Origin of the sequence: Phytomonospora sp. NPDC050363, assembly GCF_040655735.1 — a bacterium.
Taxonomy (GTDB): Bacteria; Actinomycetota; Actinomycetes; order Mycobacteriales; family Micromonosporaceae; genus Phytomonospora.
The window spans coordinates 221,251-264,260 of the sequence record NZ_JBFAKK010000013.1 but is presented as its reverse complement, the minus strand read 5'-3'; the positions used below and the strand labels follow the sequence as shown (position 1 = coordinate 264,260).

The window sequence follows — 43,010 nt, the reverse complement described above, 5'->3', positions numbered from 1 at the left end:
CGTCGTGGAGCGTGGCGGTGTCGAAGCGATCGGTGTCCATGATGCGAAAGTACAGCGTCCTCAGTGGCCGGTGATCTTACGGGTGCCGCAGCCCCGAAGGCCCACAGGACAAGCCCTGGTCGAAGTCGAAGCGCAGGACGAGGGCGTCGGGGCCGCGGTCCTCGACGGTGACTCGCCCGGCCAAGGGGTGGCCGGAGGCCGCGAGCGCGAGCAGTTCGCCGCGGTACTCGTCGAAATCGCCGCTGCTCCAGCCGGAGTGGTGGGGATCGGGGCCAGCGTCGGCCGGTTCACCGGGATGGAAGTACACGCCCTCGAAGCGGCCGGTCCCCCGGCCGATCGTCTCGACCGCCCGGCGTTCCACGAAAGCGTCGACGAAATGGTCGCGGGCGTGCCGGGTGTGCTCGCCGGGCACGCTCACCTCGCGGATCGCGGCCAGCTGCGGCGCGCGCAGATGGCCCAGCGGCGTCCCCCGGCCGAACCGCTCCCACATGACCATCGCGTCGCGCAGGGACAGGCCGGTCACGTCGCGAAGCACCCTGATCCGCGCGACGGCGGCCGGCAGGTCCTAGTCGAGCATCCACAGCACTTCGTCGAGTCCCCGCCCCTCGGCGAGGATCGCGCGTGCCCGTCGTGCCGCGGCGTCCATGGCGCCGAAGCCTAGCTCCCGCGCTTGGCCGCCTGCGCCAGATGCGACTTCGCGGCCTTCACGAAGGCCTGGTCGCGGTGCTTCTCGGCGAGCACCGCCAGGACGTGCAGCGGCGGTGTCCCCGAGTCGACGGCGATGTCGACCAGCGGTGAGAGGAACTTCTGGTCGAGGCCCTGCAACTGGGCCGCCCACTTCTCGGCGTCCGCTTTGGACAGTCGCTTCTCGGTGCGCAGCCAGGCCGCCAGCGCCCCGCGCTTCATGACGGCCACGGCTACCAGCCCGCCGGCGCGAAGTCCTTGAGGAAGACGCCGAAGAGGTCCTCGCCGGCCTCGCCGCGCACGATCGGGTCGTAGACGCGGGCGGCGCCGTCGACGAGGTCGAGGGGCGCGTGGAAGCCCTCGTCGGCCAGCCGGATCTTCTGGGTGTGCGGGCGCTCGTCGGTGATCCAGCCGGTGTCGACGCTGGTCATCAGGATCCCGTCGGACAGCATCTCGCGGGCGCTGGTGCGGGTCAGCATGTTCAGCGCGGCCTTGGCCATGTTCGTGTGCGGGTGCCCGGGGCCCTTGTAGCCGCGACTGAACACGCCCTCCATGGCCGAGACGTTGACGACGTACTTGCGGCGGGCCGTTGAGGCGCGCATGGCCTGGCGCAGGCGGCTGACCAGGATGAAGGGCGCGGTCTGGTTGCACAGCTGCACTTCGAGCAGTTCCACCGGGTCGACCTCGTCGACGACCTGCACCCAGGAGTTGGTGTCCACCAGGTCGGGGACCAGGCCGCCGGCGTCGACGGCGGTGCCGGTCGAGATCCGTTCCAGGGTCGCCGATCCCGAGGTCAGGGCGAGTTCGGTGAGCATCTGCGGGGTGAGCGCGTGCGGTGAGCCGTCGGCCGCGGCGGCGATCGCGAGGGCGTTCTGGGCGGTGACGCCGCCGAAGCTCACGCGTTCGGGGAGTTCACCGGCGGGCAGCGCGGCGGCCTCGGCCTCGATGAGCGCCTGGTAGGCGCCCGGGGAGCGCCGGACGGTCTGGGCGGCGTTGTTGATGAGGATGTCCAGCGGGCCGGCGGCGGCGACGTCGTCGGCGAGCGCGACGACCTGGGCGGGGTCGCGCAGGTCGAGACCGACGATCTTGAGGCGGTGTATCCAGTCGGCGTGGTCGTCCATGGCGGCGAAGCGGCGGACGGCGTCGTTGGGGAAGCGGGTGGTGATGGTGGTGTGGGCGCCGTCGCGCAGGAGGCGCAGGGCGATGTACATGCCGATCTTGGCGCGGCCGCCGGTGAGTAGGGCGCGCTTGCCCGACAGGTCGGCGCGTGCCTCGCGCCTGCTCCAGTTCTCCTTGGCGCAGGCGGGGCAGAGCTGGTGGTAGAAGGCGTCGACCTCGCGGTAGCGGTCCTTGCAGATGTAGCAGGAGCGGGCGCGCTGGAGGAAGCCGACGGTCTGCTCGGCGGCGGTGCGGGCCAGCGGGATGCCGTTGGTCTCGTCGTCGATGCGGTCGGGGGCGCCGGTGGCGGTCGCGGCGGTGACGGCGGCGTCGGCGGCGGTGACCGAGGCGCGCTTGTCGCGGCGGCGCTGCTGCTTGACGTTCTTGTAGATGCCGGCGGTGGCGCGGCGCACGGCGACGGAGTCGGGGTGGTCGCCGGGGAGGGCGAGCACCTCGGCGAGCACGCTCATGCAGATCTCCATGCGGGCGGGGTCGATCCCGTCGGCGTGTTCGGCGTTCTCGGCGTGCTCCATCTGCTCTTCCCGTTTCGTGGCGTCGACTGCGACCAAGAACTCTACGCAGGGTCGGGGCCGTGCCCCAAACCGAGCGGGGCAGGTCACGCGTGGACGCGGCGGCGGTATTCGCGAGGGCTGACCCCGCGGGCGCGTTTGAAGGCGGTGGACAGCGCGAAGGGGCTTCCGTAGCCGACTTCGCGGGCGACGGCGCCGACGGTGGTCTCGGGTTCGCGGAGACGGTCGGCGGCCAGCGTGAGGCGCAGGTCGGCGAGGAAGGACATGGGCGGCTCGCCGGCCAGGTCGGTGAAGCGGCGGGCGAGGGTGGCGCGGGAGACGCCGGTCTCGGTGGCGAGGTCGGCGACGGTCCAGGGGCGGGCGACGTCGGTGTGCATGAGGCGCATGGCTCGGCCGACGACGGGGTCGCCCCAGGCGCGGTACCAGGCGGGGGCGTCGGCGCCGCTGAACCAGGCGCGCAGGACGGCGATGAGGAGGAGGTCGAGGAGGCGGTCGAGGACGACGTCCTGGCCGGGGGCGTCGCGGGTGATCTCGGCGGCGAGGAGTTCGGGAAGCGGCGAGCCGAGTTCCTCGCCGGTGACGGTGAGCATGGGCGGGAGGTTGCCCAGGAGGCGGCGGCTGACCTCGTTGTGGACGCGGTAGGTGCCGATGAGCATGCCGGTGGCGCCGTCGGGGGCGTTGCCCCAGGAGCGGACGCCGAATTCGAGGGTGTTGTGGACGGGTTCGCCGTCGAGGGTGGTGCAGCGCTGGTCGGGGTGGATGATCCAGTGGACGGGGGTCTCTGGGGTGTCGGCGACGACGTAGGGGTCGGGGCCGCGCAGGACGGCGATCTGGCCTTCGCACAGTTCGCGGACGGCGCCGTCGGCGGTGGTGACGTGGGCGTTTCCGGAGGTCATGGCCAGCAAGGTGAGGGGTGCGCGGTCGGCGATCCGGACCGACCAGGGCGGGTTCATCCGGGAGCGGATGAGGAAGGCGCCTTTGGCGCGGGGACCGTCGAGGAGTCCGGCGAGTGCGTCCATGAGCGAAGTATAAGACTCTGGCGAATGTTTTCGAGTTCCTGAGCTATGTGAAGTCTCAAGATCTCCGGCTTAACTGAACACATGACACAGAACACGAACTCCACCACCGCCCCCGTCCTCGTCACCGGCGGAACCGGCAAGACCGGCCGCCGCGTCGCCGCCCGGCTGACCGCCCTCGGCCGCGAGGTCCGCCTCGGCTCCCGCTCGTCCGAGATCCCCTTCGACTGGGAGGACCGCTCGACCTGGGCCGCCGCGATCGACGGGACCTCGGCGATCTACCTGGCCTACGCCCCCGACGCGGGCTTCCCCGGCGCCGACGAGATCATCGGTTCCTTCGCCTCCCAGGCCGTCGCGGCCGGCGTCACCCGGATCGTGCTGCTGACCGGACGCGGCGAGGCCGGCGCCGAGGTCACCGAGAAGACCGTCGCGGCCGTCCCGGGGATCCAGCTGACCATCGTGCGCGCCGCGGTCTTCGCGCAGAACTTCTCCGAGGGCTTCCTCGTCGAGTCGGTGCAGGCCGGCGTGCTCGCCTTTCCCGCCGGCGACGTCGCCGAGCCCTTCATCGACGTCGACGACATCGCCGACGTGGCCGTCGCCGCCCTCACCGACGACAAGCACATCGGCGAGCTCTACGAGCTGACCGGGCCCCGACTGGTCACCTTCGCCGAGGCGGCCGCCGAGATCGGCGCGGTCATCGGCAAGCACGTCGAGTACGTGCCGCTGACGCCGGAGCAGTTCCGCGACGGCATGGTCGAGCACGGCGTCCCGGCCGAGTTCGCCGCCGCGCTCGCCGAGCTGATGCGCGAGATCATGGACGGTCACAACGCGCACGTGGCCGACGGCGTCCGCCGGGCCCTGGGCCGCGAGGCGCGCGACTTCTCCGAGTACGTCCGTACCGCCGACGCGGTCGGCGCGTGGGGCTGATCGGCTCCACCGAGGGCTGAAAGGGCCGGGCCGGCGCCCGGCCCTTTTCGGCGTCCATGACCAGAACATGCCCCGCCGCTTGCTATCGTCACACCTCATGTCCGCTGAGCCGCCGACCTTCGCCCCGGTACCGCTGCCGGTCTGCGACGGGGTCCCCGAAGACCGCGAGTCGGCCGCCGCCGGTGTCGCCGCCTGGATCGGCTCGGCTCCGATGCGCGCGCTCGTCGCCGAGTTCGGCGGGCGCTTCCCCGAAGGACCCACGGCGGAGGCGCTGGCGGCGCTCGACGCCTTCTCCGCCGAGCACTGGGACTTCCGCGACGGCCGCGAGCGCGCCGAGGCCCGCCGCCACGCCTTCGAACCGGCGACCGCCGCGCTCATCGTCGACGCCGCCCGAGCGCTGGGCCTGCTGTCGGCGAGGCCGCCCCGCCACCGCGACTACACCCAGGTCCTCATCCTCGGCGGGATGGTCCGCGCCTGCCTGGTCCGCACCCGCTTCGCCGCCGACCTGCTCGCCGGCGCCGTCACCACCGGCCGCATCACCGCCGTCGGCGGCTTTCGCGTCCTCACGCCCGGCGAGCGGGAACTCGCCGCCGAGCTGGGCATGCCGCAACCGCGCTTCGAGGTAGACGCGCTCGCCGAGGGCGTCCGCCGCGCCTTCGGCGCCACCGCGCACTACGAGGTGGAGGAGGGCGGCGATCCCGGCACCGAACCGAACCGGGCGTGGCGGGTGACGACCTACCACCTCCCCGACACGACGCCGGCGCACGTGGTCGCCGCGCCGTCGAGCGAGCCGGACTCCCGGCGCGCCAACACCGCCGACACCTGCCGGTACTGGGCCGACGAGGTCGTCAAACTCGGCCCGCGCGACCGGGTGCTGGTGGTGACCTCGACGACCTACCTGCCGTTCCAGCACGCCGACGCGATCGCCACGATCGGTCTGCCCTACGGATGCGCCGTCGACACCGTCGGCATCGACCTCGCCGCGCATCCCGACGAGCGCCACCGGCAGCGGCACGACCCCGACCGCTGCCTCCAGGAGATCCGCTCGGCGATCTGGTCGATGCGCCGGCTGTACGAGACCGCCTCGGCCTGAGCGGCTGTGATCACGGGTACAGGCCCGTGCTCACCGGCGGGGCCGGACGGCGTCCGGTGGGAGACTTCCGCGCATGTCGATCACCTGGAGCCTGCGTCCGGCCGTCGCCGAGGACGTCGAGCCGATCGCCGAGATGCGCGCCGTGGTGATGCGGCCCGACCTCGAACGGCTCGGCCGCTTCGACGAGCACCGCGTGCGCCAGCGGCTGCGCGACCACTTCGCACCCGAGCACACCTCGGTGATCGAGACCGGCGGCGCCTTCGCCGGATGCGTGGCGCTGCGCCCGGCCGGCGACGGCCTGCTGCTGGAGCACTTCTACCTCGCGCCCGAGGCGCAGGGGTGCGGACTCGGCTCGTCGGTGCTGCGCTCGCTGCTCGACCGGGCCGACGCCGAGGGCTCGGCGGTGCGGCTCCAGGTCCTCGTCGGCAGCCCCGCCCGGCGCCTCTACGAACGCCACGGCTTCGCGCCCGAGCGCGAGGACGCCGTCGACGTGTTCATGGTTCGCGAGCCGAGGAGCTGACGACCGGGCCGCGTCCGGCACGGCCCGGTCGCCGTCGTCACTTCCCGAACGGCGGTTCGATCGCCGAGACGGTGAACGGAAGCCTCGGGCCGCCGTCGCCGGCCGCCAGCTGCGAGTTGACGACCAGCAGCCGCCCTCCGAGGTAGGCCAGCGTCGTCGGGGTGTCGGCGGTCTCGAACGCGTGGTGGCCGAGGATCTCGGCGGTGCGGTGGCCGTCGGTCAGGCGCAGCCCGGTGAGCCGGAAGTGCGGTTCGCCATCGCCGTCGCCGGTGTAGTCGCAGACGTAGAGGACCTCGCCGGCGAAGACCATGCCGTCGCCGCTGACCTTGACGCCGCCCAGGTCGACCGGGACGGCCTCGCGCGTGGCGATGTCGACGTGCCACAGCTGCCCGGTGCCCTGCGCGGCGATGAGCAGCGCCGAACCGTCCTTCGTGGACACGATGCCGTTGAGGTAGGCCGCCTCGCCGGGCTCGATGCCGTGCCCGGTCAGGTCGATCCACGGCTCGCCGGCGCCGATCTCGTCGTCCAGCGCGAAGCGCCACACCGCCGGCCGCAGGGAGTCGGTGGCGTAGGCGTGGCCGTCGTTGACGCAGACGTCGTTGAGCAGCGTCCGCTTCGTGGTCACCTCGTGCCGCGCGACGAGCCCGCCGTTGGCGGTGTCGTAGGCGAAGAGCACGCCGGAGTGCCCGCCGCAGACGATCAGCCGCCCGGCCGGGTCGACGGTCATGCCCAGCGCGCCGGTGCGGCCGTCGGCCCCCGGCGGGGACCACAGTTCGAGGCCGGGCCGGTCGAGGTCGCCCCGGTAGATCGCCCCCTCCGCCGAGCCCGACACGTAGAAGGTGCTGCCGTCGGGGCCCTCGGTGATCCCTTCGGGATACACGCCGTCGCCGGGGAGCTCGTACCGCTCGATCATCATTGGCCCTTCGCGGAGATCGTTTGTGCGGCACCGATTATGACCCGAGCCGAAGGCGAGCACCATCCCCTGTGGAGCGAGCGGTGCCGGTGCTCGCGGTAAAAGGGAAGGCCGCGGCCCGTCCGGTTCCATATCCTCGCAGAACACGCTCGTACCCGAAGGAAGAGGAACCGTGCACACGCATCCAGCAGTCACCGCGCTCAGCGACCGGATCAAGGCGACCATGGCCGCGGCGATCCGACGCTCCCGGCCACAAGCCGAGCAGCCGGATCCGCTGGTGCGACGCGGAGACCGCGCCGACTTCCAGGCCGACGCCGCCCTCTCCCTGGCCAGGAGCGCCGGGCGCCCGCCCCGCGAGCTGGCCGCCGACATCGCCGCGGCCGTCGACGGCGACGGGCTCCTCGACCGGATCGAGGTGTCCGGTCCGGGCTTCTTGAACCTCACCCTCGCCGACGCCGAACTGTGGAAGCAGGTCGCGCGGCGGCTCGACGCCGGGCTCGGCCTGCCCTCCCCGTACGCCGCCACGGTCACCGTCGTCGACTACTCCGCGCCGAACGTCGCCAAGCAGATGCACGTCGGACATCTGCGGTCGACGGTCATCGGCGACGCCCTGTCGCGACTACTGGAAGCCCTCGGCGGCACCGTGATCCGCCAGAATCACGTCGGCGACTGGGGCACCCAGTTCGGGATGCTCATCCAGTACATCGACGAGCACCCCGAGGCCGAGTGGCGCGACCTCGGCGACGGCGCCGTCGCGCGCGTCGCCGCGCTGGACGCCCTCTACCGGGCGGCCGCCGCGCTCTTCCGCGAGGACCCGGCATTCGCCGAACGGGCCCGCGCCCGCGTGGTCGCTCTCCAGGCCGGGGAGGAGGCGACCCTCGCCGTCTGGCGCGAACTGGTCGCGGTCTCGCAGGAGGCCTTCTCGGCGACCTACCGTCGGCTCGGCGTCGAACTGTCCGATGTGGACCTCGACGGCGAGTCCCGCTACAACCCGTTCCTCGACGAGGTCATCGCCGAACTCACCGAGGCCGGAATCGTGGTGGAGTCCGAGGGCGCGCTGTGCGTCTTCACCGAGGGCTTCGACGGTCCCGACGGCAATCCGGTCCCGCTGATCGTGCGCAAGAGCGACGGCGGCTACGGATACGCGGCCACCGACCTGGCCACCATCAGGCACCGCGCCCGAGACCTCAAGGCCGGGCGGATGCTCTACGTCGTCGACGCGCGCCAGGCGCGGCACTTCGCGCAGGTCTTCGCCACCGCCCGCCGCGCCGGCTGGATCACCGGCGAGCACACCGTCGTCCACGTCGCCTTCGGCACCGTCCTCGGACCCGACGGCAGGCCTTTCAAGACGCGTGCGGGCGACACCGTGCCGCTGACGAGTCTGCTGGAGGCCGCGGTGACCGGCGCGCGGGCGGTCGTCGAGGAGAAGAACCCCGCCCTCGATCCCGCCGAGTTCGACCGGATCGCCGAGGCCGCGGGGATCGGCGCGGTCAAGTACGCCGACCTGTCGACCGCCCGCACCACCGACTACCGCTTCGACATCGAACGGATGGTCTCGCTCAACGGCGACACCGGCGTCTACCTCCAGTACGCCCACGCGCGGACCGCCTCGATCCTGCGCAAGGCAGGCGGGGCGGGGACGGCGGGCGTGGACGCCGCACTGCCGATGAACCCGGCCGAGCGCGCGCTGACGCTGCACCTCGACGGCTACGCGGCGGTGCTGACCCAGGCGGCCGGACTCAACGAACCGCACCGCATCAGCACCTTCCTGTTCCGCCTCGCCAAGCTGATCAGCGCCTTCTACGACACCAGCCCCGTGCTCGACGCGCCGACGCCCGAGTCGCGGCGCAACCGGCTGGCGCTGGTGAGTCTGGCGGGCGGGACACTGCGGCATGGACTGTCGCTGCTGGGGATCGTGGCGCCGGACCGGATGTAGCGGGCGCACCTGGGCACGCCTGCGGGCGGCGGCGTGACAGTCGCCGCCCGCGGGCACCGGCTACCTCAGTCCGAAGGACCGGATCATCGTCCCGGTGTAGGAACCGCCGGCGCTGTCGGTGGCCGTCATGCGCACCGACACGAACCGCGCGTCCGCCGGATGCCGCACGAACGCCTTGGCGTGGTCGCCCAAACGCAGCAGCGGCACCGTTCTCCAGGTCGCGCCGTCGTCGTAGGAGATGTCGAGGGCGAGCGACGTGGTCGCCAGGTCGGCCGCGCCCGAAGGCTGGTAGACCTCAAGGTCGAGCGGCTGCCACCGCCCGGCCGGGGCGAAACCGTCGACCACCGTGCCGGAGTCCAGCGCCACCGACGTCAGCGCGACCGGTGCGGCTTCGCCGGTGCTCGCGGCGGTGGCCGTCCACGTCGCCTCGGCGTGTGTGCCGAGCACCGTCCACGGCGCGGTGCGGTCGGCGGTGCAGGAGACGGTGAACCGCGTCGCCGTCACCGGTGCTCCGAACGTGCCCTGGCAGGGGGCGTCGGTGGCGCCGAGCGAGACACCGTCGGCGAGGACGGCCGTCGTCCCGGTCACCGTCGACCAGTCGATGCGGGTCGCGACACCCAGGTCGGGCCCGGCGAACATGGGCTCCAGGACCGCCAGGCCGGTGCCGTCGCGTGTCGCACCGAGATCCTCGACGCCGCTGCGGGAAGGCCCGGGAGCCAAGGGGGCCGAGGTCCAGTCGACCCGCGTGTGTCCGGTGCGTTCCCCTTCTCGCACGAATTCCTCGCCGCTGCCCACGCTGCTTCGCAGGATCGACAGCGCACTCCACCACGAGATGTCCGGACCCGGCGTGAAGTACTCCGTACGCCGGTCGGGCAGCGTCAGATCCACGGGCGAGTACCCCAGGCTGAAGCCGCCGGCGAAGGAGGGACTGTTCCTCCCCCACGCGGCAGGGGCCTCGCCCTGGCTTTCGTAGACGGCGTCCTCGACCGCCAGGTCCCGGTCGTGGACCCGGTGCGAAAGGTCGCCGGGTATGCCGTTCGGCTCGGCGAACGCAAGGTTGTACTGGAAGTGCCGCGCCGAGCCTTCGGGGTTGAGGTGGAGGGGTGCGTATACGAACAGGATGCCGCTCCCACCGTCGGCGGGACTCGGGACGGCGTAGACCGGCTGGCCGAACGCGTACGCCTGAAGGTTCTCCGCCGCCACGACACCGCCCGGAGCGCTCGCCAAGCCCAGGGCCGTGACATCGAGGTAGGTGTCGCGATCCAGGTCGACGGTCAGCTCCTTGCCCTGCCGGGCGTCCCAGTCGAGTTCACCGGCACCGGTGACCGTCAGCGTGTCGGCGAACGCGGTGGTGGGGGTGTTGTAGGGGAAGTCGAGTCGGTCCGTGACGAAGCCCAGCACGTGGTAAGTGCCCGGCTCCAGCCGCAGGCGGGCCTCGGCACCGCCGACGGTGACGTACTCGGTATCACCGGTCGCGAGGTCGGTGTAGGCCACCGAGATGCTGTACGGGTCCGAGCCGTCGCGGGCCGTGCCGTGGATCTCCTGCGTGTGCTTCTCCGGCTCCAGGTAGGCCGAGACGGCGGTGCGGATGACGGTCTCGCCCACGCTCGCGACGAGTTCGCCGGCGTACTGGCCGGTGGTGAAGGCGATCGAGGTGTCGAGGCTCATCGTGACCGCGGCGGTGCCCCCGGCCGGAACCGTCAGCGCCGGCCCGTCGACGGTGAACAGGCCGGCGGGCGCCTCGGCTCCGCCGGTCCGCACCGACGCGCCCAGCGCGAGCGTGACGGGCGCGGCGCTGGGGTTGGCGTAGGTGACGGTCCGCTCCTCGACACGGCCGTCCTGCGGGAATGCCACAGTCGCGAAGTCGAGCGCGCCGATCGAGGCGGTGACCTCCTGGCGCACCGCGCGAGCGACGTCGAGACGTCCGCTGCCCTGCTGGTAGAGGCCCGGCCCGTCGAGCCACCGTGAGGTGGCCATCAACGTGGCCTTGAGCTGCGCGGCGTTCCAGTCGGGATGGCGCTGCTTGAGCAGGGCGGCGGCGCCGGCGACGTGGGGTGTGGCCATGGACGTCCCCGAGAGCCTGGTGTACTCGCCGTCGACGATCGGACCGAGCTCGGTGCCTTCGGCATGGGCGGCGACGATCGCCTCCCCCGGTGCGGTGAGCTCCGGCTTGAGCGCGTTGTCGCCGTAGCGCGGGCCCTGGTTCGAGAACGCGCTGAAAACGTCCTTTTTGGACACGCTGCCGACGGCGAGGGCCGCGTCGGCCGCCGCCGGGGTCGACACCGACGACGGCGTGCCGTCGTTGCCGGCCGCGATGACGAACAGGGCTCCGGTGGCCTCCGACAGGGCGTTCACGGCGAGTTCCATCGGGTCGGTGCCGTCGGACGGGCCGCCGCCCAGGCTGAGGTTCACCACGTCGGCGTCGGCCGCGGCCCATTCCATCCCGGCGATGACCGCGCTGTCCGTGCAGTAGCCCTCGTCGGCGCACACCTTGCCGATGAGCAGCGCGGCGCCCGGTGCGACCCCGGTGTAGCGTCCACCGGACGCCGCGCCGGTACCGGCCACGGTCGAGGCCACGTGGGTCCCGTGGCCGTTGAGGTCGGTGACGCCGTTCGGTGACCCGGTGAAGTCGCGGGTCTCGGTGATGCGGCCGACGAGGTCGGGGTGGGTCAGGTCGGCGCCGCTGTCGAGGACGGCGACCGCGGTGCCGGTGCCGTCGAAGCCGGATCGCCAGACCTCCGGGGCGCCGATCTGGGGGACGCTTTCGTCGAGCAGGGGCTTCGAGCGGCCGTCGAGCCAGATCCGGTCGGTAGCGGACGACTTGTTCGCGGTCGCCGACAGCTGCTCCCACAGGGCGGCGCTGTCGGCGGTGGTCACGGCGACCGCGCCGATGCTGTCGAGGCGGCGGGTGATCTCGGCGGCGGGGAGCGCCGACGAGCGCGCGGCCGTGCCCTCGCCCTGGATCAGCAGCGGCAGGGGCTCGCCGCCGCCGAAGCCGTCGGCGGTCAGGGAGCTGAGGTTGAACAGCTCCGGGTCGAGCCGGCCCTCGGCGAGGAGGACCGCGGTGTCGTTCGGGAACACGTAGACGCCCTCGGAGGAGGTGCGCGTGGTGAATCCGATGTGCTCACGGCCCTCGGCGGGTTCGAGCTCGACGGCGCCGTCGGGTGAAAGGGCCGCGAGGTCTCCGGTGACGAGTCGGATCGCGGCGGTCTCGTCCGAGATCACCGCGGTGGTGAGGGTTTCGTGTGGGTTCGGTTCGGGTGGGACGGTCGCGGGCTGCTGGGCGAGGACGAGACCTGCCAGGGCTCCCGCAGCGAGGAGATGTCGTGGATGCATGGGGCACTCCAGGGGCTTCGAAACGTGGGTCTCGAAGGATGAAGCGCCCCACCATGAAAACCCCACGGTCTCGGCACATCCGTCAGAGGCCGAGGGCACGGCACCCCCAGGCGGTGCCGCACCCGGCCCCTACCGCTCGGCCGACTCCGCGGTCCGCCGGCCGAGCCGAAGCCGCGCCCGCTCCGCGATGGCGTGCCCGGCGAAGAGCACGAATCCCGGCAGCAGCACCATCGTGGCGGGCACCAGCGAGCCGATCACGACCGCGAAGGCCACCGCGATCGCCGCGCCCGGCGCCGCCCACCACGCCGCGGCGGTGAGCCTGACGGCGTCCCGGACGGCGTCGCGCCACCGGCCACTGTGGACAGCGGCGGTGAGCAGCGCGAGCCCGGCGGCGAACGCGGCCAGCACCGCGGTCACCGCCGTCACCGTCTCCCCGCCGGGCAGGATCCCGCTCTCGGCGACCTGGAGGTTGAAGACCACCAGCCCCGCCGCCACCGCGAGGACCGCGACCGCGACCGCGCCGGCCGGGATGCCCCGGGCGAAGCCTCGCGCGATGTCCCCGAAGTGCGGGTAGCGGCCCTCTTCCCGGCGGTGGCGGATGGCGGCGCTCGCGGTGGCCACCGCCGATCCGAGGGTCACCACGGGCAGCGCGCAGACGGTCACGGCGATGCCCACCAGGGCGAGGTCGGAGGCGTCGCGCAGGAGGTCTCTCCAGTCGGCGCGTACAGGGGTGGCGGGGGTGGCGGTCTCCATGGTCAGCCTTTCAGACCGGTGGTGTTGATGCCCTGCACCAGCAGCCGCTGGAAGGCCAGGAAGAACAGGAACACCGGCGCCAGCGACAGCACCGACATCGCCAGCATCGGCCCGAGCGAGGTCTGCCCGCCGGAGTCGACGAACAGGCGCAGTCCGATGGGGACGGTGTAGCTCTCCGGGCTGGGCAGGTATACCAGCTGGGTGAAGAAGTCGTTCCAGGTCCAGATGAACGAGAAGATCGCCGTGGTCACCAGCGCCGGTCGCGACAGCGGCAGGATCACGTGCCGGAAGACGCCGTAGGGCGTGCAGCCGTCGATGCGGGCGGCGTCGTCGAGGTCGCGTGGGATGCCGCGCATGAACTGCACCATCAGGAACACGAAGAACGCCTCGGTGGCCAGTAGTTTCGGCACGATCAGCGGCAGGGGCGTGTCGACCCAGTCGAACTCGTTGAACAGCACGTACTGCGGGATGATCAGCACGTGCCCCGGCAGCAGGAGCGTGCCGATCATCAGCGCGAACCAGATGTTGCGGCCCCGGAAACGCAGGCGGGCGAAGGCGTACGCGGTCAGCAGGCACGAGACGGCGTTGGCCACGACGGTGGCCAGCGCGATCATGGTGCTGTTGAGGAAGAAGCGCCCGAAGCTCAGGTCCTCGATGTAGTTCCAGCCGGTCGAGTAGTTCGACGGCGTCAGGTCACTGGGCCACACCGAGAGGTTGCTGGCCAGCTCGGTCGGCGACTTCAGCGACGAGCCCAGCACCCACAGCAGCGGGTAGAGGACGACGGCGAGGACCACGACGAGCACGGCGACGCGCACGAACCCGGCGACGCGGCGACGCGGGGGCACGGCGGTGACGGCGCTCATTTTCCGTCCCCGTCGGCGTAGTGGACCCAGAAGCGGCCGGTGCTGAAGAACGCGGCGGTGATGGCGCCGATCGCCAGGAGGAAGACCCAGGCGAGCGCGGAGGCGTAGCCCATTTTGAACTCGGTGAATCCCTGTGTGTAGAGGTGGAGGGTGTAGAGCATGGTCGAGTTGACCGGTCCGCCGCTGCCGTTGCTGATCACGAAGGCGGAGGTGAAGCCCTGGAATCCGTTGATGGTCTCCAGGACGAGGTTGAAGAAGATGACCGGCGACAGCAGCGGCAGCGTGACGTGCCAGAAGCGGCGCAGCGGCCCGGCCCCGTCGACCTCGGCGGCCTCATAGAGCTCGGCCGGCACCTGCTTGAGCCCGGCAAGGAAGATGACCATGGGTGCGCCGAACTGCCAGATCGCCAGCACCATCAGCGTTTCCAGGGACCAGTCGGGGTCGTTGACCCAGGGTCTCCCGGTTATCCCGAAGATGTCGAGCAGCGCGTTGAAGGAGCCGTCGCGGCTGAAGATGGCGCGCCACACCAGGGCGAGCGCGACGCTTCCGCCGAGCAGGGACGGCAGGTAGAACAGGGCCCGGAACAGGCCGGTGCCGCGGCGTTCGCGGTTGAGGAGCATCGCGACACCGAGCGCGGCGGCGAGTTTCAGGGGGACGGCGATCAGCGCGAAGGTGAGGGTGACGGCGACCGAGGACTTGAAGACCGGGTCGGCGGTGAACATGCGCTCGTAGTTGTCGAAGCCGATCCAGTTGATCTGGTCCCAGTCGGACAGGACGTCGTAGTCGGTGAAGCTGAGGTACAGCGACAGCAGCATCGGCGCCGCGGTGATGAGCATGAGGCCCAGCAGCCACGGTGAGAGGAATACGTAGCCGGCGCGGCCTTCGGCGCGGCGGCCGGGGTTGACCGGTCCCCGGCGGGGCGGGGCCGGTGGCCGCGGCCGGCCGCCGGACCTGGTCGAGGGAGCGGTGGAGACCGCCATGCGAGGGGTGTCCTTTCCGGGATCGTCGCGGCCCGGGCCGTCCACAGGGGACGGCCCGGGTCGCTGGCCTCAGCCCGACAGGGCGGCGGTGGCCTCGGTGACGAACTGGGCGGCGGCGTCGGCGGGTGTCGCCGTGCCGTAGGTGACCGACTCGGCGAGGTCCCGGAGGGTGTCGCGGAGGGAGGCGTGGCCCTTGGGCGGCGGGGCCGGGGCGGGGCCGTACTTGGGGGCGAGCTCGGTGGCGAAGCTGAAGACCTGCTTGGCGTACTCGTCGGTCTGCGTCGCCTCGACGGCCGCACGGGTGGTCTTGTTGGGCGGCAGGCCCCGGTCGGTGCCGAGGATGGCGCCGGCCTCGGGGTCGTTGGTGAGGAAGTTGATGATGTCGGCGACGACCTCGGGGTGCTCGGTGGCGCGCGATCCCGCCCAGTAGGTGGCGGCGCGGGCCCACTGGCCCTTGACGTCACCCGGGTAGGGGACCATCGCCAGCTCGCTCTCGGTGGCCTTGCCGAGTTCGCCGAGCTGGTTGGACCACATGAAGGACGTGGCGGCCTTGCCCGAGACGACGAGCTGGGTGTCGACGCTGCCGCTGACGGCCTCGTGGACGACGTCGGCGGGCGGGGTCGCGCCCTTCTCGCGGGCCTGCTGCCACAGGGTGAACCAGGCGGTCAGGTCCTCGGCGGTGAAGCCGAGCTGCTTGCCGCTGTAGAACTCCTTGCCCTGCGAGCGCAGCCACAGCCACAGCGCCTTGTAGTCGGTGCTGGGGTCCATGGAGCCGAAGTACTCGCCGCCGGACTTGTCGGTGACGGTCGCGGCCCAGTCGATGTACTCGTCGTAGGTCCAGCCGGCCTGCGGTTCGTCGACGCCGAGCTCGGCGAGCTTGGTCTTGTCGTAGATCAAGGCGGGGGTGTTCTCACCGGTGGCGACGGCGACCTGCTTGCCGTCGAGCTGCCCGTAGGCGGTGAGGCCCTCGTAGTTGTTGGACAGGTCGAGCTTCTTGCTCTCGACGAAGGGGGTCAGGTCGAGGGTGACGTTGCGGCCGGCGTACTCGGCGAGGCCGTTGTCGTCGATCTGGAAGATGTCGGGGGCGTTGCCGCCGCCGGAGATGGTGGCGAGCTTGTCGTAGTAGCCGCTGAAGGCCTGCCAGGTCGCGTTGATCTTCACGTCGGGGTGCTTGGTCTGGTACAGGTCGAGCGCCTGCTGGGTCAGGGCGGCGCGGCCTTCGCCTCCCCACCAGAAGAACTCGATGGTGGTGCCCTCTTCCTCGTCACCGCACGCGGCGGCGCCGAGCATGAGGGGCACGGCGACGATCAGTGCGGTGAGAGCGCTGCGAAGCCTTCGCCTGGCAGAGGTACGGTGATCGGACGCGGGCCGGGTGGCGCGCTTTTGGGGGTCGGTGGACTGCATGGGGTCGGCTGCTCCTTGATCTAGGTCGCTGCCCCACCTAACGGCGGCTCGGCCGCAGCGCCTCTATAGGGCGCTGTCCACGGCCGGGGACGCGGTCGCATGGCCGTGCGGCGGCGTTCCCGGTGGTGGCGCGGTGGAGTCTCGGACGATCAGTTCGGTCTGCAAGGACACTTGGGCGGTGGTGCGGCGATCGTCACCGTGCTGCAGCAGCATGTCGACGGCGGCGCGTCCTGCTGCCGCGGTCGGGGTGGCAACGGTGGTGAGGCGGGGGCGGGTGACGCGGCCGAGGATCGTGTCGTCGACTCCGACGACACTGACGTCCGCGGGCACGCGCTTCCCCAGCCGGTCGAGGCCTTCGATGAGACCGATCGCCATCAGGTCGTTGTAGGTGAGCACGGCGGTGGCTCCGCTGCCGACGATCTGCTCGGCCGCGGCGATGCCGCCGTCCTCGGTGGGGTGGTTGGGGCCGGAGACGGTGAGTCTGGCTCCGGATCGGTCGGCCGCCTGCGTGGCCGCTCGACGCTGTTCGCGGCTGGTCCACGAACCGCGCGGCCCGGTGAGCAGCGCGATGTCGCGGTGGCCGTCGGCGACCAGGTGGTCGATGGCCAGGCCGGCGCCGTGGGCGACGTCCATGGTGACCGAGGGGAGCCCGGGCACGCGGCGGTTGACCAGTACGAGCGGTACCTCGCGGGCGAGCTGCTCGATCGAGGTGTTGTTGAGGCGCGGGCTGCACAGGACGATCCCGTCGACCTGCTTGGACAGCGCCCGGACGAGTTCGGCCTCGACGAGGGGATCCTCGTCGGTCTCGGCGACGAACACGTGGTGGTCGCGCATCCGGGCCTGACTCTCGGCGGCCTTGATGAGCGGCGGAAAGAACGGGTTGGCGATGTCGGCGACGATCAGGCCGATGTTGTGGGTGCGCCCGGTGATGAGGGCCCGGGCGGCCCGGTTGGGGCGGTAGCCGAGTTGCTCGGCGGTGCTGAGGACCTTCGCCCTCGTCTCGGCGTGCACCAGGTGCGGGGCGGAGAACGCGCGGGAGACGGTGGAGATGTGCACTCCCGCGACTCTCGCCACGTCCCTGATCGTCACTGCCACGTCGCCGGCCCGCCTTCTCGTTCGTCTCCTAGAGGAGTGTGCTGTCGGTTCTTCTGCGGCCTATTTATGCAAACGATTGTGAGCTTGTCAACAGCTCGGGTTACCGGGATGTTGCCGATCGACGCGTCATCCACGTAGTTAACAACCCAAAGTGGACGCATTATTTCCGGCTGTTGACTGGATTCGACGCCGCCGCTAACTTTGGCTGCAAACGTTTGCCGTCCAAGCGGAGGCGCAATGAGCACGCCGAAGCCGGCCGGGCAGCGACACCGGTACGCACTCGTGGGCACCGGCGCCCGCGCGGAGATGTTCGTCGGCGCCATCGCCGTCGACCACGCCGAGCGGGCCGAACTCGTCGCACTCGCCGACACCAATCCCGCGCGGCTGGCCGCGCACAACCGCCGTCTCACCGGCCTCGGCGCCGCCCCCGCGGCGCTGTACCCGGCCGAGAAGTTCACCGCGATGCTCGACGAGACCGGCGCCGACACCGTCGTGGTGACCACTGTGGACAGCACGCACGACGAGTACATCCTCGCCGCGCTGGCCGCCGGCCGCGACGTCATCACCGAGAAGCCGATGACCGTCGACGCCGAACGCTGCCGCCGCATCCTCGACGCCGACACCGACGGCCGCGTGCGGGTCGCGTTCAACTACCGCTTCAAACCAGCCCACGAGAAGGTCCGCACGCTGCTGGCCTCGGGGGTGATCGGCGAGATCGGGTCGGTGCACTTCGAGTGGCTGCTCGACGTGCGCCACGGCGCCGACTACTTCCGCCGCTGGCACCGCGACAAGGCCAGCTCCGGCGGGCTGCTGGTGCACAAGTCGGGACACCACTTCGACCTGGTGAACTGGTGGCTGGGCGCGCGGCCCGAGCGGGTCTACGCGCAGGGACGCCTGTTCTTCTACGGGGAGAACGGATCCCGGCACGGCTACGACCGCGGCTACGAGCGCGTGCACGGATCCCCCGAAGCCGCGTCCGACCCCTTCGCCCTGCACCTCGCCGACAATCCCGGCCTCGCCGAGCTCTACCTGGGCGCCGAGGAGCACGACGGGTATCTGCGCGACCGCAACGTCTTCGCTCCCGGAGCGTCCATCGAGGACGACATGTCGGTGCTGGTCGGCTACGACACCGGCGCCTCGATGACCTATCACCTCACGGCCTACGCCCCCTGGGAGGGCTACCGGGTGATGTTCAACGGCAGTGCCGGGCGGCTGGAGCTGGAGGTCGTCGAGAACGACCACGTCGACCCGCGAACCGCCGGCCACGTCAAGGGAGCCGCACTCCACGGAGCCGAGGCCCCCGCCGAGCGCGGCGCGACCCGCCTGACCCTGCATCCGTTCTGGCGGCCACCGGAGAGCGTCGAGCTGCCCTCGTCGCCCGCCGGCGGGCACGGCGGCGCCGACGCGGCGATGACCGCCGTCCTGTTCGGCGGCGCCACCGACCCACTGGACCGCTCGGCGACCTCCCGCGACGGCGCCGCCGCGCTGCTCACCGGCCTGGCCGCCAACGCATCCATCGCCTGCGGCGAGGCCGTGGCCGTCGCCGACCTGCTCGCCCTGACGTGACCTCCGAGGAGCCCGCATGCCCCACCCTGACCTCCTGTTCCCGCCCGACCCGTCCGTCCGCGCCATCGCCCGGGAGCTGTTCGCGCTGACCCGCGACCTGCCCCTGATCAGCCCGCACGGCCACGTCGACCCGGCGATCCTCGCCGACGACACGCCCTTCGGCGACCCGGCGCGGTTGTTCGTCGTGCCCGACCACTACGTGACGAGGATGCTGCTCAGCCAGGGCATCGCGCCGTCCGAGCTGGGCGTGCCGAGCGTCGACGGGACCACCTCGCAGACCGACGGCCGCAAGATCTGGCGGCTGCTCGCCGACAACTGGCATCTGTTCCGCGGCACGCCTTCCCGCCTCTGGCTCGAACAGACCTTCACCGACGTGTTCGGCGTGGAGACGCCCCTGTCGGGCGACACCGCCGACGACGTCTACGACCAGCTCTCGGCGCGTCTGGCCGAACCGGAGTACCGGCCGCGGGCCCTGTTCACCCGTTTCGGGATCGAGACGCTGGCCACCACCGAGTCCCCTTTGGACGACCTGGCCGCGCACGCGCGCCTCGCCGCCGACGGCTGGGGCGGACCCGGCGGGCGGGTCATCACCACCTTCCGGCCCGACGACGTGGTCGACATGGACTGGGACGGCTGGGCCGGACGGGTCGCGCGACTCGGCGAGATCACCGGTGAGGACACCGCGTCCTTCACGGGATACCTCGCCGCGCTGCGCTCGCGCCGGGAGGCCTTCATCGCCGCCGGCGCCACCTCCAGCGATCACGGGCACCCCACGGCGGCGACCGCCGACCTCGGACCGGAGGGCGCCGCGGCGGTCTTCGAGCGGGGCCTGCGCGGGACGGCCACGGCCGCCGACGCCGAGTCCTTCCGCGCGCACATGATCCTCGAGTTCGCCCGCATGTCCATTGAGGACGGCCTGGTCATGCAGCTGCACCCGGGCTCGGTGCGCAACCACAACCGCTGGCTGCACGCCACCCACGGCCGCGACGTCGGCGGCGACATCCCCCAGGCCACCGACTACGTCAAGGGCCTCGAACCGCTGCTGTCCAGGCACGGCAACGATCCCCGCCTGCGCGTGGTCGTCTACACCCTCGACGAGACCACCTTCAGCCGCGAACTGGCGCCCCTCGCCGGCGGCTACGCCGCCCTCTACCTCGGCGCGCCCTGGTGGTTCCTCGACTCCCCCGACGGCCTGCGCCGCTTCCGGGAGGCCGTCACCGACACCGCCGGCTTCGCCAACACCACCGGATTCGTCGACGACACCCGCGCGTTCTGCTCGATCCCCGTCCGCCACAACATCGCCCGCCGGGTCGACGCCGCCTACTGCGCCCGACTGGTCGCCGAGCACCGCCTCGACGCCGACGAGGCCGCCGAGACCGTCGTCGACCTCGCCTACCACCTCCCCCGCCGCATCTTCCGTCTCGACCAGGAGCGCTGAGAGTGACCACCCGCATCATCGCCGTCGACGTGCACGACGTCCGCTTCCCCACCGCCGCGGACGCCGACGGCTCCGACGCCATCAACCGAGGCGACTACTCGGCGACCTACGTCGAACTGCGCACCGAGGCCGGCCCCACCGGCGCCGGCCTGACCTTCACCAACGGGCGCGGCAACGAGCTCACCGTCGGCGCGGTCAAGGCCCTGGCGCACCACGTCGAGGGCCGCACGGTCGAGGAGATCTTCGCCGAACCGGTGACCTTCTGGCGCTCCCTGACCGCCGACCCCCAACTGCGCTGGCTCGGCCCGGAGAAGGGCGTCATCCACATGGCCGCCGGCGCCGTGGTCAACGCCGTGTGGGACCTGCGCGCCCGGCTGGCCGACCGTCCACTGTGGCAGCTGCTGGCCGAGATGAGCGCGGACGAACTGGTCGCCGCTGTCGACTTTCGCCACATCGGCGACGCGATCACCCCCGCCGAGGCGCACGCGATCCTCAGCGAAGGGGAGAAGGGCCTCGACGAGCGCCTCGAACTGCTGCGCACGGAAGGCTTCCCGGCCTACACCACCTCGGTCGGCTGGCTCGGCTACCCCGACGACAAGGTCCGCGCCCTGACCCGCCAAGCGGTCGCCGAGGGCTGGCGAGCGGTGAAGATGAAGGTCGGCGGGCCCATCGAGGACGACGTCCGGCGCGCGGCGATCATCCGCGAGGAGATCGGCCCCGACGCGCTGCTGATGATGGACGCCAACCAGGTCTGGGACGTCGACGAGGCGGTGTCCAACATGGAGCGCCTGGCGCCCTACGACCCGTACTGGATCGAGGAACCCACGCACGCCGACGACGTGCTCGGCCACGCCCGGGTCGCCCGGGCCGTCGCGCCGGTACGCGTCGCCACCGGTGAGGTCGCGGCCAACCGGGTCATCTTCAAGCAGCTGCTACAGGCCTCGGCCATCGGGGTATGCCAGGTCGACGCCTGCCGCGTCGGCGGCGTCAACGAGGTCCTCTCGATCCTGCTGATGGCCGCGAAGTTCGGCGTCCCGGTCTGCCCGCACGCCGGCGGCGTCGGCCTGTGCGAGTACGTGCAGCATCTGGCGATCTTCGACTACCTGCGGGTCGGCCGCTCCCTCGACGGCCGGATGATCGAGTACGTCGACCACCTGCACGAGCACTTCACCGACCCGGTCCGCGTCGAGAACGGCCGCTACCACCTGCCCGAGCAGCCCGGCTACAGCGTCGCGATGCGCCCGGAGTCGGTCGCCCGCTTCGGTTTCCCGGACGGACCGGCATGGCGGTGACACGACTCGGCCGCCAGGCTCTGGCGTCCCTCCCCGATGGCACCGGGCCACTCGTGGCGCCCGGGGACGCCCGGGCCGGGATCGTCCACCTCGGGCTGGGCGCCTTCCACCGCGCCCACCAGGCCGTCTACACCGAGCGGGCGATGGCCGCCGCCGGGGGCGACTGGGGCATCGTGGCGGTCGCGCCGCGCTCACGGTCCCTCGTGGACGCCATCGGCGCGCAGGACGGCCTCTTCACGGTCTCCACGCTGTCCGGCGAAGGCGCGCACACCAAGGTGTGCGGCGCGATCACCGCAACGCGGCACCTGCCGACCGACCCCGCCGGGATCGTCGGCCTCATCGCCGATCCGGCGATCGGCGTGGTCACCTTGACCGTCACCGAGAAGGCCCACCGACTCGACCCGGTCGACGGCTCACTCGTCGCCGACGCCGACCTGCTCGCCGAACTGGCCGGAACCGCCGCCCCGCTGACGATCCCGGGCCTGCTCGCGCGCTCCCTGATCGCCCGGGCCCGCACCCGGGCACCCATCGCCGTGGTCAGCTGCGACAACCTGCCGGGCAACGGTAAAAGGCTGCGCGGGATGGTCTTCCAGGCCTTGGCGCTGTCCAACGCCGACGAGGAGACGATCGGCTGGATCGACGCCAACGTCGCCTTCCCGGCGACCGCCGTCGACCGCATCGTCCCGGCCTCCACGCCGGAGACCTACCGTCGCGTCACCGATTCCCTCGGCGTCGAGGACCTCGGGGCCGTCGACGCCGAGCCCTACATCCAGTGGGTCCTCCAAGACCACTTCCCCGCCGGTCGACCGGACTGGGCCGCCGCCGGAGCCGTCCTCACCGACGACGTCACCCCCTGGGAGGACCTCAAACTGCGGACCCTCAACGGGGTCCACTCCACCCTGGCCTACCTCGGCGCGCTGGCCGGCCGCCGGACGATCGCCGAGACCCTCGCCATGCCGGGGATGGCCGCGCTGATGCGACGGTTCATCGCCGAGGACATCGCGCCGGGCCTGCGGCCGCCGCCCGGTGTGTCCGTGGTGGACTACGGCGAGGAGGTGCTGGAACGCTTCGCCAACCCTGCCATCGCCCACCGCACCCTCCAGATCGCCATGGACGGCAGCCAGAAGCTTCCCCAGCGGATCCTGCGCACCATCACCGAACGCCGGTCCGACGGCGCCCGTCCCGCCTTGGGCGCGCTGTCGGTGGCGGCCTGGATCCGCTTCGCGGCCGGCACCGCCGACGACGGCACCGCGCTCGACCTCGACGATCCCTACGCACCCGCCATCAGGGCGGCCCTGGCATCGGCCAACGGCTCACCGGAGGACGCCGTGGCGGCGGTCTTCGGCCTGCGCCAGGTTTTCCCGCCCGAACTCGCCGACGACGGCGAACTGCGCGACCTGGTCGCCGGCTGGCTCGGCGAGCTGGCCCGTCACGGCGCCGCCGACCTCGTGAAGGGATTGTCATGAGCGTTCCGACGGTGGCCGTCATCGGCGCGGGTGGCCACGGCCTGTGGCACCGCCGCCGGATCGCCGCCCGGGTCGAGTCCGGCCGGGTGCGCCTTGCCGGGCTGTGCGACCTGGCCCCGCTCACCTCCGAGCCGGACGCCCCGATCCCCGAGGGCACACCGGTCTTCACCGACCATCGCGAGCTGCTCGCCGAGACACGTCCCGACATCGTCGTGGTCTGCACGCCGCCGCACACGCACCTGCCGATCGCGGCCGACGCGGTGGCCGCGGGCGCCGACCTCCTGCTGGAGAAGCCCCCGGTCACCTCGCTCGACGAGCACCGCCGGCTCACCGCGCTGCTGGACGAGTCGGGCCGGGCCTGCCAGGTCAACTTCCAGGCCCTCGGCTCACCGGCCCTTCCCCTGCTGCGGGCCGCGATCGGCGACGGCGATCTGGGCGAGGTCCGGTCGATCACGGTCACCGGTTCCTGGCGGCGGCCCGACGAGTACTACCGGCGCTCGGACTGGGCCGGTAAGTCCACGATGGACGGCCGTCGGTCCCTCGACGGCGCGCTGGCCAATCCCTTCGCGCACGCGGTCATGCAGGCACTGGCCGTCGCCGGGGCCGGGATCCCCTCGGGCATCGAGGTCGAGCGCTTCCGGGCACGCGACATCGAGGTCGACGACACCGCCTGCCTGCGCCTGACCTTCCACGACGGACCGGCGATTCTGGTCGCGGTGACCCTGTGCGGCGAGGCGGCCAAGATCGAGGGCGACCTCACCGTCGCCGGCTCGGCGGGCAAGGCGCTCTTCGAGTACCCGACCGACCGGCTGCGCCTTCCGGGAGGCGAGACCGAGACCGTTCCCGGTCGCGTCGACCTGCTCGACGACCTGATCGCGCATCGCGAGCAGGGATCGCCGCTGCTGGCGCCGCTGTCGGCGACCGAGCCGTTCACCGCCGTCATCGAAGCGGTGGCGGCCGCGCCCGTCACTCAGATCCCGGAGGGACACCTCCATCGTGAGGGGCCCTACCTCGTCGTCGACGGCGTCAACTCCGTCATCGAGGCGGCGGGTGCCCGTACCGCACTGTTCAGCGAACTCCCCGCCCCCTGGGCGATCCGTTAAGGAGGAACCACATGCGCAAGTTCACTCTCGCCGACCTGGCCGCGCGCGGCTCCGGGCCGGTCTTCGCGCCCGTCGTGGACGGCCATCTCATCGACCGTGGAGGTGTCAGTTCGTACGGACACGGGGAACGCACTCACCCCGAGGGCTACCACACCCACGATGTTCCCGAAGTGTTCTGCGTGCTCCAGGGCAGCGGGCTGGTCGAGATCGACGGCGAGACGACGCCGTTCGAGGCCGGCGACGTCCTGGTGATCGAGCCGGGCGAGGACCACCACCTGATCAGCCTCGGCGACGTTCCGCTGGTCCACGCCTGGATGCATCTGCGCGAAAACTGACGAGGTCGGTGCAAATCGCACCAGCCGACACTCTACACAAGACGGACATATAGCGGGCAACCGATCCGTTTCGGGATCGGCTCGGCCGGTTCTGTCCGGATTAGTTGCAATAAAACTGCAAATGCCGCGTATTGACATGATTTCGGGACCATTGCAGCCTTGTGTCAAAGGGTTTACACCTTCCGAAAGGGATGATCCCCATGACCACACGACGACGGACGCGACTCCCGGCGTTAATCGGCGCGGCGGTACTGGCCGCCTCCGGCATGCTCTTCCCGCACCAGGCCGGCGCCGAGCCGGCCGAACCGGCCGCGGTGGTCCCGCTGGCGGAGACCAGCCCCACGGGCTGGGCGAGCCAGAACGGCGGGACCACCGGCGGGGCCGGCGGCTCCACGGTCACCGTGTCCACGGCGAGCGCGCTGACCGCCGCCCTCAAGCAGAGCGGCAGGCTCATCATCCGGGTGTCGGGCACCATCAACATCTCCGGCATGAACGACGTGACGAGCAACAAGAGCGTGCTGGGCAACAGTGGAGCCACCATCACCGGCGGCGGCCTCGACGTCGACGGCGCGACCAACGTCATCATCCGCAACATCACCTTCCGCGGATGGGGCGACGACGCCATCAACGTGCAGGACTCGTCGAAGAACATCTGGGTGGACCACAACACCTTCACCGACGGCAATGACGGCGCCGTGGACATCAAGCGCGGCTCCGACTTCGCCACCGTGTCGTGGAACCGGTTCTACGACCACGACAAGACGCTGCTGCTCGGGCACAGTGACGACAACGGCAGCCAGGACATCGGCCACCTGCGCGTGTCGTATCACCACAACTGGTTCGACCAGACGACCCAGCGGCACCCCCGGGTCCGCTTCGGCAACCCGGTGCACGTCTACAACAACTACTACAACGGCAACAGCGGCTACGGTGTCGCGACCACGTGCAACGCGGGCGTCCTCGTCGAGGGCAACTACTTCGAGAACGTCGAGGAGCCCACGCACGTCGGTGAGGGCAGCTCGCCGGACGGCAACCTGGTGTTCCGCAACAACACCTCGGTCAACTCCGGCGCACCCGAGACGCGCGGCAGTGTCGCGTCGATCCCGTACAGCTACACCCTCGACCCCTCCGGCAACGTCAAGTCGATCGTGACGGGCGGCGCCGGCGCGGGCAGGATCAGCGTGTAGGAAGGCGGACCGCGGCTGTTGGGAGCGCGGCGGACCGCACGGACCGGCCCCTCTTCGGAGGGGCCGGTCCCGTGTCGGGCGTCGACGGTAGGGGCGGCCCGAAGACCGCCCCGGCGGTCACAGCAACGTCCGCCAGTACGACCAGAACTCCTCGCCGATCAGCACGATGATCAGCAGGTACCACGCCACCAGCACCGCGCTGTGGAAGCGCGCGACGCCCTCGACGGCCCGTCGCCACGGCCGCGGTACCGGCAGGTCGCCCGAGGTGAGGTTCGCCAGCGTCGTGTACCAGAACACCGGGATCGTCACCGCCCACACGACCATGCAGTACGGGCACAGCGCGCCGATCCGGTACAGGCTCTGGAAGATCAGCCAGTGCACGAAGACCACGCCGAAGGTCGCGCCGACCTGGAGGCCGAGCATGAACCAGCGCGGCAGGCGCGCGCCCGTCAGGAGCACCACGCCGATCGCGGCGACCACCGCGAAACCGGCGACCCCGATGAGCGGGTTGGGGAACCCGAAGGCCTCCGCCTGCGGTGTCTTCATCACCGAACCGCAGGACAGGATCGGGTTGATGCTGCAACTGGGCCGGTAACCGGGGTCCTTCAGCAGCGCGATCTTCTCGACCGTCAGCACGAACGCGGCGACCAGCCCGATCGCGCCGCCGGCCGTCAGCACCCACGCCAGTGCCCGCGTGAGCGGCGCCTGCCGGGCGGCGCTCACGCCAGCGCCTTGTCGATCGACTCCTTCAGCGACTCGTAACCGGGCCGCTCGACCGGCTCGCCGTTGAGGTAGATCGTCGGCGTCCGGTCGACGCCCAGCGAGATGCCGTCGTCCTGGTCCTTCTGCACCCGCGCGGCGGTCGCCGGGTCGGCGAAGGCCGCGTCATAGGCGGCCAGGTCGAGCCCGAGTTCACCGGCGAAGCCGCGGAAGACCCCGTCCTGCGGTTCGCTCTTCTCGCCCCAGGCCGACTGGGTCTCGAACATCTTGCGGTACATCTCGGCGAACTTGCCCTGCGCGGCGGCCGCTTCGACGGCACGCGCGGCCGGCTCACCGTTCTTGTGCCCGGGCAGCGGGAAGTAGCGCACGACGAAGGTGATGCGGCCGTCGTACTCGGCGCGCAACCTCTCCATGTCGGGGTAGAGCGCACCGCAGGACTCGCACTCGAAGTCGAGGAACTCGACGAGGGTGACCTTGCCATCGGCGGCGGTGGACAGCTTGTGCGAGTCGGGGCGCACCAGGCGCTCGTCGGTCGGCGAGGTCGACGCGGCCGTGCTCTCGCCGCTGTTCGACAGGACGACGGTCACACCGATCGCGATGATCGCGGCCGCGATGAGCCCGATCGTCATCTTCAGGTTGGTGCTCATCCCCCGCCGACGCGGTTGCGGTGCGGCGACGGCGGCCTTGGCCGCGGGCGGGCGGGGTCGGGTCTTCTTGCCACCCGCGGGACGGGTGTTCTTCTTCTTTGCCATGGGTCACGCCTGTCTGTGAGCGGGTCGGCTGACGCGCGCCGGTACGCGGACGGAACCGGCGGGGAGGGACGGTCGACCCGGCCTACGTCCGCCAGACGCACAGAACAGCGAGCAGGCGTCCCGTCTCGGCTGCGGGAAGGTGCTCCACGGGCATGGCCACGGCCCGCACCGCGAAGCGGTCGGGACCGGCGGAGGCGTGCGCGTCGCCGTCGGCGAGGTCGGTCCCGCTGAAGGCGGCTCCGACGGCCCGGGCGGAGTGCTCGGGCAGGTCGGGGTGCGGGAGACAGGGCCCGTCGGGGTCGGGCTGCGACACGGCCGTCGAGGCCGGTTCCACGACGGCGTGCGCGGCGGCCTGACCGGCGCAGACGGTGCCGACCAGCACGGCGGCGAGGACTGTGAGCAGCAACACGGCACGGCGCAGCGGCGACCTGGTGGTCGCGGTCCTGGCTGATGCGGGGCTCACAGCGGGCAAGGTTACCGGGCGCGGCGGGCTTGCGGTCGGTGCCGGGTGCGGTGTCGCCGCTGCGCTTCTACGAACGGCGGGCTGCTCGGCGAGCCGCCGCCCTCGCCGGCGGAGGCTCACCGAGGTCGAGGCCCGCGTCACCGGCCTGCCCGCTGCCGCTCGGGTAACGTCCCGGCCCATGACCGTGGCGCGCTCGCTTCTGTTGTTCGTGCTGGCCGCGTTGCTGGAGATCGGCGGCGCCTGGCTGGTGTGGCAGGGCTGGCGGGAGCATCGAGGGCTGTGGTGGATCGCCGGCGGCGTGGTCGCACTGGGCGCCTACGGATTCGTGGCCGCCTTCCAGCCGGACGCGAACTTCGGGCGGATCCTGGCGGCCTACGGGGGCGTGTTCGTCGCCGGGTCGCTGGGCTGGGCGATGGTCGTCGACAAGTTCCGGCCCGACCGCTACGACGTGATCGGCGCCGTGATCTGCCTGATCGGCGTCGCGGTGATCATGTACGCGCCCAGGGGCTGAGCCGGCACTGCGTCTGCGACCTCACCGACGCCTTCACCCTGACCGGCCCGACCATCAGCCACCACCTCAAGGTCCTGCGCGACGCCGGGCTGATCACCAGCCAGCGCCGCGCCAGCTGGGTCTACTACCGCGCGGTGCCCGAAACCATGGAGCGCTTGTCGACCGTCCTCGCCCCGCTCCCGGCGGTGGCCGCGTGACCAGCACCGAACAGACGCCCGACACCGCACCTGTCGTCGCGCGCCTGTCGCGACTGGACCGCTTCCTACCCTTGTGGATCGCCCTGGCGATGGGCATCGGCCTGCTCACCGCCTGCTGTTCACCATCGTCATCCTCTTCGCCCTCCGAGGCGACCAGATCACCTCCCGCCCATGGGACGTCGCCCGCATCTCCCTGCCCCTGCTCGCGTACTTCGCGCTCATGTGGACCGGATCCTTCGCCCTCGGACGCGCCCTCGGCATGACCTACGAACGCACCACGACCCTCGCCTTCACCGCCGCCGGCAACAACTTCGAACTCGCCATCGCCGTCGCCATCGCCACCTTCGGCGTCACCAGCGGACAAGCCCTCGCCGGCGTCGTCGGACCCCTCATCGAAGTCCCCGTCCTCGTAGCCCTCGTCTACGCCGCCCTGTCCCTGCGCCGCCGCTTCGAAGGGAAACCCGCATGACCGCCCCAAACCCCGAAGTCCTCTTCGTCTGCGTCCACAACGCCGGCCGCTCCCAAATGGCCGCCGCCCTCCTCGACCACCACGCCGCCGGCCGCGTCCGCGGGCTCCTCACCGAACTCCTCGCCTGACGGTGGGGCCGCCCGTCGGCGGCCCCACCCGCCGGACTCAGCAGCCCCGGACGGCGAAGGCGTGGAACTCGGCGACCTCGCGCGAGTCGAAGTTGTCGTCGGCGGCGACCACCAGCGTGCACTCACCGGTGCGCAGGCGCGGCCCCCAGGCCATCGCCTCCAGGTTCTGCTGCGGGCGATCGGAGTCGCCGAAGTCGTGTACCAGCCGCTTCGAGACGGCCGTGTAGCCCTCACCGTCGGCGAGGCTGTCGCGGTCGAGCACGTCGGTGGCACCGCGCAGGTCGATCTCGTAGAGCTTCGTGCGGTAGTCGACACCCTCGATCCACGAGCGCTCCAGCACCAGGAAGCGGCCGCCGTCGACGGCGAGGATCTCCGACACACCGCTGTCGGTGATGCCGCCGGGCGGGATCGGCGCGGCCGGGAGCGCGTCGATCTCGTAGGCGTACTGGGCCTTGACCCGGTGGAGGCGGTCCCACACGGTGATGCGCGTGGTGGCGCCCTCGTCGACCGTCGGCAGGGGCCCGTCCTCGTAGCGGGGATCCTCGTTGGCCGCGACGATGCCGGTCGCGGTGAAGGTCAGGGCCTCGATGCCGGTGTTGCGGCGGGTCCCGCTGTCGGTCTCGGTCAGTTTCAGGTTGTCCGGCAGCCGTACCTCGCCGAGGTGCCGCCCGGACTTCGTGGCCCACCGCAGCGACTGCTGCGCCAGCGGCACATCGGGGTGCCCGGCGTCGGGACGGTCGCCTTCCTGCGCCCACAGCAACTGCCTCGACCAGCGGTCGAAGCGGATCGACTCCGGGTCGACCGAGCGCTGCTTCCCGAAGCCGGGGTAGGGCTCGCCGTTCTCATCGAGGAGCGTCTCGACGCCGGTGACCTCGACGCCGCCGAAGTCACCGGTGACCGGGTCGATGTCGAGCCGGCCGGTGTAGAAGCGCGCCGGGTTGTAGCGCCAGCGGTCGTCGGACAGGAAGTACCAGATCCCCGTCAGCGGATCCCGGTCCATGCCGGAGAAGCCGCCCACCACGGTGCCCTCGAACTCCATCTTGTGCGGCAGGGTCTGCAAGCCCAGGTAGCGGGTGATCCGCACCCCGTTCCCGGCGGCCTCCTCCGACGCGGACACCGGCACCGAGTGCGCCCCGGCGCCGATCCCGCTCAGCGCGACCGCGGCCCCGACGGCCAGCGCGGCCTTCTTCCAGCAGTACGTCATGTGCGAATCCCATTTCCGATGAGGACCTCTCGGTCTCGACCGCCGCAATGAGACAACACCGCGCACTTCTTGTCCAGCTTCAAACCATGGTGTCGTGTTTTCAGCCCTTTCGGGCACCACGGAAGCAGCACCCGCCCTTCACCGGCACGGCCCGGTCGACCGCGGCGGCGGCGCGCTCGACGTCGGCGAGGATCAGCGTCCGCTCGCCGGCCGTGATGAGCCGTCCGCGCGTCACGACGGCGTGGATCCGCCGCGTGTTGGCGATGTCAGCGAGCGGATCGGCGTCGAGGACGACGAGGTCGGCGGCCTTGCCCTGCTCGACGGTCCCGAGCAGCCGGTCGAGCCCGAGGAAGCGGGCGGGTTCGACGGTGGCGGCCTGGAGAGCGCGCATCGGGCTGAGGCCGGCCTCGACGAGGTTGGCGAGCTCGTCGTGGACGCCGAAACCCGGGAAGACGTAGGGGACGTCGCCGCCGTCGGTGCCCACCAGGATCGGGACGCCCGCGCGGGACATCGCGCCGGTGAACTCAAGGCGAAAGTCCAGCAGTGCGTGCCATTCGGCCTGTTCGGCGGGTGTGCGCGAGTCGACGAAGAAGGACTGGAAGGCCTGCGCCCAGTAGCCGGTGACAGCGGCGGGGAGGTACTTCAGGCGGGGATCGGCGGTGTCGACCTCGCCGGGCCGGTCCATGACGCGGTTGACCACGAGGGTCGGGACCATGCGGACGCCCCTGCGCACGAGGGTCGCGAAGAGGCGCGCGGCCTTGCGCGGACTGTGGCTGCCGGCGGCCATCCACTCCAGGCGGTGGATGCGGGTGATCCAGCCGAGGAGGTCGCCCCGCTCGCCGCCGCCCTCGGCGATGAGGCGGCGGATCTCGTCCTCCCTGGTCGATGCCGAGTAGGAGGTGGAGTACAGGTGCTCGACGCTGCGCTGCCCCGCTGCGGCGGCGTGGGCGAGCGGGACGGCGTCCGGGCAGTGTCCCGCGAAGCGGATGCCGATGCGGCGCGACTCGTCGGCGACGGCGTCGTAGAGGTCGAGGGGAAGTCCGGAGTAGACCTTGACGAAGTCGGCGCCGGACTTCCTGGCCTTGCGGACGGCCGCGCGGGCTTCGGCGTCGGTGGTGACCACGGTGAGGAATTCGGGGCCGCCGGTGGTCGCCGGGCCGTCGATGATGCGGGAGGCGATCACCGACCGCGGCCCGAGCATGGTGCCGGCATCGACCCGGCCGCGCCATTCGTGCAGGTGCGGCATGCCGAAGAGCTCGCGGACGGTGGTGACGCCGTTGGCGATGTTGAGGCGGGGCGAGATGTCGGCCCACTCGCCGCTGTGCGCGTGGCTGTCGAAGAGGCCGGGGATGACGTACTTGCCCGCGACCTCGACGATCCGCGCTCCTCGCGGCACCGGTGTCCGCTCACGCGGGCCGAGCGCGACGATGCGGTCGCCGCGCACCACGAGGGTCTGGTCGGTCTTCGGCAGGGCGCCGGTGCCGTCGACGACGGTGGCGCCGATGAAGGCGATCGCCGCCGTGTCGGCGGCGACGGCGGGCCGCGCGGTGGAAACGCCGAGGGCCGCGCCGCCGGCGATGGCGGCGCTGCGCAGGACGGTGCGTCGGGATAGTGGGGTCACGGTCGCTCCTGGCACTTGGGGTTGCTCTCCTGGTCGAGTCTGGTTTCCCGAAGGGCCCGCCGCGCCGTGCTGGAGGCGGATCCTCGGCCTACCGCGCCGGGCGCAGCGGGCTCGGGACTGCTCCCGGGGGCGTAGGAGCCCGTTCGCCCCGCCCATCCCCCGAAACCGGGCATAGTGGACTCATGCCGGGCATCGCACCTACCCCCACCGGCCGCGTCGACCGCGGTCTGGTCGCCGCCGCCGCGCTGGTGGTGATCATCGCCGGTCTCAAGGCCGCCGCGGGGCTCGTCGCGCCGGTGGCGCTGGCACTCGTGCTGGTCGTCGCGCTGAGTCCGGTGCAGTCCTTCCTGGTCCGGCACGGCTGGCCGCGATGGCTCGGCTCACTGGTGCTGCTGCTGGTCGTCTACGGGTTGCTGCTCGCCTTCGCGGGGATTCTGCTGGTCTCCATCGGGCAGCTGTCCGGACTCGTTCCGCACTACGCCGCCGAGGCCACGGCGATGATCTCCGAGGTCACCGGGTGGCTGGCGAAGCACGGCGTCGACAGCGCGCAGGTGCGCTCGGCGCTCTCCCAGTTCGACCCAAGCCGCCTCGTCGGCCTGCTGACCTCGCTGGCGGGTTCGGCGCTGTCCCTGCTGTCGAACCTGCTGTTCATCCTCGCGCTGCTGCTGTTCATGGGCCTCGACGCCGCCGGCTACCCGACCCGTCTCGAACGGATCGCGGCGCAGCGTCCGGCGCTGGTGTCGGCGCTGCGCCGTTTCGCCGGCGGCACCCGCAAGTACCTCGTCGTCACGACGGTGTTCGGCCTGGCCGTCGCGATCCTCGACGGGGTGGCGCTGTGGGCGCTGGCGGTCCCGCTGCCGCTGCTGTGGGCGCTGCTGTCGTTCATCACCAACTACGTCCCCAACGTGGGGTTCATCCTCGGTCTCATCCCGCCGGCGCTGCTCGGGCTCCTCGACAGCGGTGTGAGCACGATGCTGTGGGTCATCGCGGTCTACTGCGGTCTCAACTTCGTGCTCCAGTCGCTGATCCAGCCGAAGATCACCGGCAACAGCGTCGGCCTCTCGGTGACCCTGACCTTCCTGGCCCTGGTGTTCTGGTCGTGGGTGATCGGCGGGCTCGGCGCGATCCTCGCGGTCCCGCTGACCCTGCTGGCCAAGGCACTGCTGGTCGACACGGCCCCGAACACTCGGTGGGCGAACCACCTGCTGTCGTCGCGGCCGCTGTCGAAGGACGACAAGACCGCGGCGTGATCGGCGGGGTGCCGTGCGCATGATCGGCGATTAGGATCCGAGTACCCGGGCCTCGACCTCGGCCGAGGCTCCGCAGCGCGCACATCGGCGCCGACCCGACCTAAGGAGCCGACGATGCCCACCGCCGCCGAGTACGGCGCGGCCTGGGGCCGTGGGAACACCGTGCCCTATCCGCGCGCGGCCTGGATGAAGGGCTTCTCGGCGCCGTCTTCCTCTTACCCCGCGATCGACTTCATCCCCGTCGACGTGCCGGCGGTGTTCACGTCCCGTGTGGACGGCGAGCTCGGGCTCTACGACCGGGTCGACGTCCAGATCGCCGGGGACCGGCCGCTGCGTTTCGTGATCGTCGGCGCGGTGCCCCGCTCGCCGGAGACGTGGTTCGTCCTCGACACCGTCTCGGGCGCCGTCTCGGTGATCGACGTCGACGCCGCGTCACTGGAGGCCGTCAACACCGGCTTCGCGCGCTTCCTCGACTTCCTCTACCACTTCGGCCTCTTCGCCCGCACCGACGGCGGCGACCACGCCGGGCTGCGCCGGACGCTGGAGGCCCTCGACCCGGGCGCCTTCGCCGACGCCGGGTCGTGGTGGCCGGCGGTGTTCGCCCGGCTCGGCGACTCCCCGGCCGGCTGAGCGTCGTCGGACTCAGAACCCGAAGGCGCCGCCGTCGACCAGGATCACCGCACCGATGCCGATGAGCGCGACGGGCAGCACCACGTGCCCCCAGCGGCTCAGAGCCCTGGCGACGACGGGCCGCGTGGCCAGGAAGCGCCCCGCCGCGCACCACACGGCGACCAGCACCAGGAAAACCGCCGCGAACACGACCATGCGGGCCGTGCCCGCGTTGGCGAAGACCGGCACGTAGACGCCGATGTTGTCGCCGCCGTTGGCGAAGGTGACGCCCGCGACCGCGAGCAGCCCCGGCGCCTTGACGACCGGATCGCCGCCCTCGCCGCCGGTCCGTTCCCTCCACGCCGTCCAGGCCGCCTTGAGGCCGAGCGCCAGCGGCAGCAGGCCGAGATAGCCGACGGCGGCCTCGGGGAGGAAGGTCGCGCCGAAGGCCGCGGCGACCGCCACGGCGAGGATCCCGGCGAACCCGACGTACTGCCCCGCCACGATCCGCGCCGCCGAGCCCGGCACGCCGGAGCCCCGGGCGAAGAAGAGCGCGAGGAGGACGATGTCGTCGATGTTGGTGACCGCGAACAGGCCGATCGCCTGGCCGATGGTGTCCATGACCGCTCCTTCCCGCCCGCCGCGACTGTAGGCGAGCCTTGGGGCGTACGGCATCCGGGACCCGAGGCCCGCCGGTCCTCCGCGATCACGGCGGCATGCCATGATCACGGCCTCAAGCCCGTGAGGAGAACACCATGAGCCGCCCGATCGACGTCCCCGTGCTGCACGGCGAGCACGTGCGGTTGGAGCCGCTGTCGACGGCCCACACCGCCGACCTGGCGAGCGTCGTCGACGAGGACCGCGGCTCCTTCGGGTTCACCGTCGTGCCCTCCGGCGCCGAGGTCGCCGACTACCTGGCCGACCAGTTCTCCCGCCCCGGCCTGACGCCGTTCGCGCAGGTCCGGGTCGCCGACGGCGTGGCCGTCGGGTGCACCGGCTACTGGGACCCGCGGACCTGGCCGGGCCGCGACGATCTGCGCGCCATCGAGATCGGCTGGACCTGGCTGGCCGCCTCGGCGCAGGGCACCAAGATCAACGCCGAGGCGAAGATGCTGCTGTTCGCCCACGCCTTCGAAGTCCTCGGGGTCACCCGCGTCGACCTCAAGACCGACGCCCGCAACCTGCGCTCCCGCCGTGCGATCGAACGCCTCGGCGCGACCTTCGAGGGCGTCCTGCGCAGCTGGTCGCCCTCGCGCGCGCCCGGCGAGGAGGACCGCATGCGCGACTCGGCGATGTTCTCGGTCATCGCCGACGAGTGGCCCTCGGTCAAGGCCGGCATCGAAGCGCGCCTCTACGGCACCGGCGACGTGTGAGAGTGGTGTCATGACGACTTACGCGGCGCTCCTGCGCGGGATCAACGTGGGCGGCAACAAGAAGGTCCCCATGGCCGAACTGCGCGAGGTCCTCGGCGGCCTCGGATACGGCGACGTGCGGACCTACCTCAACAGCGGCAACGCGGTCTTCACCGCCGCCGGGGAGGACACCGCGAAACTCACCGAGGAAGTGGAGAAGGCGCTCGCCGGGCACTTCGGCTTCACCGTCGACTGCCTCGTGATCGACGGGCCGTACCTGCGCCGGGTCGTCGAGGAGTGCCCCTTCCCCGCCGACGAGCTGGAGGGCAAGCAGCTCCACGTGACCTTCATGTCGGAAGAGCCGTCCGCCGATGCCTTCGGCGCCGTCGACGCCGGGGCCTTCGCGCCCGAGGACTTCCGGCTCGGCGAGAAGGCGGTGTACCTGTACGCGCCCGAGGGACTGGGGAAGTCGAAACTGGGCGTCGAGCTCGCCCGCCCCCGGCTGGTCAAGGGGATGCGCGCGACGAGCCGCAACTGGAACACGGTCAAGGCCTTGCTGAAGCTGACCGAGGGCTGAGACGAGCAACCCTCATATCCTTAGATTAACCCGGCCGTTTTCGCCGCGCATCCGGGTCGCCCACCATGTCCCACCAGGTGATTCGCATAGCGTTTCGCCCATGACGACTCCAGCCTCGGCCGCCGGCCGCTTCCTCATCGGTGGCGAACTCGACGTCGCCCGCATCGGTTACGGCTCCATGAAGCTCACGGGCTGGCCCGAAGGCGACCCCCGCCCCGACCGCGAGACGGCCCACCAGGTCCTCCGCGACGCCGTCGCGCTCGGCGTCGACCACATCGACACCAGCTTCTACTACAACCACGACGGGTTCCGCGCCACCGACCTCATCCGCGAGGCCCTGCACCCCTACCCCGAGAACCTGGTGATCGTCACCAAGGTCGGGCCGATCATGACCGGCGCCGAGGACGACCCGCGCGAGGGCCTGAGCCCCGAGAACCTGCGCACGGCCGTCGAGTGGAACCTCGAGTCGCTCGGCCGGCAGCGCCTCGACCTGGTGAACCTCCGCGTCGACGGCGTCAACCCCCTCCCCGACAACAGCCTGCGCGGCCCCCTCGAAAGCCTGCTCGCGCTCAAGGACGAGGGCCTCATCGGCCACATCGGCATCTCCAACGTGCGGATGGACCGCTTCGAGGAGGCCCGGCGCTTCGCGCCCATCGCCGCCGTCCAGAACCTCTACAACCTCGCCCGGCGCGAGACCAGCGACCCCATCATCGACATCTGCGAGGCCGAGGGCATCGCCTTCGTCCCGTTCTTCCCCGTCAGCAAGCTCGACGAGGAGACCACCGCGAAGGTCGCCGCCATCGCCGAACGGCACGGCGCCTCCCCCGCGCAGGTCGCGCTGGCGTGGCTGCTGCGCCGCTCGCCGTCGATCCTGCTGATCCCCGGCACGAGCTCGCCGAAGCACCTGGCGGAGAACGTCGCGGCCGGCGCGATCGAGCTGTCGGACGAGGACGTCAAGGCCCTGGGCTAGACCGAGAGACGGCCCGCGCCGAGTGGCGCGGGCCGTCTCCGTCGCGGCCTACTTGAGCCCGTATGCGCCGATCATGGTCTGCTCGGACGAGTTGCCCTCGGCGTCCACAGTGGTCATCCGCGTCGAGACGCTCCGGGCCCCCGCCGGGTGGCGCAGCGTCGCGATCCCGGTCTCGCCGGCGCGCGTCACCGGCACCGGCTTCCAGGTCTCGCCCTCGTCGTAGGACACCTCGAAGGTCAGCTTCTCCGTCGGGGCCTGTTCGGCGAGCTGGTGCTCGATCGACAGCGACACGACCTGGGGCACCTTCGCCGGGGCGTAGCCGTCCGTGACGCCACTGGCGTTGAGGCGCACCAGGTTGACGTCGGCGTCGTTCCAGACGTCCGGGGCGAAGCCGTCGGTGAACGTGAGCTCCACCGTGGACCGCTTGCCGATCGTGGTCCACGAAACGTCCCGGACGGCGTCCACGGTCAAGACGAACTCACCGGTGGCTCTGTCGGGAATGGGGAAGAGGTCCTGCCGGAACGGCGCGTCGAGAACCCGCTCACCGTTGACGTCGAGGGTCACCCGGGCGTCGTCGCGCAGGAAGGACAGCACACCGGTCTTCGGGTCCGGGCCCCCGAAGGGATTGAGCTGGAGCCACATCTCTCCGTTGAATCGGCTCACCGAGGTCTCGAAGGGGTCCAGCACGGCACTGGCCGGCGCCTGGTTCCAGCGCATCGACCGCTTCTCACCCGGTCTCGTCTCGAAGAAGCGGGTGAAGCTCTCGCTCCGGTAGGACTCGTCATAAAGGCCGGTGTACGACTCCCACGCCCCGGGCGTGTAGTAGATCCGGATCGGCGTGCCGACCGTGCCGGTGGGCCCGTCGCCGACCGAGGAGCCCAGGTCGGGGAAGTGGCCGATCATCCCCAGTTGCGCCGAGGCGCCGGCCGTCCCGTGGCCCTCGACCTGGTGGTCGATCCGGGCCAGGCCGGCGAGGGGGAAGATCACCTCGGCGGTACCGGGCAGCCCGCGCAGAACGTGCGTGGTGAGGTAGGCGACGCCGTCCTTCTCGAAGTTCTGCACCAGGTAGAGGTCCGCCGCGACGCCGGCGACTCCCGGCAGCGTCCGCAGCGTCGACCACCAGCTCGCACCGAAGGACACGCCCGAGCCCGGCTCGCCGGTGCGCCCGACGACCGAGATCGCCTCCATCAGTCCGGCCGTCTCGCCGTCGACGCCGGTGATGTCGGTGCGGACCTCGCCGGCCGCGCGCACGTCGATCGGAACCGAGGTGGCGGTGCGGATGTCCGCCGCGAAGTCGGCGATGGTGGCGACCAGTTCGGCGGAGTGGGCGCCGGCGGCCAGGCCCGGTCCCGGGTCGAAGGAGACCGACACCGCCGACGTGCCGTGCGCGGGAACCGTCACGGTGGCCGGGCTGACGGTGAACGCGTCCACCGGCGAACCGTCCGGACCGGTGCCCGCGATGCTCACGTCCAGCGTGACGTCGGTGTCGCCGTCGTTGGTGTAGGTGACGGTGCGGACGGCCGTCTCCTGGTCGTGCGGGAAGGCGTGGCGCCCGAAACTCAGCGAACCGGCGGCGCGGACGTCCTGTGCGACCGCCCGCCCGACGTCGAGCCGCCCGGCGCCCTCCTCGAAGGGATCGAGGGCGTCGAGGCCCGTGGCGCCGCTCATCACGGCGGCCTTGAGTTCGGCGGCGGTCCAGTCGGGACGCGCCTGCTTGAGAAGGGCCACCGCGCCGGTCACGTGCGGTGTGGCCATCGAGGTCCCGCTGTAGGCGACGTACGCGGCGCCGTCACCGCCAGGTGTTCCGGCGGCCTGGGCGGCGGTGATCTCCGTCCCCGGAGCGACGATGTCGGGCTTGAGCGAGCCGTCGAAGGCGGGGCCCTGGCTGGAGAAGCCCGAGAGCTCGTCGGTCTTCGTCACGCTCCCGACGGTGAACGCCGAGGGCGCCACGCCGGGGCTGTCCACCGATCCGGGGTCCCCGTTGTTTCCGGCGGCCACGACGAAGAGGGTCCCGGTGGTGTCCGTGAGGGTCTCCAGCGCGGCGACCACCAGGTCGTCCTCACTCGGCGGGCCGCCGAGGCTCATGTTCACCACGTCCGCGCCGCTCGCCGCGGCCCACTCCATGCCGGCGATCATGGCGCTCTCCTCGCACCACTGGTCACCGCAGACCTTGCCGATGATGAGATCGGCGCCCGGCGCCACACCCTTGTACCGGCCGTCGGAGGCGGCGCCGGTACCGGCCACAGTGGATGCGACGTGGGTTCCGTGGCCGACGTTGTCGACGGCTTCCGGCGAGGTGCCGCTGAAGTCCACGGCGTCCTTCACGCGGCCCGCGAGGTCGGGATGCGTGGGATCCCAGCCGGTGTCGAGGACCGCGGCGGTGACGCCGGTGCCGTCGTAACCGGCGGCCCATGCCTCGGGAGCGCCGACCCGCGCAACGCTCTGGTCGAGCACCGGCTTCGCGCGGCCGTCGAGCCTCAGCCTCGTCACGCCGGTGGCGCGCGCCTTCGCGTCGGTCAGACCCGCCCAGAGCTCGGGGAGCCCGTCAAGGTCCACTATGGACGCGGTCGCGTCGATGCTCTCCAGGACCACGCCGTCCGCGGCGAAGGTGCTCATCGTGCTCGCGCCGCCGGAGATGATCAGCGGAAGCCCGGCGGTGTCGGCGAACCCGTCGCGCACCAGCGCGGAGACGTTGAACAGCCGCGAATCCAGTCGGCCGTCCTTCAGGGCGGCCTCCGCGTCGACCGGGACGACGTACCTGTCACCGCCGATCGTGCGGACGTTGTGGCCGATGTGCTCGCGCCCCTTGGCCTTGAGGAAGGTCAGGTGCCCGTCCGGGCCGACGCGCACCCGGTCGCCCGTCACGAGTGTGACGAGATGCGTCCCTCCGTCCCTCAGCGGCGTCACGATGCCGAGGGGCGAGTCGGCCGCCGGGTCCGCGACGGCCTGTGCCGGTGCGAGTCCCAGGGCCAGGGCGGCGGTCACGGTCCCCGCCAGTGCCAGTCTCATGCTTCTGCGTCTCACGTCGAGCGACTCCCCGGCTTCCGGAGCGCCCGGCCGGGTCGGCCGAGTGTCCTGAGTGGACCGCTCCGGACGGAGCGGCACTCTCCAGTACGACTCGAGGAAGCCGCGGGGTTCAGTGAATGCGGCACTTTCTGAGCCCGTTCGCACAGCGCGGTCCCGATGATCACCGTCCGACCAGGACGGTGACACTGTACGACCGGTGCCGCACACCCCGTCGCCGGAGCGCACATTCCCTCGCATAGGCCGGTTTCGCGCCTCGCCCGGCTCTGCCATGATCTCCGCGGCCCACCCCCGCCGCGCCTCTGGCGGCGGGATCCCCTCATGCCATCCGGAGGTACCCCATGCCCACGAACGAACCCCGCCGCACGGGGCGGCTCAGTCGCCGCTCCCTTGCGCTCGGCGCCCTCGGCGCCGGTGCCGCCGCCACCGTCGCCGCCGCACCGGCCCCCGCGGCCGCCGCCGAGACCCTCGCCGACACCTGGGAGGTGGTGACGGAGGGCTTCAACGACGCGGCCGTCCAGGCCGCCATGCAGCGGGTCCTCGCCTCCCGCAGCGGCAACGCGTTGCGCGCCAAGCTCATCCTGCCGCCGGGCAACTACTCGCTGACCAAGCCGCTGCTGACCTACGACGCGAACTTCCCGACCGCCTACCTCGAAGGACTCTCCATCGAGGGCATGGGCATCCGCAGCACCAACATCAACTGGAACGACACCGGCACCGTGCCGTTCATCACCGCGTCGAAGCCCCGTCTGCGCTTCTTCCACATGCGCGGCTTCACCGCCTCGTCGACGAACATCAAGAACGAGTTCGCCTACCTGGTCTCCGACACCAGCGGCGGCTACAACCAGGGCTGGGTCATCCAGGACGTCGAGTTCGGCGGGTCGTGGCTGCGGGTGTTCGGCCTCGACGGCGGCGCGTCGGCCAACCTGAACTCCGAGTTCGTCCTCGAACGCGTCTTCACGACCGTCTCCTCGCAGTTCGGTGACGCCTTCTTCCGCTGCGGCGGCGTGCGCCTGGGCGACCACAACCAGCAGAACCAGTTCCTGAACTACTGGATCAAGGACTGCTGCCTGACCCTCACGAAGGGCACGGTGTTCGTGTTCCCGCGCGGCGGGAGCATCCGGGTCCAGAACGGCTCGTGGAGCGCCGCCAGCGCCACCGAGGGCCCGATCACCTGGTTCAGCATGCCGGCGGCCAACAGCAACAACCACGCCGCCATGCAGCTGACGGTCCGCGACGTGAAGTTCGAGCCGAAGGCGCCCAACCACCGCATCATCGACTGCGCGTGGAGCGGCGGCTCGGTGCTGTTCGACAACTGCAACGACCACGGATCCGCCCAGCACTCCGCCAGCAAGGCCTACAACCTGCACCGCTACGTCGGCGCGAACCCGTGGGGCTTCGGCGGCTGCATGCCCAGCGTCCGCTACCAGCAGTGCCAGCTCACCGGGTACCACCAGTACGAGGGTGCCGCGGTCAAGCGCGGTGGAATCGTTTACGACGGCTCGTACTTCTACCGGGGTGACAGCGGCAACGCCGCCAACGCCACCACCGGTACCGACGCGGCCCTGCGCTGGACCTCCGGCGCGGCCCGCTACCGCTTCGCCGACTGCTACAACGTCACCAACGAGACCAACTGGGCCTGACCGGCCAGGGTGTGCCGGGCCGGCGGTCCGGCACACCCTCCGCCGTCGCTCGCGCTCTTGCACGCGAGGATGTCGACATGACCCTGTCCACGGCCTTCACGGAAATGTTCGGTGTGCGGCACCCGATCGCGCTGGCACCGATGGGCGGGTCGGCCGGCGGCGCACTGGCGGCGGCCGTCTGCCGGGGCGGAGGCCTCGGACTGCTCGGCGCCGGTGACGGAGACCGCGAGTGGCTGGAGCGGCAGCTGCCGCTCCTCGACGGCGAGGACGCCTGGGGCATCGGCTTCCTCACGTGGGCGACCGACGTCGCCGCCGTCGAACGCGCGCTGGAGCACCGCCCGCGCGCCGTGATGCTGTCCTTCGGCGATCCGGCCCCCTACGCCGACCGCGTCCGCGCCGCGGGTGTCGCCCTTATCGTGCAGGCCACCGACATCGAAGAAGCGAGGCGGGCCGTCGACGTCGGCGCCGACGTCATCGTCGCCCAGGGCACCGAAAGCGGTGGGCACGGCGCCGGTCGCGGACGCTCGACGCTGCCCTTCGTGCCGGTCGTGGCCGACCTCGCCGCACCGGTTCCGGTGCTCGCGGCCGGTGGGATCGCCGACGGCCGCGGAGTCGCCGCGGCCCTGGTGCTCGGCGCGGCGGGAGCGCTCGTCGGCACGCGCTTCCAGGCGACGGCCGAGTCGCTGGCCGACCTGTCGGTGCGCCGGAGGATCGTCGAGGGCACGGGTGCCGAGACCGAACGCAACCGCGTGCTGGACATCGCCCGGGGTTCGGCCTGGCCCGCGAAGTACTCCGCCCGCACACTCGGCCACCCCTACCTCGACCGGTGGCGCGGCCGCGAGGCCGAACTGGCCGCCGATCCCGAAGCGCGGCGGGCGTACCGGGAGTCCGTCGCCGAAGGAGAACTGCCGGCGCTGCCGGTCTGGGCCGGGGAGGCCGTCGACCTCATCGACGACCTGCCGTCGGCGGCCGACCTCGTCGGCGCGATGGCCGCGGGAGCCGAGGAGGCGCTGGCCCGCTTCGCGCCGCCGCCCTGACGCGAACGCGGAACCGAACCGCGCCGTTCCCCACGGCGCGGTTCGGTTCCGCTCCTTCACGACTGAAGCGGCGGAAGGAGAGTCTGTCAGGACTTGTCGTCGGAGCCCTTGACGAAGCCCTTGACGCGGTCGGCGGCGTCGGAGACCTTGTCGCCGGCCTTGTCGAGCTTGGCCTCGCCCTGCTCACGCTGGCCCTCACCGACGGTCTCTTCGTCGCCGGACACCTTGCCGAGACCTTCCTTGGCCTTGCCCTTGAGGTCTTCGGCCTCGTGTTCGAGTTTTTCGCCTTCGTTGGCCATGACGTACCTCCTGCCCTGTGAATGCCCGGGCCGGACGGGACCCAAACCGTCCCGGGATCAGCCGGGGGTCGTCTCTCCGCCGAGAAGCGCGATGACCTCACCGGTGATGTAGGACGACATCCGCTCCGAGGCCAGGAACACGAAGGTCGGCGCGATCTCGTCGGGCTGCGCGGGGCGGCCGAACGGCGCCTGGTCGCCGAACTTGGCGACCTTCTCCTCGGGCATCGTCGCCGGGATCAGCGGCGTCCAGACCGGCCCCGGCGCCACGCAGTTGACGCGGATGCCGCGCTCGACGAGCGCCTGCGCCATCGCGTAGGTCCACACGTGCACCGCGCCCTTGGTGGCCGAGTAGTCGATGAGCGACTTGTTGCCGCGCAGGCCGTTGACCGATCCCGTGTTGATGATCGTGGAGCCCTTGCCGAGGTGCGGCAGTGCCGCGGCGGTCACCCGGAAATAGCTGTGGATGTTGACGTCGAAGACCCGCGTCCACTGCTCTTCGGTGAGGTCCTCGGGCTTGTCGACCGGGTTCTGGGTGGCGACGTTGTTGACGAGGATGTCCAGCCCGCCGAGCGCGTCGACGGTCTTTCGC

At 71.4% G+C, this 43,010-nt stretch carries 40 protein-coding genes and 2 pseudogenes (1 of these 42 running past the window's edge); 22 read left to right on the top strand and 20 right to left on the bottom strand.

The window, feature by feature from the left end:
- Window positions 1–76: 76 nt before the first annotated feature.
- The 4 genes from AB0I28_RS30835 to AB0I28_RS30820 all read right to left on the bottom strand — a co-directional run bounded on the left by AB0I28_RS30835 (window position 77) and on the right by AB0I28_RS30820 (window position 3,391).
- A complete protein-coding gene (locus AB0I28_RS30835; RefSeq protein WP_357499203.1) occupies window positions 77–523 on the bottom strand; it encodes a hypothetical protein in 447 nt (148 codons plus the stop codon).
- A gap of 134 nt (window positions 524–657) precedes the next feature.
- Window positions 658–915 carry a hypothetical protein gene (locus tag AB0I28_RS30830; protein WP_357499202.1) on the bottom strand — a complete coding sequence of 86 codons (258 nt, stop codon included), beginning with the start codon at window positions 913–915 and terminating at the stop codon, window positions 658–660.
- Window positions 916–917: 2 nt separating this feature from the next.
- On the bottom strand, window positions 918–2,375 hold the full coding sequence (locus AB0I28_RS30825; protein WP_357499201.1) for an SDR family NAD(P)-dependent oxidoreductase: 1,458 nt from the start codon (window positions 2,373–2,375) through the stop codon (window positions 918–920).
- A gap of 83 nt (window positions 2,376–2,458) precedes the next feature.
- The gene (locus AB0I28_RS30820; RefSeq protein WP_357499200.1) at window positions 2,459–3,391 is read right to left on the bottom strand and encodes an AraC family transcriptional regulator; all 933 of its coding nucleotides are present in this window, start codon (window positions 3,389–3,391) and stop codon (window positions 2,459–2,461) included.
- An 81-nt stretch (window positions 3,392–3,472) separates the two neighbouring features.
- On the opposite strand from AB0I28_RS30820, the gene AB0I28_RS30815 reads away from it, so the two are divergent.
- From AB0I28_RS30815 to AB0I28_RS30805, 3 genes are all read left to right on the top strand, one after another.
- The gene (locus AB0I28_RS30815) at window positions 3,473–4,315 is read left to right on the top strand and encodes an NmrA family NAD(P)-binding protein (RefSeq protein ID WP_357499199.1); all 843 of its coding nucleotides are present in this window, start codon (window positions 3,473–3,475) and stop codon (window positions 4,313–4,315) included.
- A gap of 97 nt (window positions 4,316–4,412) precedes the next feature.
- The gene (locus AB0I28_RS30810; protein ID WP_357499198.1) at window positions 4,413–5,408 is read left to right on the top strand and encodes a hypothetical protein; all 996 of its coding nucleotides are present in this window, start codon (window positions 4,413–4,415) and stop codon (window positions 5,406–5,408) included.
- Window positions 5,409–5,481: 73 nt separating this feature from the next.
- The gene (locus AB0I28_RS30805; protein WP_357499197.1) at window positions 5,482–5,928 is read left to right on the top strand and encodes a GNAT family N-acetyltransferase; all 447 of its coding nucleotides are present in this window, start codon (window positions 5,482–5,484) and stop codon (window positions 5,926–5,928) included.
- 37 nt (window positions 5,929–5,965) lie between these two features.
- Here the strand turns inward: AB0I28_RS30805 and AB0I28_RS30800 are convergent, their stop codons facing one another.
- Window positions 5,966–6,841, bottom strand: coding sequence for a hypothetical protein (locus AB0I28_RS30800; protein WP_357499196.1), 876 nt, complete (start codon window positions 6,839–6,841; stop codon window positions 5,966–5,968).
- A 172-nt stretch (window positions 6,842–7,013) separates the two neighbouring features.
- On the opposite strand from AB0I28_RS30800, the gene argS reads away from it, so the two are divergent.
- On the top strand, window positions 7,014–8,777 hold the full coding sequence (gene argS, locus AB0I28_RS30795; RefSeq protein WP_357499195.1) for an arginine--tRNA ligase: 1,764 nt from the start codon (window positions 7,014–7,016) through the stop codon (window positions 8,775–8,777).
- A gap of 60 nt (window positions 8,778–8,837) precedes the next feature.
- Here argS and AB0I28_RS30790 read toward each other — a convergent pair whose 3' ends face one another.
- The 6 genes from AB0I28_RS30790 to AB0I28_RS30765 form a co-directional block, all read right to left on the bottom strand.
- Window positions 8,838–12,113: a S8 family serine peptidase gene (locus AB0I28_RS30790; protein ID WP_357499194.1), complete on the bottom strand. Its 3,276-nt coding sequence runs from the start codon at window positions 12,111–12,113 to the stop codon at window positions 8,838–8,840.
- Window positions 12,114–12,242: 129 nt separating this feature from the next.
- Window positions 12,243–12,866: a hypothetical protein gene (locus AB0I28_RS30785; RefSeq protein WP_357499193.1), complete on the bottom strand. Its 624-nt coding sequence runs from the start codon at window positions 12,864–12,866 to the stop codon at window positions 12,243–12,245.
- A gap of 2 nt (window positions 12,867–12,868) precedes the next feature.
- On the bottom strand, window positions 12,869–13,729 hold the full coding sequence (locus AB0I28_RS30780) for a carbohydrate ABC transporter permease (RefSeq protein ID WP_357499192.1): 861 nt from the start codon (window positions 13,727–13,729) through the stop codon (window positions 12,869–12,871).
- Entirely contained in the window at window positions 13,726–14,709 is a 984-nt protein-coding gene (locus tag AB0I28_RS30775; protein ID WP_357499191.1) for a sugar ABC transporter permease, read from the bottom strand. Before AB0I28_RS30775 ends, AB0I28_RS30780 begins: the two co-directional genes overlap by 4 nt.
- Window positions 14,710–14,778: 69 nt before the next feature.
- Window positions 14,779–16,113 (bottom strand): ABC transporter substrate-binding protein, encoded by a 1,335-nt coding sequence (locus AB0I28_RS30770; protein WP_357499190.1) that lies wholly within the window; start codon window positions 16,111–16,113, stop codon window positions 14,779–14,781.
- A 63-nt stretch (window positions 16,114–16,176) separates the two neighbouring features.
- Entirely contained in the window at window positions 16,177–17,208 is a 1,032-nt protein-coding gene (locus AB0I28_RS30765) for a LacI family DNA-binding transcriptional regulator (RefSeq protein WP_357499189.1), read from the bottom strand.
- Between the two features lie 237 nt (window positions 17,209–17,445).
- On the opposite strand from AB0I28_RS30765, the gene AB0I28_RS30760 reads away from it, so the two are divergent.
- The 7 genes from AB0I28_RS30760 (at window position 17,446) to AB0I28_RS30730 (ending at window position 25,595) form a co-directional block, all read left to right on the top strand.
- Window positions 17,446–18,774, top strand: a complete 1,329-nt coding sequence (locus AB0I28_RS30760; RefSeq protein WP_357499188.1) for a Gfo/Idh/MocA family oxidoreductase — start codon at window positions 17,446–17,448, stop codon at window positions 18,772–18,774.
- 16 nt (window positions 18,775–18,790) lie between these two features.
- Window positions 18,791–20,212, top strand: coding sequence for a glucuronate isomerase (gene uxaC / locus AB0I28_RS30755; protein ID WP_357499187.1), 1,422 nt, complete (start codon window positions 18,791–18,793; stop codon window positions 20,210–20,212).
- 2 nt (window positions 20,213–20,214) lie between these two features.
- A complete protein-coding gene (locus AB0I28_RS30750) occupies window positions 20,215–21,504 on the top strand; it encodes an enolase C-terminal domain-like protein (RefSeq protein WP_357499186.1) in 1,290 nt (429 codons plus the stop codon).
- A complete protein-coding gene (locus AB0I28_RS30745; protein WP_357499185.1) occupies window positions 21,495–22,970 on the top strand; it encodes a mannitol dehydrogenase family protein in 1,476 nt (491 codons plus the stop codon). Before AB0I28_RS30750 ends, AB0I28_RS30745 begins: the two co-directional genes overlap by 10 nt.
- Window positions 22,967–24,073 (top strand): Gfo/Idh/MocA family oxidoreductase, encoded by a 1,107-nt coding sequence (locus AB0I28_RS30740; RefSeq protein ID WP_357499184.1) that lies wholly within the window; start codon window positions 22,967–22,969, stop codon window positions 24,071–24,073. The genes AB0I28_RS30745 and AB0I28_RS30740 overlap by 4 nt, the downstream gene beginning before the upstream one ends.
- 11 nt (window positions 24,074–24,084) lie before the next feature.
- Complete coding sequence (locus AB0I28_RS30735) at window positions 24,085–24,408, top strand: cupin domain-containing protein (protein ID WP_357499183.1); 324 nt, start codon at window positions 24,085–24,087, stop codon at window positions 24,406–24,408.
- A 200-nt stretch (window positions 24,409–24,608) separates the two neighbouring features.
- Window positions 24,609–25,595, top strand: a complete 987-nt coding sequence (locus tag AB0I28_RS30730) for a right-handed parallel beta-helix repeat-containing protein (protein WP_357499182.1) — start codon at window positions 24,609–24,611, stop codon at window positions 25,593–25,595.
- A 117-nt stretch (window positions 25,596–25,712) separates the two neighbouring features.
- Here AB0I28_RS30730 and AB0I28_RS30725 read toward each other — a convergent pair whose 3' ends face one another.
- From AB0I28_RS30725 to AB0I28_RS30715, 3 genes are all read right to left on the bottom strand, one after another.
- Window positions 25,713–26,318, bottom strand: a complete 606-nt coding sequence (locus tag AB0I28_RS30725; protein ID WP_357499181.1) for a vitamin K epoxide reductase family protein — start codon at window positions 26,316–26,318, stop codon at window positions 25,713–25,715.
- Window positions 26,315–26,962 carry a thioredoxin domain-containing protein gene (locus AB0I28_RS30720; RefSeq protein ID WP_357499207.1) on the bottom strand — a complete coding sequence of 216 codons (648 nt, stop codon included), beginning with the start codon at window positions 26,960–26,962 and terminating at the stop codon, window positions 26,315–26,317. The genes AB0I28_RS30725 and AB0I28_RS30720 overlap by 4 nt, the downstream gene beginning before the upstream one ends.
- Window positions 26,963–27,149: 187 nt before the next feature.
- Window positions 27,150–27,530, bottom strand: coding sequence for a hypothetical protein (locus AB0I28_RS30715; RefSeq protein ID WP_357499180.1), 381 nt, complete (start codon window positions 27,528–27,530; stop codon window positions 27,150–27,152).
- Window positions 27,531–27,708: 178 nt separating this feature from the next.
- Here AB0I28_RS30715 and AB0I28_RS30710 point away from each other — a divergent pair, with 178 nt between their 5' ends.
- The 4 genes and pseudogenes from AB0I28_RS30710 (at window position 27,709) to AB0I28_RS30695 (ending at window position 28,835) form a co-directional block, all read left to right on the top strand.
- The gene (locus tag AB0I28_RS30710; RefSeq protein WP_357499179.1) at window positions 27,709–28,041 is read left to right on the top strand and encodes a YnfA family protein; all 333 of its coding nucleotides are present in this window, start codon (window positions 27,709–27,711) and stop codon (window positions 28,039–28,041) included.
- An 8-nt stretch (window positions 28,042–28,049) separates the two neighbouring features.
- A pseudogene (locus AB0I28_RS30705) lies at window positions 28,050–28,238 on the top strand (metalloregulator ArsR/SmtB family transcription factor); the annotation flags it as partial.
- A 112-nt stretch (window positions 28,239–28,350) separates the two neighbouring features.
- Window positions 28,351–28,707, top strand: a pseudogene (locus AB0I28_RS30700) (arsenical-resistance protein); the annotation flags it as partial.
- Window positions 28,704–28,835, top strand: coding sequence for a hypothetical protein (locus tag AB0I28_RS30695; RefSeq protein ID WP_357499178.1), 132 nt, complete (start codon window positions 28,704–28,706; stop codon window positions 28,833–28,835). The pseudogene AB0I28_RS30700 and the gene AB0I28_RS30695, both read left to right, overlap by 4 nt.
- 37 nt (window positions 28,836–28,872) lie before the next feature.
- Here the strand turns inward: AB0I28_RS30695 and AB0I28_RS30690 are convergent, their stop codons facing one another.
- Together AB0I28_RS30690 and AB0I28_RS30685 are read right to left on the bottom strand one after the other, a co-directional pair.
- Complete coding sequence (locus AB0I28_RS30690; RefSeq protein ID WP_357499177.1) at window positions 28,873–30,039, bottom strand: esterase-like activity of phytase family protein; 1,167 nt, start codon at window positions 30,037–30,039, stop codon at window positions 28,873–28,875.
- Window positions 30,040–30,139: 100 nt separating this feature from the next.
- Window positions 30,140–31,660 carry an amidohydrolase family protein gene (locus AB0I28_RS30685; protein ID WP_357499176.1) on the bottom strand — a complete coding sequence of 507 codons (1,521 nt, stop codon included), beginning with the start codon at window positions 31,658–31,660 and terminating at the stop codon, window positions 30,140–30,142.
- A gap of 182 nt (window positions 31,661–31,842) precedes the next feature.
- Here AB0I28_RS30685 and AB0I28_RS30680 point away from each other — a divergent pair, with 182 nt between their 5' ends.
- Entirely contained in the window at window positions 31,843–32,910 is a 1,068-nt protein-coding gene (locus AB0I28_RS30680; RefSeq protein ID WP_357499175.1) for an AI-2E family transporter, read from the top strand.
- A gap of 114 nt (window positions 32,911–33,024) precedes the next feature.
- Window positions 33,025–33,540 (top strand): SUKH-4 family immunity protein, encoded by a 516-nt coding sequence (locus AB0I28_RS30675; RefSeq protein WP_357499174.1) that lies wholly within the window; start codon window positions 33,025–33,027, stop codon window positions 33,538–33,540.
- A gap of 12 nt (window positions 33,541–33,552) precedes the next feature.
- Here the strand turns inward: AB0I28_RS30675 and AB0I28_RS30670 are convergent, their stop codons facing one another.
- The gene (locus AB0I28_RS30670) at window positions 33,553–34,140 is read right to left on the bottom strand and encodes a cadmium resistance transporter (RefSeq protein ID WP_357499173.1); all 588 of its coding nucleotides are present in this window, start codon (window positions 34,138–34,140) and stop codon (window positions 33,553–33,555) included.
- Between the two features lie 134 nt (window positions 34,141–34,274).
- Here AB0I28_RS30670 and AB0I28_RS30665 point away from each other — a divergent pair, with 134 nt between their 5' ends.
- From AB0I28_RS30665 to AB0I28_RS30655, 3 genes are all read left to right on the top strand, one after another.
- The gene (locus AB0I28_RS30665) at window positions 34,275–34,892 is read left to right on the top strand and encodes a GNAT family protein (RefSeq protein ID WP_357499172.1); all 618 of its coding nucleotides are present in this window, start codon (window positions 34,275–34,277) and stop codon (window positions 34,890–34,892) included.
- 10 nt (window positions 34,893–34,902) lie between these two features.
- Complete coding sequence (locus AB0I28_RS30660) at window positions 34,903–35,448, top strand: DUF1697 domain-containing protein (RefSeq protein WP_357499171.1); 546 nt, start codon at window positions 34,903–34,905, stop codon at window positions 35,446–35,448.
- 100 nt (window positions 35,449–35,548) lie between these two features.
- On the top strand, window positions 35,549–36,418 hold the full coding sequence (locus AB0I28_RS30655; protein ID WP_357499170.1) for an oxidoreductase: 870 nt from the start codon (window positions 35,549–35,551) through the stop codon (window positions 36,416–36,418).
- Window positions 36,419–36,466: 48 nt separating this feature from the next.
- Here AB0I28_RS30655 and AB0I28_RS30650 read toward each other — a convergent pair whose 3' ends face one another.
- Window positions 36,467–39,427 (bottom strand): S8 family serine peptidase, encoded by a 2,961-nt coding sequence (locus tag AB0I28_RS30650; RefSeq protein WP_357499169.1) that lies wholly within the window; start codon window positions 39,425–39,427, stop codon window positions 36,467–36,469.
- 356 nt (window positions 39,428–39,783) lie between these two features.
- Here AB0I28_RS30650 and AB0I28_RS30645 point away from each other — a divergent pair, with 356 nt between their 5' ends.
- On the top strand, window positions 39,784–41,085 hold the full coding sequence (locus tag AB0I28_RS30645) for a hypothetical protein (protein WP_357499168.1): 1,302 nt from the start codon (window positions 39,784–39,786) through the stop codon (window positions 41,083–41,085).
- Window positions 41,086–41,162: 77 nt separating this feature from the next.
- Entirely contained in the window at window positions 41,163–42,122 is a 960-nt protein-coding gene (locus AB0I28_RS30640; RefSeq protein WP_357499167.1) for a nitronate monooxygenase, read from the top strand.
- 86 nt (window positions 42,123–42,208) lie between these two features.
- Here AB0I28_RS30640 and AB0I28_RS30635 read toward each other — a convergent pair whose 3' ends face one another.
- Complete coding sequence (locus AB0I28_RS30635; RefSeq protein WP_357499166.1) at window positions 42,209–42,421, bottom strand: CsbD family protein; 213 nt, start codon at window positions 42,419–42,421, stop codon at window positions 42,209–42,211.
- Window positions 42,422–42,478: 57 nt separating this feature from the next.
- Window positions 42,479–43,010: the 3' portion of an SDR family oxidoreductase gene (locus AB0I28_RS30630; RefSeq protein ID WP_357499165.1), read on the bottom strand. Its footprint extends 314 nt past the window's final position; the window shows 532 of its 846 coding nt (coding positions 315–846); its start codon lies beyond the right edge, outside the window — the gene reads right to left on this strand; the stop codon is at window positions 42,479–42,481.

What these genes read in the sequence shown, in the direction of transcription:
- AB0I28_RS30810 (WP_357499198.1), top strand. Translation starts at nt 4,413, where the DNA reads ATGTCCGCTGAGCCGCCGACCTTCGCCCCGGTACCGCTGCCGGTCTGC.
- AB0I28_RS30760 (WP_357499188.1), top strand. Translation starts at nt 17,446, where the DNA reads ATGAGCACGCCGAAGCCGGCCGGGCAGCGACACCGGTACGCACTCGTG.
- AB0I28_RS30665 (WP_357499172.1), top strand. Translation starts at nt 34,275, where the DNA reads ATGAGCCGCCCGATCGACGTCCCCGTGCTGCACGGCGAGCACGTGCGG.
- AB0I28_RS30815 (WP_357499199.1), top strand. Translation starts at nt 3,473, where the DNA reads ATGACACAGAACACGAACTCCACCACCGCCCCCGTCCTCGTCACCGGC.
- AB0I28_RS30775 (WP_357499191.1), bottom strand. Translation starts at nt 14,709, where the DNA reads ATGGCGGTCTCCACCGCTCCCTCGACCAGGTCCGGCGGCCGGCCGCGG.
- AB0I28_RS30695 (WP_357499178.1), top strand. Translation starts at nt 28,704, where the DNA reads ATGACCGCCCCAAACCCCGAAGTCCTCTTCGTCTGCGTCCACAACGCC.
- AB0I28_RS30660 (WP_357499171.1), top strand. Translation starts at nt 34,903, where the DNA reads ATGACGACTTACGCGGCGCTCCTGCGCGGGATCAACGTGGGCGGCAAC.
- AB0I28_RS30710 (WP_357499179.1), top strand. Translation starts at nt 27,709, where the DNA reads ATGACCGTGGCGCGCTCGCTTCTGTTGTTCGTGCTGGCCGCGTTGCTG.
- AB0I28_RS30670 (WP_357499173.1), bottom strand. Translation starts at nt 34,140, where the DNA reads ATGGACACCATCGGCCAGGCGATCGGCCTGTTCGCGGTCACCAACATC.
- AB0I28_RS30645 (WP_357499168.1), top strand. Translation starts at nt 39,784, where the DNA reads ATGCCCACGAACGAACCCCGCCGCACGGGGCGGCTCAGTCGCCGCTCC.
- AB0I28_RS30745 (WP_357499185.1), top strand. Translation starts at nt 21,495, where the DNA reads ATGGCGGTGACACGACTCGGCCGCCAGGCTCTGGCGTCCCTCCCCGAT.
- AB0I28_RS30690 (WP_357499177.1), bottom strand. Translation starts at nt 30,039, where the DNA reads ATGACGTACTGCTGGAAGAAGGCCGCGCTGGCCGTCGGGGCCGCGGTC.
- AB0I28_RS30675 (WP_357499174.1), top strand. Translation starts at nt 33,025, where the DNA reads ATGCCCACCGCCGCCGAGTACGGCGCGGCCTGGGGCCGTGGGAACACC.
- AB0I28_RS30655 (WP_357499170.1), top strand. Translation starts at nt 35,549, where the DNA reads ATGACGACTCCAGCCTCGGCCGCCGGCCGCTTCCTCATCGGTGGCGAA.
- AB0I28_RS30740 (WP_357499184.1), top strand. Translation starts at nt 22,967, where the DNA reads ATGAGCGTTCCGACGGTGGCCGTCATCGGCGCGGGTGGCCACGGCCTG.
- AB0I28_RS30820 (WP_357499200.1), bottom strand. Translation starts at nt 3,391, where the DNA reads ATGGACGCACTCGCCGGACTCCTCGACGGTCCCCGCGCCAAAGGCGCC.
- AB0I28_RS30805 (WP_357499197.1), top strand. Translation starts at nt 5,482, where the DNA reads ATGTCGATCACCTGGAGCCTGCGTCCGGCCGTCGCCGAGGACGTCGAG.
- AB0I28_RS30770 (WP_357499190.1), bottom strand. Translation starts at nt 16,113, where the DNA reads ATGCAGTCCACCGACCCCCAAAAGCGCGCCACCCGGCCCGCGTCCGAT.
- AB0I28_RS30785 (WP_357499193.1), bottom strand. Translation starts at nt 12,866, where the DNA reads ATGGAGACCGCCACCCCCGCCACCCCTGTACGCGCCGACTGGAGAGAC.
- AB0I28_RS30780 (WP_357499192.1), bottom strand. Translation starts at nt 13,729, where the DNA reads ATGAGCGCCGTCACCGCCGTGCCCCCGCGTCGCCGCGTCGCCGGGTTC.
- AB0I28_RS30720 (WP_357499207.1), bottom strand. Translation starts at nt 26,962, where the DNA reads ATGAGCACCAACCTGAAGATGACGATCGGGCTCATCGCGGCCGCGATC.
- AB0I28_RS30730 (WP_357499182.1), top strand. Translation starts at nt 24,609, where the DNA reads ATGACCACACGACGACGGACGCGACTCCCGGCGTTAATCGGCGCGGCG.
- uxaC (WP_357499187.1), top strand. Translation starts at nt 18,791, where the DNA reads ATGCCCCACCCTGACCTCCTGTTCCCGCCCGACCCGTCCGTCCGCGCC.
- AB0I28_RS30735 (WP_357499183.1), top strand. Translation starts at nt 24,085, where the DNA reads ATGCGCAAGTTCACTCTCGCCGACCTGGCCGCGCGCGGCTCCGGGCCG.
- AB0I28_RS30680 (WP_357499175.1), top strand. Translation starts at nt 31,843, where the DNA reads ATGCCGGGCATCGCACCTACCCCCACCGGCCGCGTCGACCGCGGTCTG.
- AB0I28_RS30635 (WP_357499166.1), bottom strand. Translation starts at nt 42,421, where the DNA reads ATGGCCAACGAAGGCGAAAAACTCGAACACGAGGCCGAAGACCTCAAG.
- AB0I28_RS30650 (WP_357499169.1), bottom strand. Translation starts at nt 39,427, where the DNA reads ATGAGACTGGCACTGGCGGGGACCGTGACCGCCGCCCTGGCCCTGGGA.
- AB0I28_RS30790 (WP_357499194.1), bottom strand. Translation starts at nt 12,113, where the DNA reads ATGCATCCACGACATCTCCTCGCTGCGGGAGCCCTGGCAGGTCTCGTC.
- AB0I28_RS30825 (WP_357499201.1), bottom strand. Translation starts at nt 2,375, where the DNA reads ATGGAGCACGCCGAGAACGCCGAACACGCCGACGGGATCGACCCCGCC.
- AB0I28_RS30640 (WP_357499167.1), top strand. Translation starts at nt 41,163, where the DNA reads ATGACCCTGTCCACGGCCTTCACGGAAATGTTCGGTGTGCGGCACCCG.
- AB0I28_RS30800 (WP_357499196.1), bottom strand. Translation starts at nt 6,841, where the DNA reads ATGATCGAGCGGTACGAGCTCCCCGGCGACGGCGTGTATCCCGAAGGG.